55 protein-coding genes, 3 tRNA genes and 1 pseudogene (2 of these 59 only partly in view) are annotated in these 57,671 nt (G+C 37.7%); 31 read left to right on the forward strand and 28 right to left on the reverse strand.

All coding sequences use genetic code 11. The features are described 5' to 3' along the window. Positions 1 to 781, forward strand: the final stretch of a protein-coding gene (locus B2107_RS20315; RefSeq protein WP_293957580.1) for a bifunctional alpha,alpha-trehalose-phosphate synthase (UDP-forming)/trehalose-phosphatase. It extends 1,403 nt beyond the left edge of the window; the window shows 781 of its 2,184 coding nt (coding positions 1,404-2,184); its start codon lies off the left edge, out of view; its stop codon occupies positions 779 to 781. Continuing rightward, positions 781 to 2,592 (forward strand): glycoside hydrolase family 15 protein, encoded by a 1,812-nt coding sequence (locus B2107_RS20320; protein WP_293957581.1) that lies wholly within the window; start codon positions 781 to 783, stop codon positions 2,590 to 2,592. Before B2107_RS20315 ends, B2107_RS20320 begins: the two co-directional genes overlap by 1 nt. Before the next feature lie 109 nt (positions 2,593 to 2,701). Here B2107_RS20320 and B2107_RS20325 read toward each other — a convergent pair whose 3' ends face one another. Continuing rightward, positions 2,702 to 2,971, reverse strand: coding sequence for a hypothetical protein (locus tag B2107_RS20325; protein ID WP_293957582.1), 270 nt, complete (start codon positions 2,969 to 2,971; stop codon positions 2,702 to 2,704). A 177-nt stretch (positions 2,972 to 3,148) separates the two neighbouring features. Continuing rightward, complete coding sequence (locus B2107_RS20330; RefSeq protein ID WP_293957583.1) at positions 3,149 to 3,727, reverse strand: hypothetical protein; 579 nt, start codon at positions 3,725 to 3,727, stop codon at positions 3,149 to 3,151. 158 nt (positions 3,728 to 3,885) lie between these two features. Here B2107_RS20330 and B2107_RS20335 point away from each other — a divergent pair, with 158 nt between their 5' ends. Continuing rightward, positions 3,886 to 4,203 (forward strand): hypothetical protein, encoded by a 318-nt coding sequence (locus B2107_RS20335; RefSeq protein WP_293957584.1) that lies wholly within the window; start codon positions 3,886 to 3,888, stop codon positions 4,201 to 4,203. A gap of 104 nt (positions 4,204 to 4,307) precedes the next feature. On the opposite strand, the gene B2107_RS20340 is transcribed toward B2107_RS20335, so the two are convergent. Next, positions 4,308 to 4,547 carry a hypothetical protein gene (locus B2107_RS20340; protein WP_293957585.1) on the reverse strand — a complete coding sequence of 80 codons (240 nt, stop codon included), beginning with the start codon at positions 4,545 to 4,547 and terminating at the stop codon, positions 4,308 to 4,310. A gap of 392 nt (positions 4,548 to 4,939) precedes the next feature. Here B2107_RS20340 and B2107_RS20345 point away from each other — a divergent pair, with 392 nt between their 5' ends. The 7 genes from B2107_RS20345 (at position 4,940) to B2107_RS20375 (ending at position 11,341) form a co-directional block, all read left to right on the forward strand. Beyond that, positions 4,940 to 5,443, forward strand: a complete 504-nt coding sequence (locus B2107_RS20345) for an RNA polymerase sigma factor (RefSeq protein ID WP_209579282.1) — start codon at positions 4,940 to 4,942, stop codon at positions 5,441 to 5,443. 100 nt (positions 5,444 to 5,543) lie between these two features. Next, on the forward strand, positions 5,544 to 5,738 hold the full coding sequence (locus B2107_RS20350; protein WP_293957586.1) for a hypothetical protein: 195 nt from the start codon (positions 5,544 to 5,546) through the stop codon (positions 5,736 to 5,738). Positions 5,739 to 6,043: 305 nt separating this feature from the next. Beyond that, on the forward strand, positions 6,044 to 7,027 hold the full coding sequence (locus B2107_RS20355; protein WP_293957587.1) for a DNA topoisomerase IB: 984 nt from the start codon (positions 6,044 to 6,046) through the stop codon (positions 7,025 to 7,027). Between the two features lie 106 nt (positions 7,028 to 7,133). Next, on the forward strand, positions 7,134 to 7,889 hold the full coding sequence (locus tag B2107_RS20360) for a Ku protein (protein WP_293957588.1): 756 nt from the start codon (positions 7,134 to 7,136) through the stop codon (positions 7,887 to 7,889). A 165-nt stretch (positions 7,890 to 8,054) separates the two neighbouring features. Beyond that, positions 8,055 to 8,681, forward strand: a complete 627-nt coding sequence (locus tag B2107_RS20365) for a hypothetical protein (protein WP_293957589.1) — start codon at positions 8,055 to 8,057, stop codon at positions 8,679 to 8,681. A 153-nt stretch (positions 8,682 to 8,834) separates the two neighbouring features. After that, entirely contained in the window at positions 8,835 to 11,003 is a 2,169-nt protein-coding gene (locus B2107_RS20370) for a GAF domain-containing sensor histidine kinase (RefSeq protein ID WP_293957590.1), read from the forward strand. Positions 11,004 to 11,116: 113 nt separating this feature from the next. Then, on the forward strand, positions 11,117 to 11,341 hold the full coding sequence (locus tag B2107_RS20375) for a hypothetical protein (RefSeq protein WP_293957591.1): 225 nt from the start codon (positions 11,117 to 11,119) through the stop codon (positions 11,339 to 11,341). Positions 11,342 to 11,482: 141 nt separating this feature from the next. Here the strand turns inward: B2107_RS20375 and B2107_RS20380 are convergent, their stop codons facing one another. Together B2107_RS20380 and B2107_RS20385 are read right to left on the reverse strand one after the other, a co-directional pair. Further along, entirely contained in the window at positions 11,483 to 12,139 is a 657-nt protein-coding gene (locus B2107_RS20380; RefSeq protein WP_293957592.1) for a response regulator transcription factor, read from the reverse strand. 10 nt (positions 12,140 to 12,149) lie between these two features. Then, positions 12,150 to 12,869: a hypothetical protein gene (locus B2107_RS20385; RefSeq protein WP_293957593.1), complete on the reverse strand. Its 720-nt coding sequence runs from the start codon at positions 12,867 to 12,869 to the stop codon at positions 12,150 to 12,152. 357 nt (positions 12,870 to 13,226) lie between these two features. Here B2107_RS20385 and B2107_RS20390 point away from each other — a divergent pair, with 357 nt between their 5' ends. From B2107_RS20390 to B2107_RS20405, 3 genes and pseudogenes are all read left to right on the forward strand, one after another. Further along, positions 13,227 to 13,733: an RNA polymerase sigma factor gene (locus B2107_RS20390; protein WP_293957594.1), complete on the forward strand. Its 507-nt coding sequence runs from the start codon at positions 13,227 to 13,229 to the stop codon at positions 13,731 to 13,733. Positions 13,734 to 14,070: 337 nt separating this feature from the next. Beyond that, positions 14,071 to 14,665 (forward strand): annotated as a pseudogene (locus B2107_RS20400) (SIMPL domain-containing protein). Between the two features lie 276 nt (positions 14,666 to 14,941). Next, entirely contained in the window at positions 14,942 to 16,294 is a 1,353-nt protein-coding gene (locus B2107_RS20405; RefSeq protein WP_293957597.1) for a GH1 family beta-glucosidase, read from the forward strand. Here B2107_RS20405 and B2107_RS20410 read toward each other — a convergent pair. Further along, complete coding sequence (locus B2107_RS20410) at positions 16,281 to 17,105, reverse strand: hypothetical protein (RefSeq protein ID WP_293957598.1); 825 nt, start codon at positions 17,103 to 17,105, stop codon at positions 16,281 to 16,283. The two genes, B2107_RS20405 and B2107_RS20410, sit on opposite strands and share 14 nt — an antisense overlap. 104 nt (positions 17,106 to 17,209) lie before the next feature. On the opposite strand from B2107_RS20410, the gene B2107_RS20415 reads away from it, so the two are divergent. The 3 genes from B2107_RS20415 (at position 17,210) to B2107_RS20420 (ending at position 19,592) form a co-directional block, all read left to right on the forward strand. Then, positions 17,210 to 17,725, forward strand: coding sequence for a hypothetical protein (locus B2107_RS20415; RefSeq protein WP_293957600.1), 516 nt, complete (start codon positions 17,210 to 17,212; stop codon positions 17,723 to 17,725). Positions 17,726 to 17,742: 17 nt separating this feature from the next. Next, complete coding sequence (locus B2107_RS21985; protein WP_409529655.1) at positions 17,743 to 18,141, forward strand: DUF2809 domain-containing protein; 399 nt, start codon at positions 17,743 to 17,745, stop codon at positions 18,139 to 18,141. A gap of 422 nt (positions 18,142 to 18,563) precedes the next feature. Continuing rightward, positions 18,564 to 19,592: a threonine aldolase family protein gene (locus tag B2107_RS20420; RefSeq protein WP_293957601.1), complete on the forward strand. Its 1,029-nt coding sequence runs from the start codon at positions 18,564 to 18,566 to the stop codon at positions 19,590 to 19,592. Positions 19,593 to 19,800: 208 nt separating this feature from the next. Here the strand turns inward: B2107_RS20420 and B2107_RS20425 are convergent, their stop codons facing one another. Beyond that, complete coding sequence (locus tag B2107_RS20425) at positions 19,801 to 22,017, reverse strand: DUF4838 domain-containing protein (protein ID WP_293957603.1); 2,217 nt, start codon at positions 22,015 to 22,017, stop codon at positions 19,801 to 19,803. A 52-nt stretch (positions 22,018 to 22,069) separates the two neighbouring features. Continuing rightward, the gene (locus tag B2107_RS20430) at positions 22,070 to 22,450 is read right to left on the reverse strand and encodes a response regulator (RefSeq protein WP_293957604.1); all 381 of its coding nucleotides are present in this window, start codon (positions 22,448 to 22,450) and stop codon (positions 22,070 to 22,072) included. 298 nt (positions 22,451 to 22,748) lie between these two features. On the opposite strand from B2107_RS20430, the gene B2107_RS20435 reads away from it, so the two are divergent. Then, positions 22,749 to 23,741 carry a 2-hydroxyacid dehydrogenase gene (locus B2107_RS20435; RefSeq protein ID WP_293957605.1) on the forward strand — a complete coding sequence of 331 codons (993 nt, stop codon included), beginning with the start codon at positions 22,749 to 22,751 and terminating at the stop codon, positions 23,739 to 23,741. A gap of 91 nt (positions 23,742 to 23,832) precedes the next feature. On the opposite strand, the gene B2107_RS20440 is transcribed toward B2107_RS20435, so the two are convergent. Beyond that, entirely contained in the window at positions 23,833 to 24,123 is a 291-nt protein-coding gene (locus tag B2107_RS20440) for a winged helix-turn-helix transcriptional regulator (RefSeq protein WP_293957606.1), read from the reverse strand. Positions 24,124 to 24,136: 13 nt separating this feature from the next. Here B2107_RS20440 and B2107_RS20445 point away from each other — a divergent pair, with 13 nt between their 5' ends. Continuing rightward, on the forward strand, positions 24,137 to 24,793 hold the full coding sequence (locus B2107_RS20445; RefSeq protein WP_293957607.1) for an MFS transporter: 657 nt from the start codon (positions 24,137 to 24,139) through the stop codon (positions 24,791 to 24,793). After that, positions 24,733 to 25,452 (forward strand): MFS transporter, encoded by a 720-nt coding sequence (locus tag B2107_RS20450; protein WP_293957608.1) that lies wholly within the window; start codon positions 24,733 to 24,735, stop codon positions 25,450 to 25,452. The genes B2107_RS20445 and B2107_RS20450 overlap by 61 nt, the downstream gene beginning before the upstream one ends. A 59-nt stretch (positions 25,453 to 25,511) precedes the next feature. On the opposite strand, the gene B2107_RS20455 is transcribed toward B2107_RS20450, so the two are convergent. From B2107_RS20455 to B2107_RS20480, 6 genes are all read right to left on the reverse strand, one after another. Then, entirely contained in the window at positions 25,512 to 25,649 is a 138-nt protein-coding gene (locus tag B2107_RS20455; RefSeq protein WP_293957609.1) for a hypothetical protein, read from the reverse strand. Between the two features lie 58 nt (positions 25,650 to 25,707). Beyond that, the gene (locus tag B2107_RS20460; RefSeq protein WP_293957610.1) at positions 25,708 to 28,848 is read right to left on the reverse strand and encodes an error-prone DNA polymerase; all 3,141 of its coding nucleotides are present in this window, start codon (positions 28,846 to 28,848) and stop codon (positions 25,708 to 25,710) included. Positions 28,849 to 28,850: 2 nt separating this feature from the next. After that, positions 28,851 to 30,350: a Y-family DNA polymerase gene (locus tag B2107_RS20465; protein WP_293957612.1), complete on the reverse strand. Its 1,500-nt coding sequence runs from the start codon at positions 30,348 to 30,350 to the stop codon at positions 28,851 to 28,853. Positions 30,351 to 30,352: 2 nt separating this feature from the next. Continuing rightward, positions 30,353 to 31,093, reverse strand: coding sequence for an ImuA family protein (locus tag B2107_RS20470; RefSeq protein WP_293957613.1), 741 nt, complete (start codon positions 31,091 to 31,093; stop codon positions 30,353 to 30,355). 114 nt (positions 31,094 to 31,207) lie between these two features. Further along, the gene (locus tag B2107_RS20475) at positions 31,208 to 31,945 is read right to left on the reverse strand and encodes a LytR/AlgR family response regulator transcription factor (RefSeq protein ID WP_293957614.1); all 738 of its coding nucleotides are present in this window, start codon (positions 31,943 to 31,945) and stop codon (positions 31,208 to 31,210) included. A 13-nt stretch (positions 31,946 to 31,958) separates the two neighbouring features. Beyond that, positions 31,959 to 33,881 (reverse strand): sensor histidine kinase, encoded by a 1,923-nt coding sequence (locus tag B2107_RS20480; RefSeq protein WP_293957615.1) that lies wholly within the window; start codon positions 33,879 to 33,881, stop codon positions 31,959 to 31,961. Between the two features lie 114 nt (positions 33,882 to 33,995). Between B2107_RS20480 and lgt the strand changes: the two genes are divergently transcribed. After that, positions 33,996 to 34,811, forward strand: a complete 816-nt coding sequence (gene lgt / locus B2107_RS20485; RefSeq protein WP_293957616.1) for a prolipoprotein diacylglyceryl transferase — start codon at positions 33,996 to 33,998, stop codon at positions 34,809 to 34,811. Positions 34,812 to 34,866: 55 nt separating this feature from the next. On the opposite strand, the gene B2107_RS20490 is transcribed toward lgt, so the two are convergent. The 7 genes from B2107_RS20490 to rocD all read right to left on the reverse strand — a co-directional run bounded on the left by B2107_RS20490 (position 34,867) and on the right by rocD (position 45,288). Continuing rightward, positions 34,867 to 35,532, reverse strand: coding sequence for a response regulator (locus tag B2107_RS20490; RefSeq protein ID WP_293957617.1), 666 nt, complete (start codon positions 35,530 to 35,532; stop codon positions 34,867 to 34,869). 213 nt (positions 35,533 to 35,745) lie between these two features. Beyond that, positions 35,746 to 36,816, reverse strand: a complete 1,071-nt coding sequence (locus B2107_RS20495) for a phytase (protein WP_293957618.1) — start codon at positions 36,814 to 36,816, stop codon at positions 35,746 to 35,748. A 13-nt stretch (positions 36,817 to 36,829) separates the two neighbouring features. Beyond that, a complete protein-coding gene (locus B2107_RS20500) occupies positions 36,830 to 38,092 on the reverse strand; it encodes a right-handed parallel beta-helix repeat-containing protein (RefSeq protein ID WP_293957619.1) in 1,263 nt (420 codons plus the stop codon). 150 nt (positions 38,093 to 38,242) lie between these two features. Next, a complete protein-coding gene (locus B2107_RS20505; RefSeq protein WP_293957620.1) occupies positions 38,243 to 41,029 on the reverse strand; it encodes a TonB-dependent receptor in 2,787 nt (928 codons plus the stop codon). A 206-nt stretch (positions 41,030 to 41,235) separates the two neighbouring features. Beyond that, a complete protein-coding gene (locus B2107_RS20510) occupies positions 41,236 to 42,858 on the reverse strand; it encodes a tetratricopeptide repeat protein (protein ID WP_293957621.1) in 1,623 nt (540 codons plus the stop codon). Between the two features lie 201 nt (positions 42,859 to 43,059). After that, positions 43,060 to 44,025, reverse strand: coding sequence for an arginase (locus B2107_RS20515; protein WP_293957622.1), 966 nt, complete (start codon positions 44,023 to 44,025; stop codon positions 43,060 to 43,062). A 3-nt stretch (positions 44,026 to 44,028) separates the two neighbouring features. After that, a complete protein-coding gene (gene rocD, locus B2107_RS20520; RefSeq protein ID WP_293957623.1) occupies positions 44,029 to 45,288 on the reverse strand; it encodes an ornithine--oxo-acid transaminase in 1,260 nt (419 codons plus the stop codon). Positions 45,289 to 45,407: 119 nt separating this feature from the next. Here rocD and B2107_RS20525 point away from each other — a divergent pair, with 119 nt between their 5' ends. Further along, a complete protein-coding gene (locus B2107_RS20525; protein WP_293957624.1) occupies positions 45,408 to 45,860 on the forward strand; it encodes an Lrp/AsnC family transcriptional regulator in 453 nt (150 codons plus the stop codon). Positions 45,861 to 45,911: 51 nt separating this feature from the next. Here the strand turns inward: B2107_RS20525 and B2107_RS20530 are convergent, their stop codons facing one another. Further along, positions 45,912 to 46,097, reverse strand: coding sequence for a hypothetical protein (locus tag B2107_RS20530; protein ID WP_293957625.1), 186 nt, complete (start codon positions 46,095 to 46,097; stop codon positions 45,912 to 45,914). A 194-nt stretch (positions 46,098 to 46,291) separates the two neighbouring features. On the opposite strand from B2107_RS20530, the gene B2107_RS20535 reads away from it, so the two are divergent. Both B2107_RS20535 and B2107_RS20540 read left to right on the forward strand, forming a co-directional pair. After that, positions 46,292 to 46,534 (forward strand): hypothetical protein, encoded by a 243-nt coding sequence (locus B2107_RS20535; RefSeq protein WP_293957626.1) that lies wholly within the window; start codon positions 46,292 to 46,294, stop codon positions 46,532 to 46,534. Between the two features lie 79 nt (positions 46,535 to 46,613). Further along, a complete protein-coding gene (locus tag B2107_RS20540; protein ID WP_293957627.1) occupies positions 46,614 to 47,270 on the forward strand; it encodes an NAD-dependent epimerase/dehydratase family protein in 657 nt (218 codons plus the stop codon). Positions 47,271 to 47,365: 95 nt separating this feature from the next. Here B2107_RS20540 and B2107_RS20545 read toward each other — a convergent pair. From B2107_RS20545 to B2107_RS20555, 3 genes are all read right to left on the reverse strand, one after another. Continuing rightward, positions 47,366 to 47,438, reverse strand: a tRNA-Thr gene (locus B2107_RS20545). Positions 47,439 to 47,471: 33 nt separating this feature from the next. Further along, positions 47,472 to 47,544 (reverse strand) — tRNA-Thr (locus B2107_RS20550). A gap of 36 nt (positions 47,545 to 47,580) precedes the next feature. Then, positions 47,581 to 47,653 (reverse strand) — tRNA-Thr (locus tag B2107_RS20555). 270 nt (positions 47,654 to 47,923) lie between these two features. On the opposite strand from B2107_RS20555, the gene clpB reads away from it, so the two are divergent. Next, a complete protein-coding gene (gene clpB, locus B2107_RS20560) occupies positions 47,924 to 50,521 on the forward strand; it encodes an ATP-dependent chaperone ClpB (protein ID WP_293957628.1) in 2,598 nt (865 codons plus the stop codon). A 54-nt stretch (positions 50,522 to 50,575) separates the two neighbouring features. On the opposite strand, the gene B2107_RS20565 is transcribed toward clpB, so the two are convergent. Beyond that, positions 50,576 to 51,070, reverse strand: a complete 495-nt coding sequence (locus B2107_RS20565; protein ID WP_293957629.1) for a peroxiredoxin family protein — start codon at positions 51,068 to 51,070, stop codon at positions 50,576 to 50,578. A gap of 158 nt (positions 51,071 to 51,228) precedes the next feature. On the opposite strand from B2107_RS20565, the gene purN reads away from it, so the two are divergent. Next, positions 51,229 to 51,801, forward strand: a complete 573-nt coding sequence (purN, locus tag B2107_RS20570; RefSeq protein ID WP_293957630.1) for a phosphoribosylglycinamide formyltransferase — start codon at positions 51,229 to 51,231, stop codon at positions 51,799 to 51,801. A gap of 245 nt (positions 51,802 to 52,046) precedes the next feature. On the opposite strand, the gene B2107_RS20575 is transcribed toward purN, so the two are convergent. Next, positions 52,047 to 53,279, reverse strand: coding sequence for an MFS transporter (locus B2107_RS20575; RefSeq protein ID WP_293957631.1), 1,233 nt, complete (start codon positions 53,277 to 53,279; stop codon positions 52,047 to 52,049). Positions 53,280 to 53,371: 92 nt separating this feature from the next. Between B2107_RS20575 and B2107_RS20580 the strand changes: the two genes are divergently transcribed. The 6 genes from B2107_RS20580 to B2107_RS20605 form a co-directional block, all read left to right on the forward strand. Beyond that, positions 53,372 to 53,869, forward strand: a complete 498-nt coding sequence (locus tag B2107_RS20580) for a DUF4442 domain-containing protein (RefSeq protein ID WP_293957632.1) — start codon at positions 53,372 to 53,374, stop codon at positions 53,867 to 53,869. A 39-nt stretch (positions 53,870 to 53,908) separates the two neighbouring features. Continuing rightward, entirely contained in the window at positions 53,909 to 54,331 is a 423-nt protein-coding gene (locus tag B2107_RS20585; RefSeq protein WP_293957633.1) for a transposase, read from the forward strand. Positions 54,332 to 54,427: 96 nt separating this feature from the next. Then, positions 54,428 to 55,075 (forward strand): SCO family protein, encoded by a 648-nt coding sequence (locus B2107_RS20590; protein ID WP_293957634.1) that lies wholly within the window; start codon positions 54,428 to 54,430, stop codon positions 55,073 to 55,075. A gap of 1 nt (position 55,076) precedes the next feature. Continuing rightward, positions 55,077 to 55,496: a c-type cytochrome gene (locus tag B2107_RS20595; protein ID WP_293957635.1), complete on the forward strand. Its 420-nt coding sequence runs from the start codon at positions 55,077 to 55,079 to the stop codon at positions 55,494 to 55,496. A gap of 296 nt (positions 55,497 to 55,792) precedes the next feature. Beyond that, entirely contained in the window at positions 55,793 to 56,380 is a 588-nt protein-coding gene (locus B2107_RS20600) for a TetR/AcrR family transcriptional regulator (protein WP_293957636.1), read from the forward strand. An 8-nt stretch (positions 56,381 to 56,388) separates the two neighbouring features. After that, a protein-coding gene (locus tag B2107_RS20605; RefSeq protein ID WP_293957637.1) for a TolC family protein crosses the window boundary here: on the forward strand, positions 56,389 to 57,671 show its 5' portion. The gene runs 43 nt beyond the window's last position; 1,283 of the gene's 1,326 nt are visible here — the first part of the coding sequence; the start codon lies at positions 56,389 to 56,391; its stop codon lies off the right edge, out of view.

Consider the following 57,671-nt stretch of genomic DNA (forward strand, 5'->3'; position numbering starts at 1 on the left):
GCGTGACGAATGGGCCAGAAGAATTTCGGACAAGGTATTTAACAGTATTTCTGAGCGCTATAGCAAAAGTAGCAATAGACTTTTCTTTCTGGATTATGACGGCACACTGGTCAAATTTCAGAATCATGCACAAAAGGCAACGCCCACAACGCTACTCTATAACCTTTTGGATAACATTATTTCAGATCCCCTGAATACGTTAGTTATCATAAGCGGCCGTTCTCAGGAGAGTTTATCTTCTTGGTTTGATGGCCGGTCCTATTATCTCGTTGCGGAACATGGCATTTGGTCTAATTTCCCCAATTTCAGCTGGTCATATAAAAAAGGATTAGCGCTTCATTGGATGCCCGAAGTAAAAAAGCTGATGGAAAAATTAGCCGATCAAACCCCAGGTGCCTTCGTGGAAGTTAAGCCATATTCATTAGCATGGCATTATCGCAAAGTCGAACTCGGATTGGGAGAACTAAAGGCAACTGAACTTAAAGAGGTATTGAATCCAATGTTGAACGAATATGGATTACAGTTGTTGGATGGAAATGCTGTGATTGAGGTTAAAAATACAGAAGTTAACAAAGGTAAGGCTGCATTGGAAATCGCCGGCCATATAAAGCCCGATTTTATGTTGGCAATTGGTGATGATATTACCGATGAGGATTTATTCCGTTACCTACCTCAGTCGACCATAAGTATCAAAGTAGGCAGTAACAAATCTGCAGCAAAATATTATTTAGATGAACAAGAAGATGTTCTTCAATTTTTAGATCAACTTATTATAAAATAATGAGCGAAAACATTACTGAAAAAAGACATACCTATCAATCTGGAATCATTGGTAACTGTTCTTATATTGCACACGTCGGCATCGACACAAACATATCCTGGCTGTGCTGGCCGTCTTTTGAGGACAGCTTTGTATTCGGCAGCATGATTGATAAAAATCAAGGCGGAACATTCAGGATTAGTTCTGAAGAGCCTATTGTTGAAACGAAACAATATTATATCAAAAATTCCAATGTACTCTGTACAGAAATCCATACCGATTCCTATGGTTACCGTATAACAGATTTTGCACCGCGGTTCGAACAATTTGGCCGGTATTTTAAGCCGCTAATGTTGATACGCAAAATCGAACCCCTCTATGGGGCTCCAAGTGTCAACATCAAGTGTCAGCCGACGGGCGATTATGGCCGTGTGACGCTCAAGCCTACACGCGGAAGCAATCACATTCTTTATACCAGTGACCAGATAGGAGAACGAATTCGGTTAACTACTGACATGCCCATTTCTCACTTCTTCCAGGATGACAGCTGGACCATCATAAGTGAGAACAGATATCTTGTACTCACCTATGATTCGGCCTTTGAATCGGCCATTGAGAGTACTTGTGAAGATTTTCTGCAAAAGACAATCAGTTATTGGCAACGTTGGATCAAACGATGCAGTATTCCCAATATTTACCAAAAAGAGGTTATCCGATCAGCGTTGGTGCTCAAGCTTCACCAATATGAGGACACGGGAGCAATTATCGCCGCCTCAACCACTAGTTTACCTGAATATCCAGGTTCTGGAAGAAACTGGGACTATCGTTATTGCTGGGTACGCGACAGCTATTATGTACTGACTGCTCTAACACATATTGGCCAATTTGAAGAAATGGAAAGCTTCGCAAATTACATTGCTGGCATCACTCATCGTAATCCCGGAAGACTCCAACCGCTGTACGGTATTCTTGGCACCACAGAGCTTACAGAACATATCTTACCTTACTTGGAAGGTTATCAAGGAAGTGGCCCTGTGCGAATTGGAAATCAAGCTTTTGAACATATTCAAAATGACGTTTATGGTCAAGCAATGATTGCATTACTGCCACTCTTCACTGATCAGCGCTTTAAGATTCATGAGAATAAAAACGTTTTGGGATGGGTGAATTTCATCCTCGAAAAAATTGAGGCGACGATAGAGGAAAAGGATGCGGGCATCTGGGAATTCAGAAATTTTGCAAACCACCATTGCTATTCTAACTTATTTCAATGGGTTGGTTGCAAAGCGGCCCTACTTATTGCGCGTCAAAATGGCTACCAAGAAATGGAAGATCGCGCAAATATTCTCCTAAAAAAGGCAGAAGCATATATTGAGGCTTGTTATGATGATAATCGTAAAGTGTATCAAAATGCAATAAATAGCAGTAATCTGGATGCCAGCACGTTGCAGCTGATCGTAATGGACTACTTAGATCCAAAATCTGAAAAGGCACGACATCATCTCGAAATGCTGGAGAAAGATTTAAAGGGAGAAAATGGCCTTTTCTATCGGTATAAACATCAGGATGATTTCGGTAAACCTAAATCGACTTTTTTGGTCTGTGCATTTTGGTATGTCGAAGCGCTGGCCTGTGTTGGAAGGGTCGATGAGGCAAAAGAGATTTTAGAGCGTTTACTGACCTACAGTAATCACCTCGGTTTATTCAGTGAAGATGTTACTGAGGAAAATGGAAGTCAGTGGGGTAACTTTCCTCAAGCATACAGCCATGTCGGATTGATGAATGCTGTGTATCGTTTAGCGATAAAGTTAGATAAGCCAATTTTTCATTAATACAAAGATGTGCGATTAATAAAAGTTAATCGCACATCTTGATATTTAAATATATAAGCAGTCGAGACAGATGACTGTCTTGTATGTCTAGTTTAAATCCTTTAGTGATTTAAATGAATGCCTGCTTGTATTGATTGAAATGTTCACAGATCTCCTCCATCTCAATTCGCTTACCCATCAAATCGATAAAACGATTTTTGTACAATGAAAATATATAAAATCCTGTCGCCAAACTTCCGACAATAAAAATACCCTCAAATGCATTGCTCTTCACTAACTTGTCGTTAAGATGGCACTCTTTAAGTAATGGAATATTGTAAGAAGACCATTTACCCATCCTATCTTTAAGTACCAATCCAATATTCTTTGTTGCTGTCATCGTTTCGCTTGTTTTTGAAGAAACATCTACTGCACCCTATTTGTTTTCTGAATTTTATTCTTTTGAAAAGAAAGAGTCTTTTATACAAAAGCGTACGTAATAATACGTTCACAAAAAAAGCATGTTTCCAATTTATTTTAGAGACATGCCTTTTTAAGTGGGAATTAATTTCCCTATTTACCGCTTACCTGGTAAATAGATTTGAAAACCTACGCCAAAGCCTAATCCGCTTGCCCCACTACCGGTATTGATATTCGCTTTACTATAGTTATAGCCAAAAGTCGTTTCCAATGCAACTGTTCTAGTTATAAAATGAGCATAACCAACATTTGCCCCTACGGCAAGAGCAACATCATTACCCTTTGAACTTCCCGAAATACCGATATCACCCTGCCCAAAAAATCTTCCTGTGGTTGATCCAGCATTTGGAAAATAATATCTTACGAATGGCGCAATGCCGTAAGTCCAATCATTATCGGCATCCTTGATAGTAGTAAGGCCAAGATTAGCCTGCGCCCCAATGGCTAAACCATCGGAAACAAAATAACCTGCTCTCGGTTGAAGTGCTACATTAAATGACTTTCCTTCAAAACTATAACCTAAATTGCCGATCGATCCACCAACCATCCAGTTTCCCTGACGTATCGGTTCAATACCAACATCTGAGGACATCTGAGGAGTTGTCTCAATTTTTTGGGCGTGCGCTTGATAACCAATACCCGCTGTTATTAATAAAAGAAGTGTAAATTTTCTCATTGCATCTCTATATTATAATTTATAAATAACGTTAATTGAATTAATAACAAGATCGGTAAATGAAAAGTTTTGAATTTTTTATTAAACTTTACGCGATACATTTTATAAAAAAGAATCAACCAATAAGAGTTCATACATGTTCTCTTTAAAAAAAAATTATGAATGCAGCAATTCGATTTAATGATACGTATACACAGTATCTTAACAACAATGCGCTATTCCTAAACGGGATAGACCCCTTAGACAACGATCCATCGACACATGACGGTGGCCGTACGTATACTCCCCCGAAGGTACCCGATCTTGATGATGTAACTCCTGATCTATATTATCCAGAAAATGGCGATGGACCTGACCCAAGTGAGGAAGAACAGCGTGATCGCAACAATAAGGAAAAAATCCAGACAGAAGAAGATCACGACGGAGCACATCCAAATCGTTATGAACAAGATGATGATGATTTGGAATCGATTTAAAAACAAAAAAAACTTCCTCGGTTGAGGGAGTTTTTTTTAGACAAACGCTGTAACAAATTTATAAAGCTTATCCTTTATAGGCCTAATCACTGTTATCAACAATACTACTTACCGCTAATACTGTCCTTTCTTAGTGTATCTGCTAGACTCGTATCTTTCTGCATGCTCATCTTTTGCTGCTCGCTTAAATTATACCGTGTCTCATCCGCATCAGTCGGCGCAATGTTGTCCGATTGACCCGCTCCTCCAGAAGTATTGTTTTTGGAATTTTGACAGGAGAATAACATTACGCCCCCCACCATTAATGTCGATGCAACTAATGCAAATTTTCTAGTCTTCTTCATAGTCTAATTGTTTTTATATTAAATATTTATCTAAGAACCATAATCAAAACTAATTAGTTTAACAAAAAGACAAAAAAGACTTTTGGATACCGTGTATGAAAATAGACGTTCATCACGTTCAATTAAAAACGTAGCACCCCGTAATTTAGACATTTCCTCAGGGAACAAATACCCTTTCAAAATCAGGTCAATTGATGCTGATTGATGATTAAGATTGCGTGAAGTTTGCCTTATTGTAGTTTTTCTGCTACAAAAACAATTATTCTGGTCATACGTATTTTTCCCATATAGCTGTTTGGAAGAAGTTATAGAAGAATTAAAATCGAAAAATTAGCACTCTAATTGCACTTACTTCCCCAAATAAAACATCCATCAATTTAACAAACGGTACTATGAGCAATTACAATTTAAATTTATTAGTCGAAGAAAAGAGAAGCCTTTTGAAACATTTTGCTGGTAAATTTACGAATGATCCAGATGAAAAAGAGGATTTAATTCAAGAAACACTTATTCGTGCATTAAAATCGATTGATGATTTTATCCGCCATCCCAAATTAATGTCTTGGCTATATGTTATCATGAAAAATGTATATATCAACCAATATCGCAAGGCTAAACGAATTACCGATATCCACGACACGTATATCGGTCTAGAGAGCAGCAATACGGTTGAAGCCAATAAAAGCGAGAATAAATTCATTGCGGACGACATTGAAAAAGCCATGTGCAGTTTATCAGAAGAGAACTACCAGGTGTTCCAGATGTTCCTTGAAGGGTATAAATATCATGAAATAGCGTCCTATTTTGGCATTCCAGAAGGAACAATCAAAACGAGAATACACATGACGAGGAAGAAGCTGCAAAAGCAACTCAAGGTGTATAAAAAAGCGGCTTGAGACTCAACATTAAACTAAAACAAACTTAATATGCTAAGGTTATCTTATTACCAAGATCCTACTAGATATAATGATTCGCAAATTAATAGAAATAAACGGTATGAAATCACGAGTTAAAATCACAAATCAGCAAGGTACGGTCATTGCGCTCATTATTTGCGGTGGTCCTATTGGAAAAGGAACTGTCAAAGCCATTGAGAAGGGACAAACTTTGAATGGATCAGGCAACAAACCGATCAAAACAGATAATGAGAAAGATAAAAAGACCTTCTATGCTGATCGAGAAAATAAATAGAAAAACTCCATCAAAAAGGCTGCCTTAAAGCGGCCTTTTTAATGGAGTTTTTTTACAATTGACGGTACGGGATATACCAGCGTTTAAATCACTGCTGTTGTGTTAAAATAATATTGCTGGTTTGATAAAACAGAACTGATTTTTATTTCGTTCTATTAACCAAAAATAATCATTCACTCAACAAGAAAAACAAATGGAAATATAAATATTTTAATGGGCTATAGCAGCGCAGGAGTATATCAAGATGCTTGGAAACAGGACCAAGCTCTCTTAAATAATGGATCACGTCTACTTTAAAGAGTAATATGAAAATAAAAGCTGGATATACCAGAAAGAAAATAGGCAAATCTTTTAAATATTTCGATATTTCCGGAAAGGAAGTTTCGGATCAAAAGATTTTAGATAGAATTTCGAAGCTAGTAATTCCACCCAATTGGAAGGATGTTTGGATTGCTAAAAGTGCCAAAAGCGATTTGCAGGCTTTTGGGTTCGACCAGAAAGAGCGTAAACAGTACATTTATCATTCGAAGTTTGTTGACGAAAGGCAAGCGGCTAAATTTAGCACCATCCTCTTTATGGGTAAATATTTGCAGGAATTGAGAAAAATCAGCACAAAACATCTTAAGCGAGAGCAGTGGGATATGAATAAACTGTGTGCAATTGCTTTTAAAATAATGGATAGTACGCTCATACGTATCGGCAATAAGCGCTACACCCTCACCAATAAGTCTTATGGCCTGAGCACATTGGAAAAAAGACACGTTACTATTGCAAACAACACGATATCCTTAGCTTACAAAGGCAAAAAGGGTGTTTTTCAACAAAAATCATGGTCTAATAGTCAACAGGCAAAGCTATTGACAGAACTTCTAAAAATAAAAGGGAAAAGGATATTTCAGATTGATAGCGCAGATTGCGAAAGTAGCTTCTGTGGTTCCGCTTTTAATCACTATCTGCGGGAAAATTCGAAAGGTCAGATCAGCTGCAAAAGTATTCGCATTTGGGGAGCTAGTAGAGAAGCGTTCTATCAGCTTGCGCAAACCAAACCGGCTGAGGCTATAAATGCACGGAAAAGACAACTCAATAACGTGATTAAAAGTGTTGCTGAACAACTTGGTAATACCAAGACAGTGTCACAGAAATATTATGTGCATCCGGCAATACAGCGCATGTTTATGGAGGGACAGTTTCCAACGATTAAAGATAAATTACCGTTAGCTAAGCTCGAAGATAAATTATTCCGTTTTCTGCGGAAGAATAGTCAAGCAGGCGTTGCAACAGCTACATAATCTGTGATCATATTTCTAAACAGTTGATCTGAGAAAGCTATTTCATGAAATTTAAAACTATTTCATGCGCATCGAGGTTCTGCTCATAATACTAAAAAGATTATTTATGCGTGCAATTTGGACAGGAGCTATTGGTTTTGGTTTGGTCAATATCCCAATTAAATTATACAGTGCAACTGAAAGTGCTTCCTTAGATTTAGATATGCTCGATCGGAAAGATTTAGCCAATATTAAATTTAAGCGCGTAAACGAAAACACTGGCAAAGAGGTGAAATGGGACAATATTGTCAAAGGATATTTTATGAAAGATCATTATATCGTTTTGGAAGATGCAGATTTTGAGGATGCAAGTCCAGAAAAAACAAAGTTGATCAATTTACATGCATTTGTAAAGGTAGCGGATGTTGATAGTGTGTATTTTGAGATGCCCTATTATTTAGAGCCACAGAAAGGTGGTGAAAAGGCGTACCAACTCTTGATAAAAGCCCTTCAAAAAACAAAGATGGCCGGTTTAGGATCTTTCGTTATGCGGAACGTTGAACACCTAGCGATTATAAAGCCTTATGAAAATGCATTAGTATTGAATAAAATTCGTTATCAACAAGAGATCAGAACGCTCGATGGGCTAAAACTACCGAATAAGATAAAAATTCAAAAAGCAGAGATGGACATGGCAACACAGCTAATTGAACAACATAGCACATCTTTTGATATTAGTAGCTATAAAAATGAATATATGGACGACCTTTTAAAAATAATTAAACAAAAAGATAAGGGTAAGCGACCAACCATTCGAAAGATGAAAGTTAAGCATACAAAGGCGGATGATTTGCTTGCAAAACTTAAAGCTAGTTTAGGCTAATCGAAGGAGGTGGCATCGAGCCGCAATGGCCAAAGTGAGGTCAATTATAGGATAAATTCCAACTAACTTCATGCTGCATAAATAGCGTTACACGTTAAATTGATAGTAATATCTAGAAAGCTAAAAATAACAGAAGGTTTTATTATTCAAAGAAAAGGAGGAAATATGAAAAATATCATTCCAGAACAGAAAGATGGCAAACGCCTAGATTGTTTTGAGTCGCTAGAGTTTCCAAGTGAGGCTATTGCTAGTATGGCTTTTGATTTAGCGGTAGATAATCTAAAGAACGTGAATCAGTGGTATGAGCTGGCAGAGCTTCCGGCTGCAGTATTTCAGCTCACTTCGGGCTACGGCACGCCCATCGAACGCTTGTTGGAATTGCATGATTACATTAGACTAGATATTCCTGGTCCTGGACTTCCATCTAGCGGTGGTTACGACTGGGTAAATGTAGTTAATATTATGTCCGAGAAAACTGCGGACTATAAAGTATTTGCAATCACACTGAAACCCTGCCCCGATCCAAGTCATCCAGATGATAAAAATACAGCCCACTTTTTTGAAGGAATTTCATCATCTACTTTTCTGATCGAACAACGTAGAAACAGCTTGCTGTTTCAATATGCTGGTAGAAATGAGATCATCAACGTAGACAACGAGAACTTAAGCGACAACATTCGAAATTATTTCGTTGGTTTAGCGGCCAAATTGGGTGCCTCCTATCCACAATGGAAATCACTCATTAAAGGTATGGCCAACGCCGTGGCGAAAAAGTTTGATGTGCAACTTTAGTTAATTTTTCCGAAAAGAAGGTTCTATACTTTCTTGTATTGCTGTGGACCACTTCAAAACAATTTTTTTTATGACCTTAACGCAGTAATTTTTGGCTGAATTACAGTAATTTATCCGTATATTTAGCTATGTCATAAGGAATCTTGGTGTAGCATGAATCATACTTATCAATCTAACAGCCAATTAGTCAATAAGCTTCAATCATTTGGAAGCCTCGTCGTTCTAAACCGGGATTTTATCGTTGTCGGAATATCAGAATCTGCGTTATATGAGAATTTTTCAAAAGAAAGTATCTTAGGAACGAATTTTTTTCATAGTGTAAGCGATCTGTTTAGTGAATCATACATGAAGGTCAAAAATGCATTGACTGGTTTTATTGATAGCCAACAGTCAAGCCATAATTTAACCATCAAAGTAAATAAAGAGCGAATCTACGTAAAATTGCGAAAACATGATCCATTCATTTATTTAGAATGGGAAAGACAGCACAAAAAAAACATCGCTGCCAAAAAAATTAATGAACTAAATTTTCTGCTCGATAGCATTCAACCCAATAATTGGGATCTCGTTTGTGCTGCAGTGAGCAAATTACTAAATTACGATCGGGTTTTTGTTTTACACATTCAGGAAACAGGTTATAGTACAGTGGTTGCCGAGCATACTGTAAATGGAAAATCTCATTTCAAAGGAAAGGAATTCTCAAAAGATTTTATGCCCGAGCAACCTTTGGAATACTATAAAAGCTATTCATATCGATATGCCCCACATATTGAAATCGAGGGGCAAGAATTTTATTCTACGGACGATAGTATTGATTCTCTATCGAGTTTGTTATCTCCATTACCGGAACTTCATCGTCTCTTTTTAAAAAAAATAGGTGTGCAAAGCGCCTTGTTTTTTCGCATTTGTATCGATGGAGACTTTTGGGGACTTGTAGTTGCCCAGAACAAAGAAAAATGTTTAGTTGATCTGCAACAGCGAAAACTATGTACATTCGCCATCCAGGCAGCAGCCAGCAAATATGAAAGCTATATCAAACAGAATCTTTTGGAAAGAACGGAACTTCTTAAAAATGCTGAAGAAGAGCTGAAGAGAAGCTTAGCTGAAAATAAGATGGTAAATTGTGCTCTCATTCAGCATATGGATATTTTAACCCAACTGGTACATGCAGATGGTTTGGCTATATTCAACCATGGTGATATTTTTAACTATGGGCATGCCCCCAATAAAACCCAATTTTATGAAATTATACAATTTCTCCAAAATCATACCGATAAGGCAGTCTTTAAAGATTACAATTTTCGCCTGAATCATCAGGATAAGTTTAACGATAAACTTGGTTTTGCAGGTTTAATGTATTTAAAAGTCGGCCTGGAAAGCGATTATTATATCGTTTGGTTTAGAATTGAAAACCGTAGTCAGGTGATGCAGATGATGTTGCAAAATACAGAACGTGAAAACAAACGACTCAAAATTTGGGAGGATATACGATATGATGTCGCCAAACCTTGGAATGATGCTGAAATCAATTTCGTTCTTCGCCTAAATCAAATCATCAAAGAGTCTATTTTCGCTAAATTAAAAGAACGCCAATTGCTGAATGAGGAGCTTCTCAGTTTAAATAATGAGTTGGAAATGTTTACCCATACCTTATCACACGATTTGAAGAATCCATTGTCCATCTTAAAAATGGGAATACAATTCCTACAACAGCACCCGGACAATATTGACTTAACAAAAATCAACAGATGGTATCAGAATTTCAACCGTAGTGTTACAAACATAGAAGATATCATTAATAATATGGTTCAAATAAGCCAACATCGCTCTAGCATTTTAGACAAAGAACCAATTTCGATGGCATACACAATACAGCGCATATTTCAAGAAAATAGTATGCTGTACAATGTTAATAATTGCCAGCCGTGTTTTGGCAAGCTATTACCGATCTGGGGCGAAAAAAGTGCAGCATATCAAATTTTTTCAAACTTGATTATTAATGCAATAAAATATTCAGCACAATCTGATACGCCAGTAGTAACAATTGATAGTTCCCATCAAAATGACCATACGCATTATCGAATTCAGGATAACGGTATTGGAATTCCAAGTGAACAATTGCCACATATTTACGAAATGTTCACCAGAGCCAATAATGTAGGTTCAATACCTGGTACGGGCATTGGTCTTTCACTCGTCAAAAGAATAATGGAACGGTTAGGCGGAACAATTAGAATTGAATCTGAAGTCGGACAAGGTACTACTGTCCACCTGTATTTCCCTATTGTTGAAACATTCCCTGAACAAATGTTGATCGATTGATCCCTAATCTTGAATACTGAAACCTGTCAAACTATTTTCCAATAGACATTGTTTATTTATAAATAGAATAGCGTCCCTTAGTGTGGGCTGTAATCAACTAAGCAAAAATCGAAATGGAAGAAATATTATCACAAAGTGCAGTAGTAAAACGAGGTATTATTATTGCCTACTATTTTAGTAACATATGGTACGGGAAAGGATTACTTGGGAAACGAACAGCACCGGATCCAAATGACACTGATCCTAGCGAGCATCCTGAACCAGACTTAGACGAGATCGATCCCGAAGAAGAGGAGAACATCAATTATAAACATCAAAATTCAACGGACGAAAACTAAAATAAGAGATGAGGATGAGAAAAATCCATACCGTGCTCAACATGTTAAAAAACCAACTATCCCAAAAATACAGATTGACCATTACGTCAATCTGTATTGGATATGACCAGTCATCAATACAGCGGTGGATTGATGAAACTATTAATTTAAAATACCTCGCTCGAAAGCAAATTTAACCAAATGCGCGGTATTTTTCACTCCAGCTTTGTCAATTAAGTTTTGCCTATGGCCCTCAACTGTACGCTTGCTTAAAAAAATCTTGTCTGCAATTTCAACATTGGTATACCCTTCAGCTATCAGTTTTAATACTTCAAGCTCTCGATCCGAGATGTCGAAATCTTCATACATCTCTCCTCGCAGCTGTGTATAACTCTGTCCGGAGCTGACTTGATCCAACAATATCATGGCGATTTCTTCACTTAGATACCGACCACCAGCCGCGATATGATTTAATCCAAATAGTAATTCGCTATAGCCAACATTTTTAACCAAATAGCCCGAGAGTCCAGATTCGAAAGCTTCAATAACATAATTGATCTGGTTAAGCATGGATAATATAACCACTTTAACCGTTTCATACTGCTTTTTTATCATCTGCAGTAGTTCCATCCCGTCCATTTCATCCATACTGATATCGGTCAATACAATGTCCGGGACAGGATTTGAAGCTAAGAATTGGAGCGCCTGTTTTCCATTAGAAGCCTCCCCAACAACTTCAAACCCATCTTGCGATTCCAATAGTAATTTTATTCCGTTACGAACAACCATGTGGTCTTCAACCAATAGGATTTTTATCATTATTATCTGTTTAAATAGTCAATTTAATTATAATACCGGTCGTCAGCGTATCATTCATAATGCGTGCATTGTAAAGTTCAGCAATCTTTGTTAAACGCATAGGATTACTTACAGCCGGTTTTTTTGAGAATGCATCTCCCTGTCTAAAAAAGGGAGAAATTTTGATTAAGATCTCACATTCAATCACCTGTATTGATACCGCAATAGCCTTAGCAGTTACCTCATCATTTAAATATTGAAATAACGCCGTTATGAATTTAAATAGATGGACTTGCGTCCCGCGGTCCAACTCGCTCAAATGTGGATCAAGTAACGTATCAATTGTAAAACCAGATTGATTCTTATAACTCCCTACCAACTCATCTACTGCATGAAAAATTCCTAAGTCATTTAAGATCGGATTGTAAAGTAAAATTGCTTTATTGCGAATTTCTATAACCAACGTCCCAAGTGAATCACGTAAACTACGTAATTCTTCGAAATCACCATAGCGATTTGTAAAATTTTGAAGTGATATACGCATTCCATAAAGCTCCTGAGCCAATTCATCTCGGAAATACCGTCCTATTTTTCCAAGATCATCCTGTTGGTTTTTGATAATCAATTTATAGAAGTCCTCCTGACTACCATCCCATGCCTGCTTCAATTCCGAATGATCTTCAAAACTTTCGTACTGTTCTTTCGCTCCTTCCGATATGTCAAAATATATTTTTTTGTTGTCGTTCCCCATATTGCTTTCCACGTCATGTTGTACCTATAACCATCCAAATAGGGCAACAGTTTTAAAAATTAATATCTATTTCTTTAAATAAAATGTACAAATTAATACACTGCGTATAAATACGTATAAGCAGTAGATAAAAAGGGGAAATTAAACAGGAAAACACTTATTGTTTAAGCAAAATAGACAAATTAAAATACGTTGGCGACACAAAATCACAATTTAAAAATTTGATTTACAATTGTTTAAAGATAAAACATACCATAACCATGACTTAAAAATCAGTACAGCTACTATTTTTAGTACTATTTTCTAGCATCCTAATTGCAGTAAATTCAACAAGATAGACACTTAAAATTTGATAAAATGGAAAATACAACAATCGATCAACTCTTTAAGGAAAAAAGACCTACATTAAAATATTTGGCAGCGCAATTTACAAATGATCCAGATGAGCGGGAGGACTTGGTGCAGGAAACCATGGTTAGGTCACTAGCATCTATCGAAAAGTTTCTGAAGCATCCTAAGTTGATGTCATGGCTCTATATCATTATGAAAAATACGTATATCAATCAATATACACGTAATAAACGACTGGAGAATTATAGAAGTGAATATATCAGCACTGGCTATCGAAACGACATGGCAACAAATCGTGGAGAGAGTAATTTTGTGGCATCGGATATTCAACACGCATTAAACAGTCTATCGAAAGACTATTACAATGTTTTTGTAATGTTCTTAGAAGGATTTAAGTATTATGAGATCGCTGAGCATCTTCAGATTCCTGAGGGTACAGTCAAGACACGGATACATATGGCTAGAAAGTCATTGCAAAAGCAGCTCAAGATTTATTCAAAGAGCGTTGATTAGCATAATCGATCCATTAAAAAAAACAGTTCACAAAGTAGTCATGGCCGGAAGAAATTCTGGCCATTTCTATAAAAACTATTCTATTAGCCTATTCAATTTATTCCCGCAACCTATTCCTTCAAGTGATGTTTGCCGATAGGTATTCCTATATATTTATTATATTTAGGCAATTAGTTAATTATAAACATCATATTGAACATTAAAATGTATGAAAAAGCTATTAATCTATACTTTTCTAATAGGCTTAAGCGGAAGCTTATTTTTATCTTCCTGCGGTAAAATAGCTCATGAGAATCCGAATAGAATTCGTGTAAGTGGTGAGGGAAAGATCCGAATTATGCCTGATCAAGTAACCTTGACAATCAATACGTCTTTTACAAAACCAAGGATGGTAGATGCTGTAAGAGAAACGCAAGCGACTGTCGACACAGTATTAGCATTGCTGAAAAAAATACGGAAATGACAAACAAGATATTAAAACTAGCAGTGTTTCGGCTAACAAAGATTATCAATATGTTGCCAATACCAATAAATTTGTAGGTTACCAAGCGCAGCAAACGATCGATTTCGTTTTACATGATTTATCTAAATTCACAGAATTGACAGGAAAACTATTAGAAACTAAAATAAGTGGAATTGGGTCTATATCTTTTGACCATTCTAAAGCAGACAGTATTTTGAGAGAAGCCGACCTCATTGCGTATGATGATGCTTTAAAATCTGCAAAAAAACTTGCTTCGAGGGCTGATATTAAAATCGGGAAACTTTTGTACTTGTCCAATGATGGGACCGTGTCAAACGAATCAAATCAATATCGGACAGGAATGGCTTTAGAGACATTCAATAAGGGATATGGTGGTGATGGCTTCAAAATTACACCAGAAGTTTTAGAATTTAAGAGAACGATATTTACGGAATTTGAAATTAAATAGCTTTTTTTTCCCAGCTGATCGAATCACTTATTGTACTATCATTTAATCTTTCGTTTACATCGACTTTATAAAAGTTGTGTTATTTTATAGAACGATAGGAAATAAAATTAAAAGGGGTTAACGTATGTATTATGAAAACAATAAGCTATTTTGTCGGGCGGATTTTATTTAGAATCTTTTTGGGCCAATTCAGTTCATTTTATTCACCGTTAAGATTTTACAAAACTTAATGGTTTCAAAGAATGAGATTAAGGTCCAATAATCATATTATCATACATGCTTTTAACCAAAGACGCCTTTGGCGAAGATTTTATATGGGGAGTTTCCACAGCTGCCTACCAGATTGAAGGGGCTCACGACCTGCACGGTAAAGGACCTTCAATATGGGATGTATTCGTAAAAAAAAGGAATCGCGTATTCCAAAATCAACATGGCAATGAAGCCTGTGATTTTTACAATCGGTATGACCAGGATTTATATCTAATGAAGGGAATGCATATTCCCAATTACAGATTTTCTTTATCATGGAGCCGTATATTTCCAAATGGAATAGGCGAAGTAAATCAAAGAGGTCTGGATTTTTATGACCGCCTAATTGATCTATCTCTTGAACTTGGAATTACTCCATGGATTACATTGTATCATTGGGATCTACCGCATGCATTAGAGAAAAAAGGTGGGTGGGTAAACCGTGAGGTGAAAGACTGGTTTGGAGAATTCGTTTCCAAATGTGTGCAAACCTATGGTGATCGTGTCAAGAACTGGATGTTGCTCAATGAGCCTTCTGTCTTCACTGCCGCGGGCTATTTCTTTGGTGTACATGCTCCGGAAAGAAGAGGCTTGGGCAATTTTTTGGCTGCAGTCCATCATGCTGCTTTAGCACAGGCACATGGAGGGCGAATCATTAAATCAATACAAGCTGATAGCCATGTTGGCACCACATTCTCCTGTTCTCATGTAGAACCTTTTTCTTCAAGAGATAAGGACATCTTAGCGGCAAAAAAAGCAGATGTTTTGCTAAATCGTCTCTTTATAGAGCCGCTTTTAGGTATGGGCTATCCTACAGAAGAGATTAAAATCCTGAATAGAATCGAAAAGTATATTCAAGTGAATGATGAAAAAGATTTGAAGTTTAACATGGATTTCATAGGGGTACAAAATTATACACGGGAAGTTATACGATACGCAATGTTTGTTCCTTATCTTCGAGCGAAAATAGTATCTGCGAAAAAGCGTAAAGTTGAAATGACCGAAATGAATTGGGAGGTTTACCCAGCTTCCATCTACTATATGCTTAAAAAATTTAGTTCATATTCTAATATGCCCCCTTTGATCGTCACTGAGAATGGAGCTGCGTTTGCCGATCAAGTAGAAAATGGTATCGTTCATGATCCAAAAAGAGTTAACTATTTACAAGACGCTTTAAAGCAAGTTTATCGTGCAAAACAGGAAAATGTAAATATTAAAGGATATTTTGTATGGACCTTTCTTGACAATTTTGAATGGGCAGAGGGCTATCGTCCAAGATTTGGACTGGTGTATGTTGATTTCAAAAATCAAATGCGTATTATAAAATCTTCCGGACAATGGTATGCAAATTTCTTAAATGACAACGCTAGTCATTCTTAGTAGTGTGATTAGACTGATTAATAATCTTTAATAAAACCACGGCAACAAGTATTGCTAAAAAAACGACCAAAATTGTACTATAAAAATTTCTTCCGTTATCGGCAAAAAAATAGATTGCAAGTCCCGCGGAAATAGCGGGTATAGCAATAAACGTTAATTTAACCCAATCTATTCTTTCCTCCTCTCGGCGAACACTTTCCGGTTCAAGAGTATTGGTGAGATGCGGCATGCGCGCCTGGAAAAAATTTAGGATGAGGTCTACATCCTCTGTGTTAAGTTCACGAGGACGAATGAGGCGCTCCCTTAAAGCAATCACTAAATTTTGTCGATCACGTTTTACAGAGATAATGTCAGCTATCTTAAACCACTTTCTATAGCCCATGGGATTCATTGCGTACCCTTTGTAATCATTGTTTTCTGGCAATAGACACATAAACTCAGTAGAATTTAACGAAAATACAATATCGGTACGGTCACGTCCAATTCCCTTGAATGTAGAAATCGCAGGCTTAACCGCTGTAAAACAAGCAGTTTGGAGCAAAAATATGCCGAAAGACAGATTAAATATCCATGATAAAAAAAAGCTTAAACTAATAAATCCAAAAATAAACCAGATTATATAGGACCAAATATCTACTTTGCGAATGATTATTAAAATCAAAATCGTAACTATCAAAGGCCCAATGCTTGCTTGCCAATCCCAAAATATACTCACAATCCCAAGGGTTGTGAATACTGTATAATTCAATAATAGAAAATAATCTGACTTCTTTAACAAATTAACTCGCTTAATCTCAATGATATTCTCCAATGTTGCCTATGATAAAATAAAAAAAAAATGTATACCTAATCAGTCTGATTACATAAATATAAATATCTTTAACAAAAAACATCGAAAAATTAAATGCGCATTTTATGAAGACTTTTCAATTTAAATCACATAATATAAAAAAGGGTTTAATCTTCGGATCAGGTTATTTAGCAGTAGTATTTGTGCTTCTTTATGTCTTTTTTGGTGGTATAAATGGGCTTGCTGATGCGGCAAATAATTTTGGTTCCACGAAAGGTTTAGGCATATTGGTCGCGGTAGTTGTAATTGGACCATTGATTATCCTCTTACAATTCATCAATCCTAAGATCGATATACAGGTTGACAGTAAGAATTTATCCATTAAGAACTCGAAAAAAGATTTCAAAACTATTCCACTAGCGACAATTCATTCCATGGAAATCAACCAAACGCTGGTCAACCAGCTTCAGATATTTGATCAAAACAAACAACTACTCGCTACAATACATCCTCAAACCGACACCATTGTGATTTTTTCAATTGCCAGTACGATAGCGCAAAAGGGTGAATTTGTAGCCACAAAAGGAAACAAGAAGATTTTCGGAAATGTTGTTCCAACGGTCTCCTATTTAAGGCAATAAACCAGACACCTAGTATCGTGTTGAAAAAAATTACAAATATTCAGTACCTTTTCCTAGCCATAGCCACTATCATTCTCGGTCTGTTGTCCCGAAAAATAGGGGCAATACTACCGATCTGCGGTGATGTCCTCTATGCTGTGATGGTTTACTGGCTATCACGCTTTATATTAATTAAAAATTCATTTCTCTTTTCCAGCATCATCACTGTTGTATGCTGTTTTACGATCGAATTTTTACAACTCATACAATCTCCGTTCTTTTTATGGATCAGAACCAATATGCTGTTACGTCTTGTATTTGGCCAGGGATTCGTATGGTCAGATCTAATCGCTTATTGTTTGGGGGCTATCGCAGCTACGTCTCTCGATTTCGGTTGGCATCTCAAGTTAAAATCGGTTCTTACTGAACGTGACTAAAATAACTTATTTTATAGTTGTTACTCCCATATCAATTCCCATATTTTCGTAAACCATATCATTCGGTTGCCAAAGCTCTATTTTGTTTCCTTCAATATCCATGATATGAACAAATTTACCATAGTCAAATGCTTAGCGGTATTGAAAGCATAGCCCATTTCAAATGCCAGCAAGATACTTCCAACAAATACAACTCTTTTCATAATTCCATATAGATAAAAATTTGATTAGCAACCACTAGCCAATTTAGTCATTCATTTTTACAATGCCGTTTTAGTGGTATATAAAGAAATCTTTTTCAATGTCAAGATCATTGAAAAACGGCAATGTATTTATACTTTTGATTCGGCCAAAATTCATTGCTAATATTAGTAACAATTAGAACAAAAGAGTTAAGAGCAGGTCAACTAAAAAATAAATTTATGTATAGTTTTAAAAACGATTATTCAGAAGGGGCGCATCCCCGCATCTTAGATAAACTTATTGAAACAAATCTCATACAGCAATCTGGGTATGGAGATGATGAATATGCTAAAGAGGCAAAATCCATTTTCAGGAGAAAGATAGCTAATGAACTAGCCTGCGTCTATTTTTTATCTGGAGGGACACAGACCAATCTATTGGTACTATCGTTTCTCTTACGCGTTCATGAAGCCGTGATTAGTGCAAAGACTGGACATATATCTGCCAATGAAACTGGTGCTATTGAAGCAACCGGGCATAAAGTTATTACCATAGAAACTATAAGTGGAAAATTAACTCCTGACGATATCATAAAAACATTGAAAGAACATGCTTTAGCGCCACACGTGGTAAAACCACGAATAGTTTATATTTCAAATTCTACAGAAATTGGGACAATTTATACCTTGGTAGAACTACAGGCGTTATTCGGATGCTGTCAGCAACATCACTTGCTACTCTATCTGGATGGTGCCCGTTTAGGACATGCATTGACAGCGGTAAACAATGATTTAGCGCTATCAGATCTTGGAAAATATTGTGATGTATTTTATATTGGAGGTACAAAAAACGGTGCGCTTTTAGGTGAGGCTGTCATTTTCAATAAGCCCGAATTGGCGATGGATTTCGATTATGCGATCAAACAAAAAGGTGCCTTACTTGCCAAAGGTCGCGTGTTATCCGTACAGTTTCTCGAATTGTTTAAAGATGATCTGTACTTTCAACTGGCGCAAAAAGCAAATTCATATGCAATGCAAATCACTAAAGCAATTAAAGAAAAGGGCTACTCGTTTTTAACTGATTCCACCACAAACCAGCTATTCCCTATTTTACCAAAGTCGCTCATTCAGGCATTGAGTCAAAAATATCAGTTTTACATTTGGAAAGAAATAGATCATGATAATGCTGCTATTCGCCTAATTACTTCTTGGGCTACCGAAGAGGAACAGGTTTTGAACTTTATTGCTGACCTATCGAATTTCAGATAGTTTTGTTGCCAGCAACGTTCTACTTTCATTTAACGAGTTTAATACGTAGATTCCTGCCTATAAAACTCGTTAAATAAAAGTGGAATCAACTAAACTTTGGGCTCCAAAACTAGCCATACCGCAGCTGCAGCGATAGCACCCACGAGTGTTGCAACAATAAACAACCATATCGAAAACAATTGGAACTTAATTTAAGTATTTCATAAGATCAATATAGCCAAATTTCATCACACGCCATCAGTGGATGCTTTGTGGGATGATTTCGCCATAGCGGTAATTTTCTATACGGGACAGCATAAATATGAATAGCAGTAACCTTACTATTTATTAATGTTTGATATCGAACTTTATCCACCTTATAATCTTCTTTCATGGATGCATGCTTCTGAACGGATACTTCTTGAAAATCTTTACCATTTATAGCGAGCGAAATATGTAATTCCTTTGGTGGAAATATCCAATGCCGGGCATCTTTCAGAAAATTGAGTTCGATTGTATCTATTTGTGTTGGTTGTTTAAAGTCGAAAGTAATATCCATTGGCTTACCATTCCACAATAGCCAATTGTAACTATAATCCAAATAGCCCGGAACGCTATCCGCTAGTGTCTTTAACCCATTTGCTGGGAATGATGGGTCAAATGGATTTTTCGATGTGATACTTGCTTCTGAAGCTTTATTTATTCTAACTCCGGCATTGAAGATGTCACTCCATTCTTTTGCATAACTGTCCGGCGATGCTCCAGCTTCGGCGAGTTCTGTTACCCCTAGCCTTTTGGCATCTTCAACAAATTGAGCGACCCTGCGCGTTACATCTGGTTTCGCTACCCACCGATTACCATCCCGCACAAATATACCGCGATCATGGAAGCCATAAAATCTTGCTTGCTGTAAATAGGTGTAATCCAGCCCTAATTGGATACGTTTAACGCGTGATGCCAATAAGAGGTTATCCTTAGTGGCAGTTTCTGCCTTTTCTAATAACATCCTATATTGATCCATGGCTTCTGGGCTTAAAAAATCAATTCTATTATCAATTGGATTTCCATAAATCGACAAAGCAGAGGACGGCCCCGGCAAACGACCTCTTCGCTGTTTAAGGTATGCTTTCACAAAAGGTCCGGCTTTACCGTAATAGCCCTCGATAAATTCATTCATTAATTGATCTTCTGAGCGAACGTCCGTATCCCAGGCAAGATTGGCCAAAACATAGGCATTTAGCTCCGCCATATCACTATAAGTCGCACCACCACCCTGTAAAAAAATGCCTTCTACGCCTTGTGTTTTCAAATAATGTAGACTTTTCTGCATTGTCCCTTGAATTGGAAAAGGTGCAAGATAATTGGTAAACTGGGTCAAATAATCCCATACAAAGACATGCTTAGCTTTGGATTTCCAAGCGCTTAATTGCCTTCTGAAAGTTGCAGCCGAGGCTTCAACAGTGATATCATTTTTCCGGAAAGCATCAATATTACTTAGTATAACCGACACGTTATCTGCAACTCGTAAATGTGCAGGTGCATTAGCCGTTTCAAGATAAGCCAATGTCGTGAATTTTTTATCTGGAAAGATTGCGGCTACCCGGTTCACAAAGTGTATTAATGAGCCTTGCGGTCCCCCTTCTCGCATATTTATAGCCTGACAACGATCGCACGCACAGCTTCCCCTGTCATCATTAGCCGCAATAGACCAATAAATAGCGTTCGGATTTTCAAGCATCCTGCGCTTAAAGTAAACAACAGTATGTGTAAAGACATCTTCATTAGAGAGGCAAAGCTGAGCCGGCTGGCGCTTCCCATCAAATAGCGAATAATACTCGGGGTGACTTTTAAAATAAATCGATGGTGGCAGTATTTTACTGGCAGTGTGTCCCCAATCCCCCCACTTGTCTTCCAGATAATGGAGACCATACCAATCCATGTATTCCTGATCCAGTTCTACTGGGAAATAGACCTCTCTATACTGAAAACTTGGTTTTGAAAGAATTTTTAGATCTGCAGCTACATATAAACTAGTAGACTTAGGAATATAGGTGTTTTCATTACCTACATACCATTTTCTTCCACCAATGATATCCCTTACATAACGGTATGCCGCAAATAACACTCCTCTACCACTTCCCTTAATCCAAATAGTCTTTCCCACAACATCAATAGAATAACTATCCTCGGGAAAGGACTCCGTTATGGGTAGGCTTTCCAAAATAATAGCATCCGAAACATCAACTTTAGCTTGTATAGCATAGTCTGCACCCGTACTTTCTTTTGTGAAAGATTTGAGAACACCCGCGGCTTGCATTGAAACAGGATTGTCTATATCCGCTTGAATGATATAATCTGTTTTCCCATATTCAACTAATGTGATTCGCTCTTGTGCTTGCACTATCGTTACCAATGAAAATAGACCTAAAATACACTTCCACATCATATTGAAATTTATTATACGGATAGATGCGAGCAAAATCACTCACAACCCTTGATTAAGCATGACCTATCCTTAGCCGTACACGTGATATCAGCTCGTGCGGAGAAATAGGCTTTTTAATATAATCATTGGCGCCTACCTTAAATCCTTCTGAAATACTATTATCGTCACGGAAACTCGAAATAATGATGACTGGTACCTGATTATTCGTATTGCTTTTCCGAATGCGTTCGATTATTTCGAAACCGTTTGCGAAAGGTAATGATAAGTCTGTTATGACTAAATCAAGGCTATCGTCGAAAACCATCGAGAGCGCATCTTTCCCAGAATTTGCAAGTAATAGATCATAGCCCTCCCTTAAAAGAACAAACTGCATCGTGCTCAATAAAATCTCATTATCTTCAATAACAAGACTTCTCTTCTTTTCGTTCTTCATAGGGTTTTAATTTTAGTGCTTCATAGTCCTACAAAGTTTAGAAAAAAAAACAGAAGTCGTTGTAGACACACAACTACAAGACCGCAAAAAATTATCTAGCATTAATTTCAATTCATAGCATGCTTTAGCGTGTTGGTTTCTTGTATTCACCACTATATCGTTCAACTTATTATTTAATAGTCTTAAGGCTCTACTTCGATAGTTTAATGTGAATGGACGAAATAAAACCGCTTGTGTATATCCCAATTAATAATTTATACTGTATATTTATATTATACTAATACGTAGAAAACAATTTATGAAAATCGCCTTCTTTTCCACAAAACCATATGACAAGTTATTCTTTGAAAAAGAAAATAGTACTTATGGTTTTCAGTTTAATTTTTATGAGACGCACCTAGGGCCACACATTGTGAATGCTATTGAAGACGAGAAGGTAATCTGTGCATTTGTCAACGATAAACTAAACCGACAAGTTATCGAAGTACTTGCTGAAAAACGTGTTGAGTTGATAGCCTTGCGCTGTGCGGGATTTAATAATGTTGATTTAGAAGCGGCACGGGAGTTTGGAATAAAAGTGTGTCGAGTTCCTGCTTATTCTCCCGAAGCAGTTGCTGAACATACAATGGCCATGTTATTGACATTAAATCGTAAAACGCATAAAGCTTATAATCGGGTTAGGGAACAAAATTTCGCGTTGCATGGACTTTTGGGGTTCAATCTTTATCAGAAAAAGATTGGAGTAATTGGCACTGGAAAAATTGGAAAGGCTTTTATCAAAATAGCCTTAGGGTTTGGCGCGAATGTCATTGCCTATGATTTATATCCAGATCCTGAGCTTGTAGCAAAAGGGGTCGATTATAAATCGTTGGATGAAGTCTTTAAGGAGTCAGACATCATTTCGCTACATTGTCCGCTCACTCCTGAAAACCACTATTTGATTAATAAGGAATCATTGGATAAGATGAAGAATGGGGTTACAATCATTAATACAAGTAGAGGTAACTTAATTAATACTAATGACGTTATCAAAGCGCTTAAAGAGCGCAAAATCGGATTACTGGGTATTGATGTGTATGAACAAGAGGAAAAATTGTTTTTTAAAGATTTATCAACGACAATTATTGAAGATGAGACCATACAACTATTAATGAGTTATCCTAATGTTTTGGTAACCGCACATCAGGCTTTCTTCACCACTGAAGCGTTAACAGAAATTTCTCAAAGAACACTGCGGAGTATTTCCGACTTATTATCTAAAGGAATCACTGATGAAGACGTCTTGCTATAAACAAGACGTCGTAAGCATTATAAATCATCCCCGTATATACGTGCTCAAAAGAACAGTTGGAATTGATTCGATTATTATATTCGTTTTCTATCTATCCCCTTTCGCTCTGGTAACTTGCCCTCCACTCATCAAGTCTTTCGATGACCGGCAATAAAGTTTTTCCCAACTCGCTGAGTTTGTATTCTACCCGTGGCGGAGATTCGGCATAAATCTGTCTACATAAAATTCCGTCACGTTCGAGCTCACGCAACTGGACAGTCAATGTCGTTTGCGCCAAATCTTCCATTTCACGCCTAAGCTCACCAAATCTTTTGGGACATTGTTTCGCTATAGCTTTAATGAGCAGTACCTTCCATTCAACTGCTGTATTTCTTTTCGTCATAGACCTTTTTATTTTGAATGTTTCCCTTCCGAACATTCAGCATGCGCTCCACTTAAGTAATAGTGATACGCAATGGATTATTGTACTTTATATTGTTGGTTACGCAAGTATTTTGATTTATGCCGGAAATGCCGGAAATCGCTATGGAAAGAAAAAGTTATATTTAGTTGGAATGGCCGGTTTTACCCTCGCTTCTTTTCTATGTGGTGTTTCAAGCAATCTCTACGCCTTATTGCTCGGAAGGCTGGCCCAGGGAATTAGTGCTGGATTGATGGTTCCACAAGGTATTGCACTGATTACTTTATTATTTCAAAATCCAGAAAAGAGATCCATGGCATTGGGCATCTATGGAAGTATAGCGGGTATTGCTTCGGTGATCGGTCAGTTATTGGGTGGAATACTCAACGATCAAACCTGGATAAACGATAGCTGGCGCCTTATCTTTTTAATCAATGTGCCTATTGGATTTCTCGCCTTCTTTGCTGTTTATCGGTATACGCCTAAAGATGATTCCAGTGTAAAGTCTTCGATCTCTTTTATGCCAATGCTAACATTGTTTGCACTTTTGATGGGGATAATTTTTCTATTAATCATGGGTCCGGAGTTGAAATGGCCATTGTGGTCACAATTGCTGTTGGGAGGAACACTTTTTTCGTTTTATTGTTTCTAAAAAAGCAACGAGAACTACAACAAAGAGGTTATCCTACCCTACTAAATTTCTTCCTATTCAAAAATCGGATTTTCAACATAGGGCTTCTCGTTGCATTAGCTTATTATATGGTTCAGGATGCCTACTTTATCATTAATTCCAATTACCTTCAAAATCAAAAAAATTATACGTCTACAATGACTGGAATTGCCTTTATTTACCAAGGCATAGGTTATGTACTCGCTAGCGTTATTGTAAGTAGATTAATACAGCGTTATGGAAAAATAGTTATTCTTAATGGATTAGGAATTATGATTTTGGGCTTGTTGTTTCATCTTTTTATTTTCAATACACAGTTTTTAGATAATGATCAATTACATGCACTCTTCTTTTTTTATGGTATTGGCTGTGGCAGTGTATTGCCCGCATTAATGACACTTGCTTTAAAAGATCTCAATGAGAGATTTATTGCTGACGCCTCTGCCGTATATCTTACCATACAACAATTATCGATATGCCTAGGCATTGCTTGTATTGTTGGTGTATTTCTCCATCAAAAAGAAAGCATTTTTTTGAGTTGGCAGCATATCTCCTCATCCTATGGCTACTCAATGTCACTATCGGTCATATTGCTGTTGATTGTCGTGTGTGCAGTAGCATGTTTACCTTCTAATAAGTAAAATAGAACATAATTTAGGTTAGCATTATACTTACCATATCTTGCAGAAAATTAAAGTAGTTACTCCATTGCCTTATATTTGTTTACCAAAGCATAATCATAGGGAATGGACATGCTCAGCGGGCTCGCTTCCCATTGACCAGAACCGCTGGGCAAATAAAAATCATAGGCATTACGCAGAAAAAAAATTAATATCATTCAAGTTACGCAAGCATGCTTACCCTCCATGGCCGAATTATCATAAATAAATGAGAGATCAATGAAAATTTCTTCCTTTATGAAATACGCCTGCAGCATTATCATTTTCTGCTGTTAAATCCATTAGCAAGCCAGACATATCAAAGCAACGTTGCGCAATGACATGAATAACTTCTCCTTCAGCTTGAATTTTACCAGCGACCATAAGGAGCTTTCCCCGAAGGATCTCTTTCCGATATTTTTCAAACACAGTACTCCAAACCACAATATTTGCAAAACCTGTATCATCTTCAATGGTGATAAATAAAACACCTTTAGAGGTTCCTGGACGTTGCCTAACGGTAATCAATCCACATATATTTACCGGCATATCATTTTTTATCCCTCCCAATTTTGCTGTCGGCACTACATGGAGAAGATCTAGCTTTCCTCGCAAAAAGCTCACCGGATGTGCTTTAATGGATAGCGATGTTTTTGCATAGTCTGCAACCACATGCTGACTTTCCGTAAGCAATGGTAACTGGATCTGTCCCTCGGTTATACTTTCAGAAGCTTGCCCTTTAAATAATTCAATTGGCCGATCACCTAATGCTGTAATTTCCCAAAGTGCTTGTCGACGATCCATATTCAGCGACCTAAACGCATCTGCATGCGCTAACTTTTCTAAGGTAGCAGGCGATAATCCAACGTCCATCATTGCAGTAATGGATGAATAGCCATTGTGCCGACCAGTAGTTAGCACGGCGGCCTCTTCCATGGAAAATCCTTTAATTTGGCGTAACCCCAATTGAAGGGCATGTGGTTTACCCATCTCACCCTTTAACGTATTGTCCCAAGTTGAATGATTTACATCAATAGGATGTACCAGTACACCATGTTTCTGTGCATCAATAACAATTTGAGCGGGCTGATAAAAGCCCATCGGCTGACTATTCAATAAGGATGCAGCAAAAATATCTGGATAATAGTACTTAAGCCATGAGGACACATATACTAGTAATGCAAAAGATGCTGCATGGCTCTCTGGAAAGCCATAACTTCCGAATCCTTCCAGCTGCTTAAAGACTCGATTGGCAAATTCTTCTGAATAGTTTTTTTTGACCATGCCATCGACCATTTTTTGGTGAAAGGAAGATACCTGCCCTTTGGATTTGAATGTTGCCATACTACGCCTCAATTCGTCGGCTTCCGCAGGTGTAAATCCTGCTGCAACTATAGCAATTTCCATGGCCTGCTCCTGGAAAAGAGGAACTCCTAAAGTTTTTTCAAGAATAGCTTCGATCTCTTGACTAGGATAATCAACTTCTTCTTCTTTATTTCGACGACGTAAATAGGGATGCACCATATCCCCTTGTATAGGTCCCGGACGTACTATAGCCACTTCAATCACCAAATCATAAAATTTTTTAGGCTTTAATCGGGGTAACATCGACATCTGGGCCCGGCTTTCAATCTGAAATACACCTAAGGTATCTGCATGACAGATCATATCGTAAACCTTTGGATCGTCCTCGGCTCCAATGTCGGCGAGTGTAAGCTCTTTTCCGTAATGTTTTCTTGCGAGTTCAAAAGCCTTTCGGATACAGGTCAACATTCCCAAAGCCAATACATCTACTTTCAGAAAACCGAGTGCTTCCAAATCATCTTTATTCCATTCGAGATTGGTGCGATTATCCATTCGAGCATTTATTACAGGACAGAGTTCATGTAAATTACCTTGTGTAATTACAAACCCACCAGTATGCTGGCCCAGTTGCCTCGGAAATCCAATATATTGATACGTCAACTCCAGCACTTTTCTCAGATGCTGGTCTTCGGGATTAAAGCCCTGTTCAACTAAACGCTCTAAATTGATAACATCATCCCAATGGCTACTTACTATGCCTGCTAAACGCCCTACAGCATCTAAAGATAGTCCCATGGCCTTACCAACATCACGTATAGCTCCTTTTGAACGTACTTGTGTAACTGTAGCCACAATGGCAGCTCGATTGCGTCCATATTTCTCATAAATATATTGGATTACTTCCTCACGACGTTCATGTTCAAAGTCGACATCTATATCTGGTGGTTCATCGCGGGCATCGGACATAAATCGTGCAAAAAGAAGCCTATATTTAGAGGGATCCACCGAAGTAATTCCCAAACAGTAACAAACCGTAGAATTTGCCGCGGAACCTCGCCCCTGACATAAAATTCCTTTTTCTTTGGCAAATCGAACATAATCATATACCGTCAAAAAATAAGAAGCATAATTTTTACGCTCGATAAAATCAAGTTCCATTTGAATCGTTTCCCGAATGCTATCGGGGATATCACCGTCAAATTTTTTCTTGGCTCCTTCCCAAGTTAGATAGGTTAATTCCTCCTGCGTCGTTCGCCCATTAGAAGATAACTCATCGGGATATACATATTTCAAATCATCTAAGGAAAAATGACAAGCATTTGCAATTTTTACACTCTGTTCGATAGCCTCGGGATACCCCCTAAACAAACGTTCAACTTCAGTGATTGACTTTAGGTAGCGTTCTGCATTGGGATGCAAATTGAACCCAGCAGTTTGTATAGTACATTTTTGACGGATACATGTTAAAATATCCTGCAATTCACGCCTTTCAGGTATATGATAATATACATCGCCGAGAACAACAAGTGGAATATCGCATTGTTTACCAAGTTGATTTATTCTAAACAATAGTTTTGAATCATCTCCACGATAGAGTTTTTTAATACCTAGACTAAGAAAGCCCTGGAGGAACTGTTGACATTGCTGTACAAATTCAATAAAAAAAGAATCTAGCTCAAAACCAGCCACCAATTTTTCAGGTGGACAAATAATAAACATAATTCCCTCAGCATATTGAAATACATCTTTTTTATACAACTCACATTTGCCTTTTTCAGCCCTTAAGTTCCCAACGGTTAACAATGTTGAAAGTCGACCATACGCTTCTTTATCTGTCGGGTAAGCGAGTAAACTAGGGCCATCTTGTAGGTCCAAGCGACAGGCAGGAATAAGCCGTACACCGGCTTTTTTAGCCGCTACATGTGCACGAACAATACCAGCAAGGCTATTACGGTCAGTTACTGCGACAGCATGATACCCCAATTGAGCCGCCTGTTCAATCAATTCTTCGGGGTGCGAGGCACCTTCGAGAAAACTGAAATTACTTGTTATCTGTAATTCACAATAATTCATCTTTATGCAAAAAAGCCATGTAAAAACCATTCATCTTCCTGTCCGCCGTAATGTCCAGATCGATACAGCCAAAACCGCCGGCCTTCTAGATCTTCCACGGCATAGTAATCCCGATGTTCACCTGGATCAATCCACCATTCACGCTCAATTCGTTCGGGACCATCTGCTTTTCTGATAGTATAACTATCTCCCTTATAACGGAACAGTAAGGGAGGATAATCGGGTATAGGTGCTGTGACTATAATACGCTCGGGAACCTTTAACAGTCGTGTCGGACGTGGACGCTCGGTTTGCCATTCAGCAGATGCGACCTCATCCATAGAAGCAGCTATTTTTATGGATCGTTCAGGCCAATAGTGTGCAGATGGAACATATCGTAGTATTTCACAACTGGAATCTCTGCTTTTTAAACGATCTAAAAGTTGGGTAACCAATGGACTTTTTAGTCCAATTCGATTGTCCCAAAGAATTTCCTGAACAGGATCTACTTCCTCTACTTTGGATGCACCCAGCGTAAATAATTCAATACCCAATGCGGGTTCAATTTGTGAAATTTTTAGTTCAAATAACTGAAGAATATGTTTTACCTGAGCTGTAGCACGACTTGTTTCAATAGTAATTGTCTCTATTTTTCCATCTACCCGATGACAGTTTAATTTGGCTGTACGTAATCCTTTACCTTTTGCCGACAATCGTTTGCACAATTTATTTATTAAATCTTCTAAAGCCAGTGCAATACCATTTGGTGTACATATTGGTTCAAGACAAGGTAAACGCTCTTCATACGGTAAAATAGACTTTATAGGAGTAATAAATTCGTCCTCTAATCCCATAGCCTGATCTAGGCGAAGCAGCAAACTAGCGCCAAACCTTCTACGCAAAACTGTCCGGGGCATGTGAACAAAACTTCCTATGGATTGTAATCCAAGCGCTTGCAGCCTCTTCAATTGACTATCTTCCAATCGTAATGCTGCTGGATGTAAAGGCAGAAGAGCCTCCAATTGGCCCTGTTCTCTTATAATACTATCATCAGCTCCAAAATGCGCTATCGCCCAAGCGGCACCAATGGTATCAGCAATACCTATGCGAACAGTATAACCATGGTGTTTAAATGTAGAGGCAATATGTGTTAAATAGGCCAATTCTCCGCCCCAAAGATGGGCACAACCACTAATATCTAACATAATCCCGTCGGGTTCATCTATTGAAACCTGTGGTGTATATCTTATGCACCAACCAGCTATAAAATGCAGCAATTTCTCAGACAGTCCTGCTTGTTCATGGATAATTTTAAGTGATGGAACAAATGCCCGCGCATCCGCTATGGCCATACCTGAATATACGCCCGCTTGCTCTGCTAGTGAATTATGCGCACTAACGATCAGTTTTCCTTGAACTGCGATCGACAAAACAAAGGGAATATCTTGCAATTGTGGTTTACACACAGTAAACCAATCTGTTTTTAAATAACGAAACCATAATGACGCAAATCTCTTTTTCATGACTAACCAAGATTTTGATAATTATAGTTCCAATTTTCTGACTCGATATCCTTGTTGGATAATATTTTAAAGCCCTCCGGAGTCCAAACTATTTTTCCTTTGGCTGTTGTACCATTTCTTACTTTAAGCAGCTCGACATTCCAACAGGGGTTGCCAATACCGGGTAACCCCTCAATCGATTGACTAGGCAAAGAAGTGACTTTCCATCGTGCCGCACAAGCGGTGGCCAACAATAGCTTCGGATTATGTTGAAGTATAAAACCAGTTACTTTACTTTTTTCAACAGCAAGTTGAAGCCGTCTTGATTGAACAAAATCCAGCTGATGTATCTCGGCTAATACTGCTGTTATACCAGGACATTTCAACGCTTCTTCCATCGCCCATAAAACATCTTTTTGCTGCTGCATGGAAACAAAAACAATCGATGCAGGGTCGACCCCAAATGTGCTGATTGCAGACGGAAATACGGTTTGGACTGAGCTTATCCATATACAAATTCCAGCATTTCGCATTAGTTTTCCAAGGATACCAACGATAAAACCACAGGATGCAGCACTATCTATACGGCTAAAACTAACAAATTCATGTATTACACCTTTGGGAAAGGTACCATTTGGAAAAGCTTTTTCCAAAGGTCCCAAATCCATAGCAATTTCATCACCTGACCTTTCAGGTACACCCTGCCAGACAAGCAGATCTCTTTTAAGCTTGCCGATCAAAGCCTGTTTTTCTTCTAACATCATAGCCCCTCCTATTTAATAACAAACAAATATAATACTAAATATTTTAGCAATAAAGAATACTGCTACATTTTTTAGTAATAAAGCTGATGTAAGAGGTATGTGTTAGTTTAAGGCTTATATTTCATTCAGGAATTGTTGGATAACATCCTTTTTTCTAGTCGCAACGGGAATCATTTTACCATCAGACATTTCAATCTGCCCATCTTTATAATACTTTTTTATGTAGTTTGCATTTACTAAATAAGATTGATGGCAACGGATAAAATCTGATTCTGGAAGCATGGTTTCAAAATGTTTGAGGACTTTTGAAACCATCATAGGTTTGCTGTCTTTAATATAAAATGTGGTATAACCTTTGTCACCATGGCAATATAGAATATCATCAATATTGACTATCTGGGTATATTCAAATGTACGCAACGCTATTTTCCGAGGCCTGCTAGGCGCCTTTAGATAGCTTTCAGCCATGCTTAACTGCATACTGTTGAATCTAAATTCTGTACTTTTCTTATAACATTTTTCAATTGCTTCGATAAATTGCTCTGGAACAAGAGGCTTTAATAAATAAGCAATTGCACCTATGTTGAGTGCTTCTATGGCATACTGGTTAAAGGCAGTTATAAAAATAGTATGGATGTCCAATTTCAGCTCTGAAAGGAAGGACAGACTTGATCCGTCTTTAAGTTGAATATCAGCTAAAATAAGATCCGGATTGGATATTGGCAATTCGCGCTCTGCCTGAACAATGGATGGGCTATACCCTACTATTTGAACATAGGGTATCGAATCTAATAAAGACTTAATATACAAATAGATATTATGCTCATCTTCAAGAATATAAACTTTAATCATTTCACGTATTTAATTAAAATGTAAAAATAAGTGGGATATGTATTTCTACACGATATCCTCTATTATCTTCCCTATAATTGGGTTTTATTTCAATCGTTGCTTTTTGCATCGGATCATTAAACAAAAGCTCAAGACGCTCTTTAGTGATAATCTGTGATAAAGAAGTCTTATGCCTAGCATTTATCATATCAGACTGCACTCCCCTGCCATTGTCACTGACAATAATATGCAATTGATCTGACGTCTGACTAAAAAGAATCTGTAAGTAACCACGATAATTTAAATTTTTAAAAGCATGTTCAATAGCGTTTTCAACAAACGGCTGTATTAACATTGGTGGAATCATGACATCATCCACATCAATATTACCTTTCTCGATTTCAAAATCAAATAGATCTTGATAGCGCATCTGCTGTAAAAGTATATAATTCTTTAATGACTTAATTTCTTGGTCCAAAGAAATATACTCTTCCCTATTTAATTCGAGTATATCTCGAATTTGACGGGATAAGAGGATGAGGTATTGATTTGCTTTTGATTTTTGCTCGCTACTGATCAAACCTTGCAAATTAGCAATTGCGTTATAAATAAAATGTGGATTTAACTGATTTTGCCGTGTTTTTTGTTCTAAAATCAATTGTCTATTTTCAGCAATAATACGCTGATTTATATTTGTCAATAATTTCTGCTTATTTCGATAATAGATAAAAAATGCAAGGCTAAAGATAAGGGCAAATAAAATGACAAAAATCCACCGCTGTTGAACCATAATCTGATAATTAAAAGCATTGGTTGTTTTCAGAAGTTTTATAGCCTGGTCTTTTTTCTCGGTTTCATATCGCGTATTAATCTCATTTATCCGATCATTTTCAATGTTTTTTATACTATTTTTATAATCTTGATAAGCAGAATCTAATGTAAAATAAGCCTGTTCATAATCTCCTTTTAATGCATAGGCTAATTGCAAATTCTGATAATAAAACAATTTATTTTGCTTGCTTTTATGCGTTCGGATAAACTGTAATCCTGCATTAAAATAATATATGGCCGAATCAATTTGATGATTATTTAAAAAATTTTTTGCCAAATTAGCATAAGCATAAGAATTGAGCATCTTGCTCGAAGATAAATAATTAAAATACTTTTGGGATGCCTCAACAGCTTGTCGATTATTACCGATGCTAAAGAAATATTGGGATTGCAGATTGTACATACGCATGATTATCGCTGAATCCGTCGTTTTATTAGCGTAATATTTACAGCTATCCAATGTTTCTTTTAATTTATTATCATCATGTAATTCAATGTACTGCATAAATTTGATTTCCTGGTATGCTTGGGCAACATGAGGATCGTATTTATTGGGGTGATAAGAGTACCATGATTCATTATCTCTTAATGCTTGTCTGTATTCTGCGCGACGATAGTTTGCATTAGCCAACAGATTAAAAAAAAGAAAGCTAAACCTACTTTTAATTTCTAACGCATATTCCTTAGCATCGATCATTTTTTCCATCGTAACAATATTCGTGACATCATTAAAACTAAAATTAGCTCTAATGCTAAAATAGTCTTTCAGCACACACAAATCTGGAGACACTTTCCCATCCAAGTTATCCAATGCAATTTCAATAGAATCAATTTTATCCTGTAGCAGGTAGTTATATGCTAAAAAAATCCAATTATAGCCAGATTTATTAAAATACTGATCCTCCCCAAATTCTATTGCTTTCTTATTGATGATCGTGTGATCCTTAAAATCCTGTAAAGAAAGATATTTTAGTAACGTATCCTGATAGGTTAAAGTAAGTGAATTATCTTCCCTCACTTTATTATTTTTGGAGGGCTGCCTACCATTTTGATGACAGGAAAACAACTGTACCATCAATAGGAACAATAGAAAACAAAAAATAAATCTTGCCAAATTCTGTATCATCCGTATTCTTTATATAACGATCTGTTTACAATTATATTTATTTTTTTTATGATAAGTGTAACGAAACAGCATTATGATATACTTATCTCCTAAAAAAACACAATAAATAAACATATGGTAAGTAATCAAATATTGAATTATATAACTTGGAAAATAGATCCTGATATTTTCGTCATTCCGATTATTGACCACCCAATTCGATGGTATGGTTTATTTTGGTTATTAGGTATTATTTTATGTTATAGCGTATCAAGATCAATATTAAGAAATGAAGGCCGTACAATCGAATTTTTAGATCAGCTCACCTTGTACATTGTCTTGGGCACTATTATAGGCGCTAGGTTGGGGCATGTTATTTTTTACGATCCGAGCTATTATTTAAATAATCCTTTAAAAATAGTTGCGATATGGGAAGGTGGTCTAGCAAGCCATGGTGGAGGTATAGGCGTCGTTACAGCAATCTATTTATTTGCAAAAAAACAGCACCTTCCATTTCTTCATGTGGCAGACCGTATTGCTTTGGTTGTGCCCTTAGCAGGAGCCTGTATCCGTCTCGGCAACTTATTTAACTCCGAAATGATCGGGAAAGTCAGTGATTTGCCTTGGGCTTTTGTATTTACACATATTGATGACATACCTAGACATCCGGCACAACTTTACGAAGCATTGTTTTGCTTCTTGTTATTCATAGTATTATATCGATTGTGGAAAGAAAAACAGTTTCGAATTAACGACGGCAATTATTTCTCTCTATTGCTGATATTGCTATTTTCATTCCGGTTTTTGGATGAATTTTTGAAAGTAAATCAAGAACATTTTGAAGACTCCTTATTCATCAATATGGGGCAAATACTTAGTCTACCCTTTATTGTTATTGGAGTATGTGTATTTATTTACAATCGTTTTAAGAAATCAGTAAAAGTAAATTAATATAATACCTCCCCCCCATGCATTACCTTGTGAATACATGTAAAAACATCAATTATCATTTTTTTAATAAGCCATGCTGAAAAGCATATTTGACCAATTCTGCTGTATTTTTCACTTTTGTTTTATCGAGCAAGTTCTGACGATACCCTTCTACAGTACGCTTACTCAAAAAGATTTTATCGGCAATTTCTAGATTTGTAAAACCATCCGCAATCAATTCGAGCACTTCTAGCTCTCGCTCATTTAAATCCAGCTCCAGGATGATATTAGCACCATTATCAATACACAGTCGATCCGAAGACACTTGCTCAAGCAGTGCTATGCTAATTTCTTCACTTATATATCGGCCACCTTCGGCTACATGCTTTAATCCAAAAAGTAATTCATTATAATCGATATTCTTTAGCAAGTATCCTGACAATCCATTTTTAAAACCCTCAACAACATAACAAATTTGACTGATCATAGACAATATCACAACTTTGACAAATGGATATTTTTGCCTGATATTCTTTAACAGCTCAATCCCATCCATTAATTCCATGCTTACATCCGTCAAAACAATATCTGGCACTACTCCGTCCGCCAATTGAGACAATGCCTCTGTACCACCAGAGGCTTCTCCTATTACTTTAAATTCTCCCTGAGATTCCAAAAGTAGTTTAATACCATTACGCACGACCATATGATCTTCAACCAATAGTATTTTAACCGTATTCATTTTCTAAAGCTATTAAATAAATATTCGATTCTATCCACTTCCAAATCTTTATCAAAATGACGGTTTACACTATTTCATGATTTGGAATAAAAAAAGAAACAAAATGCATAAACAGAATAAAGATACAAATTTCTGCTCACGCATCGATTCAAACACAAATGAGCAACAGTTGCAAATCGGATCACAACTGTTGCAAACCAACTTATTCTGTAACTATTTCTTCTTCAGATCGGCTCCGGCAATATCTTCCCATCGATAATAATGGAATGTTTTATCGTCACTCATAACAACAAACAAGCCATGTTTGAAGGTGTCATTTAAATTAAAAGAGGTAGTTTCTGAACCATCACTTTGTGTTGACATAACTGGCACAGTCTTCAGATATTTATGTTCGAAAGGATTGCTTTTGGTTCCTTCCCGACTAAAAACCTGAAAACGATTTGCACCCTGGTCCGATACCAAGATATATCCAGTACTGTCGGTCACTTTATAAATCGAAATACCTTCATGATCTTCTTTAAAACCTGCCGTAGCAAACAATGCCAACTGTTCGTTGCCCTTTGCTGGATCCGCATAGTATTGTTTTACGCCAACCTGTTCATCAGAATAGTATATATACCCAAGCTCATTGTCCACCGCTATCGCCTCGATCTCTTTCTTTCCACTAAATGAACCAAATTTGCGAACCAATGTAGCTTTTACCGAACCAGAACCATTATCCTCCAATAAATATTGACCCAAATAGCCTTCTTTTGGTCCATTTTTTCGGCCAACAATAGCATAGATCTCTCCTTTTGGAGAAGTATATAGGGCAATACCCATCAGATCTCTGAATTCAGGCTCAGTTTCACCAACAAACATATCTAATCCCCCTTGATCGATCGGCTTCATGTCAGGTAGTGAAAAAATACGCAATTTATGGGTCATACGCTCTGTTGTGACAGCGATATCAACAGGTTTCCCCCCCAATACCAAACCGTAGGCTACATCAACATTGTTTGGTCGTTTTAAATTCGAAACTACTTTTTCTTTGACCGTTTTACCCTGTAGATCGTACACGAATAAAGCTCCATCGGCATCTTTATCCGTTGCTATAATCAGACTCTTGCTCGGATCGCTCTTGTTGATCCAAATTGCAGGATCATCCGAATCATAACGTACAGCATCGGTCACAATAACGGGTTTGATTGATTCTACGCTATTTGTTTGGCCATTTTTGCATGCCATTTGAAGCAGGGTTGATGCTCCCAAAGTTAGTGTTAGTAGTGTTTTTAAATTTGTCATGATATGAAGTAAATTAGAATTTGGAACCCAATGCCCCAACATACGCTGCAGGCTGAGGAGAATTATATGTTAGCCCGTTTGACATCACCAGGCCGCTCGTAAAATGGGGTTTAAAAGCCAAAGTACCGGCCTTTAATGCCGGTGAATTCCCCTGAAGATGAAAATCCCAGGTTGAATCAAATACGTAATTGTCAACCGATGTTTCTAACGGATAAGAAACAAATTTGGGATTATTCTCCCCTGCCACTTTACCTCTAACATCGTTACTACCGCCTACAATATCATTTTTACCGACCTGAAACTGATCTACAGTCAATTGACCGTAGCCATAATACCAATTATTACCTGACACAGAACGGCTATCTTCTGGTTTTTTAGGATCACGCTTGACTCCAAACCGTGTATTGGCAAAAAGATTATTGTAAATTTCCGCTCTGACAGAAGCTTCTAGCCATATGGAGCCTCCTTTGGCTGTAGGTCTGCGCCACCCTGTATTGAGCATGGTATTATTATAAACAATAATATAAGCCTGCGGTGTACGGTCTCCCGAGTTGGATAGTTTTAATGCATTGGTATTTACACTATACACGAGGTTATAAGCAACATCGGCAAGACATCCGGATTTGAAATTCATCGCTTCTCCACCTGTCACCCCATTAGAAAAGAAACGATTGTTAGCGAAAATGATTTTTCCACCTTCAATATACGTACAATCCTCGTGAAAATGACTTACAGTACTATTTTGAACCACTAGCTTTCCGTCTGGATTTGAGAACCACAAAGCTGGCAAAGCCTCACCAGAAACTTTTTTATACAAGCCCATTTTTACAGAAGTCGACGCATCCGATGTAATTGCACCGCCATATTCAATGACGGTATTGTCCAAAACAAGTTCCTGGCAGCTTGGAGCGGCTAAAATTCCGCCCCATAACTTGCCAAATTCATTCGTCTTCGTCTTATATCCATTTTCAACCGTAAACTTGACAGGATTTTCGGCTGTACCAAGTGCATACAAATTACCCAAAACAACAATTTCAGGCTTATTGACAGAATCCATCAATACGGTTACACCTTCCTCAATCGTCAGGCTCTTGCCTTCGGGAATAATAATATCTCCCTTGATATGCTGCACACTCCCTTTGCTCCACACACCGGAGACCTCACCTATAGCACTTCCATCAGCATCAGAAGTATCAACATCAATATTTGCTTTTTCACAGGCACTTAGCACCACGATAAAAAACGCTAGAAACGATAAAATACATTTATTTTTCATCTGTATATATTTAATTTTTAATGATGAATTAGCTTTCACTTATCCAAAACATTGGCTTTCCAAAAAAGTGAAAGCTTCACCGAAACAAACTGTTGTTATTTCACGTTGCACATGTTCAGATTAAAACATGGCCTGTTTTACGCGGCTCTATTATTTATTAAACGAATAACGTAAACCAAGGATATAGTTCTGTCCATACAAATCCTTTCTAATCAACGTATTTCCGCCTTCAATAAGCTTTTCAGCAATCTTCTCATTTTCGGGATTTGTTCCTTTCACATACAATTCCATTGCTGTATTCAAGATGTTGTTGGCTTTGGCAAAAATGGCCCAACCAGCTTTAAATTTCTTCTCAATAGAAGCATCTAACTGAACAAATCCTTTTTGCCATAAATCATCGTTCAAAAATTGCGACACTGTATTGATGCGTGAGCCGGTATAAGATCCAGCTAGCTGTCCTTCCCAGCCATTATTAGCATCTTTGTAAAGTAGCGATAGATTGGCCACATGTGCAGCTTGCCCATATAACGGTCTCGTTTGATCCACGATAATCGCTTCAGGATCCTGTGTGGTCTCATTGATTCGACGTGACATCTTAGCGGTTGTTATACGTGAATGGGTATAGGTATAATTGGCCTTAACACCAAATTTCTGGATATACTTGATATAATCAACCTCAAGACCAAAGTTGTTGGCGTTACCAAAATTACCGGGGGTGTAGTATACATCCTGCTTACGAAGCTCATCCGGTTGAAAGGTATATTCAATTGGATTTTTGATTTTCTTGTAAAACATACCCACAAGAAATTGAGAGGAAGCTTCAGGGAATAATTCATACCTTAAATCGAAGTTATCTGCTAAGGCATGTTTTAGATCTGGGTTTCCTTTTTCTAAAAACTCTTCGTTAACCACACTTGAGGGTACAATTTCATAAAATCCAGGTCGGTTTAACGCACGATAATAGGCCGCATGAAGCTGTTGTTTTTCGTCCAAATGATATTTCATGGTCAAACTTGGCAGCCACTCTGTATACATTTGTGATCCTTCCGGTCTTTTTTCTCCAGCCGGAAACAATAATTTATAATGCTGATTGCTATGCTCCATCCGGATCCCACCGATCATCTGCCATTTGTCATTCTCATAATTAAACATGCCATACACTGCTGTGGTTTTTTCACCGGCGTCGTAAGTTAATGGATTTGCGACAGCTCCAGTAGGATTGGTAACAGTCAAATTGAGATCGGTATAGCGCTGAAAATCCACGCCGTATTTATACTTTGCCTCTTCTGCCGAAGCTGGTGATAAGTTGTAGTTATTGTAAAAACTACTACGCTGTTTATCACGATACAAACCTCCGGTCGATAGCTCCAGCTTACTGTTTTCCATTGGAACTTTATAAGCTACATCCCAATAGCCTGCATGATCATTATCGGTATTCCGCTCCCAACGATAGGTTACAGGAGATTTATTGACGAGCGAAGTCCTTTTACGTTCAAAATTTTCTTCTACTCCATCCAAACTGATCATCGTATTTTGTGGCAATTGATTGCGCGCTGAAGAAAGCACACCTGACCAACGGACATTCAGACGATTATCTAAAAAATGATGATCCCCCTGTAGGGTACCATTGTAGATCTGTTGCTGTGTTTTCCGGCTTCTTGTCACATAGGTCAGTTCGGCTTTACCAATACTTGGATCATACTGACCATTATATATCGTATTTACCGCATCACGCAATTGCATGTTATTTAAATTCACATACATTTGATAAAAGCTAACCCGATGATTTGGATTAAATCGATAGTCGACCTTGTTATGCAAACCTAAGCGTTGTTGCTGTTCATCATATTGACGATCACTCTGCTCAGTAATTACCGCATTTGGATTTACGCCAACGACAGCCGATTTGTAGAAAATAGAACGACTACCTCGATGTAAATTTTGATAACTTGCACCCAAAATAACGCCCAATTTATCATCCAAATACCGATTGCCTATTGTCAAATTGCCGACAAGGTCTGGAAGGGGCTTTTTATAGGTATAATCTAATGCCCCCCTATTAAAATCAGCAGCGGTTGCATTGTAATTCTTCCCATGCTGTTCGTAGGGAGATTTAGCCGAGGTTCCGCCTGTTGAAAAGCTTCCAAAATCACGATTAAAATAACGTTGGCTGTAGCCTGTTGCCAAATTTGCTTGAAGCAATAATTTAGTCGGCGCCGATTTCATAACCATATTGACAACTCCACCCACCGCATCGGCTTCCATATTTGGTGTTAGCGACTTGTAGACTTCTAAGCGTTCCAACATATCTGAAGGAAATAAATCCAAAGGGACATAACGGTATTTATTATCCGGACTTGGAACCTTTACACCATTCACTAAAGTGGTATTGTAACGTTTATCCATCCCTCTCAGAATAGCATATTGCCCCTCGCCATTCGAATTTCTTTCTATGGATACACCCGAAACACGCTGTACAACATTAGCAACGGTGATATCCGGAGAAATCTCTATTGCACGCGCCGAAACAACATTCATAATTTGTGACGCATTCTTTTCCAAACGCCTTGCACTAGGATCATCATCCCCTCCATTCCGACGTCCCTTTATGGTTACTTCCATTAATGTCTGTTCGGTAGATGTCAGCTGAAAAATAAAATGAGGTGTATTTTCTTTTTGAATTTCGATTTCTTTAATTAATTCGGCATAGGCCATATGCTTGATATGAATCTTATCCACACCTGCAGATAATCCTTTGAATTCAAACGAACCATCCAATTGTGTTTTGGTCGATAGCCCACGCTGTTCCAAGAACACTGTTGCACCGGCAATAGCTTCACCAGTTTGACCATCCAATACCTTACCTTTGATTTTGGTCGCATAAGCAGCGCTGACCGAAATACTGGAGGCAAGTAATACCGTTAAAAAGTTTTTCATTTTGCTTAGATTATTATGAATCTTTGATTGTTGTTGCAAAGATGGCAGCCAATTTTAATCACACAAAATATCGAGCGTTACAACAAGGAAACAAGGTAGAAAGTCGGCTATACAGCGAGGAAACAGACACTACTAAACAACTAATAAACAGTAGCTTAAACGCAATTTAAGCGCCATTAACATTCTATTACCCCTGTGTTAAAAAATTATGAAATCCCAACAAGATAGCCCGCGAGGTCCTCCCCTTGTTCCAGTCTTAATTTTTTTCGCAATCGATGTCTGGCAACACGAAGGCTATCTTGTGATATGCCCAACAAGACGGCAATATCGATATTATTCAAATTTATTTTAAGCAATGCGATTAACCGCATATCCGCTGCCGTCAAATCTGGAAATCGTTGAATAAGTTTTTCAAAAAAGCTGTGATGCACCTTTTCGAAAGTTCCCATAAACTCTTTCCAATGGATGCCCTGCGTAATATTTTCATTGATTTGCAACACCAACTTCTGCATTTGTCGTTTTTGATCCCGGCGTTCGTCCTTAACCATTCCTTTTAATTCATCACGAAGTTCTTCCAAAAATTGATTATTACGGATTAAATTTAAGGTATGGGATGTCAATTCCTTTTGCTTGAGCGACAGTTCTTGCTTGAGCTGTTTATCTTCAAGCAACTGGTTTTTAAGTGCAATTTCGGTCAACTCGCGTTCAGCTTCCTGTTTTCGGGATTCGGCGATCTGATTTTTGATCTTAATTTTCTGGCGGCTATGCAATACATAAGATAATACAATTAACAAAATTAGAACCACGATTGTTCCCCACAGCATGATTAAGTTGATTCTTTTTGTTACCTGCAATTTTTCAATCTCCTCAGCTTTTTGATTTATATCGTAGAGCGCCTGAAAAAAAGCGGTATGTCGAGCACCATCTACGCTATATAGTTCAAGCACCAACTTCCGGCTCTTTTCGGCATAAAAATATGCGCTATCCATTTGGCCACGCAAGGCGTAAGTCCTACTCAAATCTTTTGTCGTAGCAGCCATTTGATACACATCACCCAAATTTTCCGCCATCTGATAAGCCAATCGTGTCAGTTTGATACTTTCTGGATATTTATTGGTCTTTCTAAAAATATCGCCCATATTATTGATGACCACAATTTTTCCATAATTGTCTTTTGTTTCCGTATAGAGGGTACTTGCTTTTTCAAAATAAAAAAAAGCGCTGTCATACCTGGCAAGATCTTCATAAATACTGCCCAGATTTTCATGGATCTTGGCTTCTCCATTTTTATTACCCACACTGCTATAAATGGACAAAGCAAGATGCTGGTAGAAAAAGGCGGAGTCGTAGTTCGCTTCCTTTTCAAATAAATGACCTATATTCCCTAATGTGCCTGCCGCTCCATTTTTATCCCCTTCTGTTCGAAAAGTATGTAGTGCTTTGTTAAAATAAACTTTCGCTACATCATGTTGTTTGTTGAAAATATTGAGCTCCCCGATATCACTCCAATTCGAAGCAAGATGCTGTTTTGAATTTAATTGCGTGTAGATTCGATCGGCTTGAAAATAGTAGTCCTGCGCCTGTCCATAATGTCCCTGATTAACACATAACCATCCAATCGCCTGTAAACAATTGGCTTGTAACAATAAGTCTTTATCCGTAACAGCTTTTGCATAACGTTTTTTGACGAGCATAATTGCAGAATCAGGATGGTTTTGACTTAATCCTCTAATATCCTTAAAGGATTCAACCTGCGCAGTACCCGGGTGCCACAAAAAAAGCTGTATAAAACAAAGTAGAAACAAAACAATTTTATCAGAAATCCTCATATTTAACGTAAATAATCGAATTGCAAATGTACATGAAACATGTTAACACAATATTAAATCACATAAAGCAATACGCGTTTTAACATAAGGAAGGCTATGTTATTTTTATTCGACAAGCTCAACGATATACTATTAAAAAAGCCCTTTTGTTGACGATACACATCAATAAAAGGGCTTGAAAATAGACAATCCCAAAACCGGTTAATTACCCGATTTCAATTCAATGAGCGGCGTGATCCGTTCTAATATATCAAATGCCACCTCTGCCATTTTATTACCTTTGTTGTCCAATAACGGATTAACTTCAACAATTTCAAAACAAATCACCTTTCCAGATCGGATGATCTCTTCTAAAATCAACACAATCTCCCTTGGCAAAAACCCCTTAGGTACTGGTGTTCCTGTGCCATCCGAGATCAATTCACTATCCATACTATCCACATCAAAAGAGATATATACCATATCACATGCTTCCAGGATTTCCAATGCTTCAGCCACACAGTCGGTTATTCCCCGCTGTCTCGTATCTTCCACACGATAGTTCTTAATGCCAAGTCGTTCAATGAGCAGATCTTCCGGTTCTTCCGTATCCCTCACACCAAAATAAATTAAATGACTGGACTGTATTTTACCTACCGGGCCAGCTATTCGTTTTAATTTATTCCAAAATTCTTGTGTCGATTCGTCTATTTCATTGATTTTGCATGGCAAATTATCCTCATTCAACATCGCCGCTAAAGGCATTCCATGCATATTGCCTGAGGGTGTTGTATAGGGAGAATGAATATCGGCATGGGCATCTACCCAGACCACACCAAGTTGTTTATCAGGATAAGCGGACTTTATACCACTAATGGTCCCCATTGCGGAGGAATGATCCCCTGAAAACACCAATGGAAAATTGCCGCAGGATAAGCTATCTTCGACGGTGGAAGCTACTTGTTTGCATTGTTCATAAATCTGCTGAATATGTTTTGCAAAAGGATGATGATCATTTTGATAAATGGAGCTATTTCGAGTGGGCACATCAACAAATGGATAGTTAATGAAATATTGACTTCCTTTATTAATTGCAGCTATCTCGATGGCGTCGATGCCCAGATCTGACCCCCTAGTCCCTGCTCCGATATCCGACCTGTTTTTGATCAATTCAATCATTCTCTCCATACACTATTTAAAATTAGTCAACGATCGCTCAATGATTTCTAGGCAAGTCTCCACCTGCTCTTTTGTAATAACCAAAGGCGGAGCCAACCGAATTTTGTTACCATGTGTAGGCTTCGCTAAAAGTCCATTTTCTTTAAATTTGAGACAGATATTCCAGGCCAAATCACTTTCTTCATCCGCATCAATTACAATGGCTGTCAAGAGCCCCTTCCCGCGCACTTCTGTAATTAACGTACACTTGGCAGCAATCTGACGCAACCCATCCAAAAACAATGCCCCCATCTTAAACGCCCGTTGCGTCAAATTTTCATCCCGCACAATATTTAGCGCTTCCATAGCTACTGCACAGGCTAATGGATTCCCGCCATAGGTAGAACCATGTTCGCCCGGTTTAATACACAACATAATGGAATCATTTGCCAACACTGCCGATACCGGCAATACACCGCCAGATAAAGCTTTGCCCAAAATCAAAACATCTGGTTTACTATCGCTATGCTCATCTTCAATATTATAGGACGCCAACATACTTCCTGTCCGAGCAATACCCGTTTGAATTTCGTCTGCAATAAACAAGACGTTGTATGCTGTACATAATTTTCTAACTCGCTTTAGATAATCCTCATCCGGAACGACAATACCCGCTTCGCCCTGAATCGGCTCAACAATAAAACCGGCAATATTTTTATCTGCTTTAAATAACTGTTCTAGCGCATCAACATCGTTATACGGAACGAGTACTATGCCTTCTAAAAAGGGGCCAAATTCATGTGTTGCTGTATTATCATTCGATGCGGATATAACAGAGATTGTCCTGCCATGAAAATTATCCTTGGCAAAGACAATTTTCGCTTGATTAGGTACTATACCTTTTACTTGGTAAGCCCATTTACGGCAAAGCTTCATTGCTGTTTCTACCGCTTCTACTCCCGAATTCATCACTAATGCCTTATCGAATCCGAATAGTTGACAGAGCATTTCCTCAAAATCACCCAATTTATTATTATAAAATGCTCTGGAAGTGAGTGTCAATTGCTCAGCCTGTTCTTTTAAGGCATGAATTATTCTTGGATGACAGTGTCCCTGATTGACTGCAGAATATGCGGAAAGGAAATCAAAATAGGCCCTTCCATCCACATCCCACACCAAGACGCCTTCAGCGCGCTCCAATACGACTGGAAGAGGATGATAATTGTGCGCTCCGTATTTTTCTTCTTTGGCAATGAATAAATCGCCCTTACCGTGTTTAACAACTGTACTCATAATTCAGATTTTTTAAATAAAAACAAATATACAAATTCACTATTTTATTATTAAAAAAAATAAATTTTACACTAAATTAGCGCTAAAATAGTAAAATTACCTTTTAAACGGATAAAAAAATGAATAGTATTGATGAATTCGACCGCCAGATTTTGAAATATTTAGAACAAGATGGACGAATGGCCTACTCTGCGATAGCGACTGCTATGGGAGTTTCCAATACCATGATTCATCAACGAATCATCCGCTTGACGGAGCAAGGAATACTGGCCGGTATAAAGCCTGTATTAAATGAAAAAAAGCTAGGCTATGATTGGGGTGCTTTTACAGGGTTAAGTTTAGAAAAAGACCATGATTCGAGCCGAATTATTGAAGAACTTAAGAAAATACCAGAAGTTACAGAATGCTATTACATTACGGGCAATTACACGCTATATGTAAAAATTATTGCTAAGAACCACGAACATATGCGACAATTGCTGTATGAAAAAATTGACAGCATTCCTGGGATTGCAAAAACGGATTCGATCATTGAATTAGGCTGTGCTTTCAAACGTAATATGATATTTTAATTACGAAGAGATAGCTACGGGATCCTGAAGATAAATTTCAGGGTCTCCACATTACCTACCAATATTCGCCAATTCTTCTTCAGTCCAGTAGATCAATTCTCGCAATACATATACATTTTCATAGCTTCCTAACCCATCAATGTATTCCCATAAATCACCTTCAACCTTTACTGGCCTTCCATGATGAATGAGGTCATATCCATTATCCAACCAATTTTGTACCTGCTCTTTATCCATCTTTATAAAAACTTATTGTTAGTAATCTCAACATGTCTCTATCAAATATAATGTATTTTACTATGGCTACCAAGTAAACTAAAATTTCAGTTTACTTTTTAAATACTCGCTTTCGCAACTCAACGAGTTGTCGGGTTAATTGACGAATTTCAAAAATAAAAAGGTATCTTCGTATAACATCATATATAATTATTATGGCAGATTTTTTTTATGTTGGACGCGAAGGTGAAGATGAATTACTCGAACTTGTAGCTGTATCGACCATCCAATCCCTTCTATATTTCCAGGATGCAGATCAAGAGGATTTTACGACGATAAAAACCGCTCTAGATCAAAATTTTATTGTCGAGGAAGATCTTATTACAGTGGCAGATACACTCCGATTGGATCAATCCATTGTTCGTTTTACTCCTGGAAAACCCAATTACAGAGATTGATACGGTGTCATCAGAGCAAATCACGCTGAGCAAGACAATTCATTCAACTTTATTATCAACGAAATAACGAACAGAAACAATGAAGGTAGTTTTAATTGGTGGTTCAGGTGCTACAGGAAGGGCGCTTGTTCAATTGATGATGAAATATGACAAAATTACAGAAATTGTTGTTTTATTACGGCGCATCTCTTTCGAGGAGCATACCAAATTAAAACAGGTCATCGTTGATTTTGATCATTTAACTGACTTTGAACAACACATTCAGGGCGATGTTGGTATTTCATGTCTTGGCACCACATTAAAGGATGCAGGAAGTAAAGAAGCACAATGGAAAATCGATCACGATCTTAATTTGCAATTCGCAGCATTGGCAAAGAAAAATGGTCTTTCTACCTTTATCTTGTTGTCGGCTGTACACGCTGATCCCACATCGAAATTTTTCTACAACCGCATGAAAGGGAGCCTTGAGCAAGATGTTAAGGCCCTTAATTTCAATAGACTTATTATAGTACAGCCAGGCGCACTGATCCGGCCGAATACCGATCGCCTTGGTGAAAAAGCTGCGATAACTGCGCTTCGTATCTTCAATAAGATAGGCTTGTTAAAAGCATACCAGGCGTTGTCTGTAGTGCAGGTTTCAAATGCCATGTTACAAGCGATCAACCACTATATGGAAGGCAATCATACGCTAACCGTAGAAGAAATTAAGGAATTAGCGACAGAAACCATTGGATAGTTAGAAGCCACTTTATTTCTGCTAACGGAAAACTTGGATAAATTACAAATGGGTCTAAACAAAACAATCCCCAAGAATATCTTGGGGATTGTCTGAGCCTCTTATCGGGATCGAACCAATGACCTACTGATTACAAGTCAGTTGCTCTACCAGCTGAGCTAAAGAGGCTTTCAATTGAATTTTAATGAGTGTCGCTCAAGGAGCCTCTTATCGGAATCGAACCAATGACCTACTGATTACAAGTCAGTTGCTCTACCAGCTGAGCTAAAGAGGCTTTTTAAAGAAGTTTCAATGCTTGTGGCATAAATAGAGCCTCTTATCGGGATCGAACCAATGACCTACTGATTACAAGTCAGTTGCTCTACCAGCTGAGCTAAAGAGGCGTTACTTCTTTTCAATCTTAATTACGGCTCACCGTTTTAAGATGTTGCAAATATCGAAACCCTACATCAAAATTGCAAGTCAAAAACAAGAATTTTCTACAGCAGCAAGGCAAATATTTAAAAATCAAGCGCATTATTTTTAAGGACTGAAAATTTGTCATGATTCAACAAATAATATTGCCATTTTTTCCGAAATGTAGTTAAAAACCCAACTGGCACTTCAATTGTTATAATCCAACATATCAACAAAACTTTAATTAAGACAATAAAATGAATTTTAACAATTATACAATTAAAGCGCAAGAGGCCATACAAAAGGCGTCTGAAATTGCTGCTGGCCATCAGCAACAGGCGATTGAGACAGCGCATATTTTAAAAGCTTTACTCGCTGTGGATGAAAACGTTGTCAGCCACTTATTGAAAAAATTAAATGTTAACATCAGCTATCTTGGAACTGAACTTGACAAACAAGTTGAGGGTTTTCCTAAAGTTAGCGGTAGTAATATTTATTTAAGTAGTGAGGCAAATAATGCGTTGCAGAAAGCACAAGGTTATTTAAAGGAATTTAATGATGAGTTTGTGTCTGTTGAGCACCTATTGCTCGGTATCTTGGCAAGTTCCGATAAGACATCAACTTTACTAAAATCACAGGGTGTTACTGAAAAAGATCTGAAGACAGCTATCAAAGAGTTACGTGGAAATAGTCGAGTAACCGATCAGAATGCTGAAGCCACCTACAATGCGCTAGGAAAATATGCACGAAATTTAAATGAATATGCGGAGTCAGGAAAGCTGGATCCAGTTATCGGTCGTGATGAGGAAATCAGACGCGTGATGCAAATCCTCTCCCGCCGCACCAAAAACAACCCAATACTTGTTGGTGAACCTGGGGTTGGTAAGACGGCTATTGCAGAAGGCATCGCTTACCGAATTATCAAAGGCGATGCACCCGAAAATTTAAAATCTAAAACTGTTTTTTCTTTGGATATGGGTGCGTTGGTTGCCGGAGCCAAATACAAAGGTGAATTTGAAGAACGTTTAAAAGCGGTTGTAAAGGAAGTTACAGATTCCAACGGAGACATTATACTATTTATCGATGAAATACACACATTAGTAGGCGCAGGTGGCGGTGAAGGTGCGATGGATGCGGCTAATATCCTCAAGCCAGCATTGGCAAGAGGTGAATTGCGTGCTATTGGTGCTACAACGCTGAATGAATACCAAAAATACTTTGAGAAAGATAAAGCACTGGAACGTAGATTCCAAAAAGTTATGGTGGAAGAACCGGATACCCAAGATGCAATTTCCATCCTTAGGGGCTTAAAAGAACGATACGAAACGCACCATAAAGTACGCATCCTGGATGAATCAATTATCGCAGCAGTGGAATTATCGCAGCGCTATATTGCCGATCGCTTTTTACCGGATAAAGCAATTGACTTGATTGATGAAGCTGCATCTAAACTACGGCTTGAAATGGACTCCGTACCGGAGGCAGTGGACGAGCTTGAACGACGCATCATGCAGTTGGAAATTGAGCGAGAGGCTTTGAAGCGTGAAAATGACGACAAAAAAGTTGCAGAGCTTTCCGAAAGTATCGCTAATCTATCTGCAGAGCGCGATACCCTGAGAGCTTCTTGGCAAGAAGAAAAAAGCCTTGTTGACAATGTAAACCAAGAGATCGAGAACATTGAGAATTTTAAGCTCGAAGCTGAACAGGCAGAACGCTCCGGGGACTACGGAAAGGTGGCCGAACTTCGTTATGGACGAATCAAAGAAGCACAAGAAAAGGTCGACAGGTTAAAGGCGGAACTTGCAGAAAAGCAAGAAAGCAAGCGGATGCTTAAAGAAGAAGTTACCTCTGAAGATATCGCAGATGTGGTCGCCAAATGGACTGGAATACCTGTGAGTAAGATGATCCAGTCCGAACGAGAGAAGTTATTAAATCTAGAAGAAGAACTGCATAAACGTGTTGCAGGTCAAGACGAGGCTATTGAAGCAATTTCCGACGCAATTCGTCGGTCACGCGCAGGTCTCAATGATGCGAAACGACCAATAGGATCTTTTATATTTCTCGGTACTACTGGAGTCGGAAAGACCGAGCTTGCAAAAGCGCTCGCCGAATTTCTATTTGATGACGAGCAATCGATGGTTCGTATTGATATGTCGGAATATCAAGAAAGGCATGCCGTATCACGTTTAATAGGTGCGCCTCCGGGATATGTAGGTTATGATGAAGGCGGACAGTTGACAGAGGCCGTGCGAAGAAGGCCCTACTCTGTGGTGTTATTAGATGAAATTGAAAAGGCGCATCCCGATGTATTTAATATTTTACTTCAGGTATTGGATGATGGGCACCTCACAGACAACAAGGGCCGTACGGTGAACTTTAAAAATACAATTATCATCATGACATCAAATACAGGTTCGGCCATTATACAAGAGAATTTCAGTCACTTGACCGACGATAATAGGGATGAAATTGTTGCTAAAACACGAAACGAGGTATTTGATGTTTTGAAACAGTCGATTCGTCCTGAGTTTTTGAACCGAATTGATGAGGTGATCATGTTTACACCACTGAGCCGTAACGAAATTGGAGACATTGTCCGTTTACAATTTGCCCATGTGCAAAGACAGTTAGCCGAACAGAATATATTTATTACAGCTTCTGATGAAGCGATGGATTGGTTAGCGCAACTCGGTTATGATCCTATTTATGGAGCAAGACCGCTAAAACGTGTCATTCAAAAAAGGATTTTAAACGAACTGTCAAAGGAGATTTTATCCGGAAAAGTAAGTCGCGATTCCATTATTCGCCTGGATGTATTCGATGGTAAATTTGTCTTTATCAACAAAAATGAGTAATTAAACAAGAACGCCCGAGTATTTTGTCGGGCGTTCTTGTTTAATATATACTATTTAAATTTTCACACCTAAGACTTTTAGCAGCTTATTTACGTCTTCTTCGCCATCTAAATGCTGCATGAGTAACTTCGTCCTCGCATCGTAAATATACAATGAAGGGTAGTTGGTAGGTTTAAACTTTTCGATGAACTGCGTACCGCTATCAAATAAGAATTTAACATTTGAGGCATTTTTCAAGGCCTTTGCATGCATGTTAATGAACCCATCGACATATTGTTTATCATTCATCGAAATAAAGTAAAATGATGTATTCTTTAATTTGGTCAAATTTTGCGCAACACCAGCACCCATTTTTTGACAGTGTCCGCAACCGGGGTCATAAAAATTCAAAACGATATATCCAGATTTTGGAAGTTTATCAGAATCAAATTTGCCGGTCTGATAGACCTCGTCGAATGTAAACGGCGGAAGTGTTTTGGGAGCCTGCGCAAAGGCTGGTTGAAACAAAAAAGAAATACTGACAAAAATTAGGGAATAGAGAAATTTCATGTTAAAAAATTTTAAACCAATAGTAACCGTTCAATTAATTTCGATTAATAATACTTAAAAATATGGTTTATTCGACTATTGTTTTAGTTTTTTTACAAAAATTCCGTAAGTTTGGGCTAATTTTTAAATCGATCAAATCTAATTAATATTCATCAATCGTGAAAAAAAGAATTGCTATTTTTGCTTCAGGTTCAGGCTCCAATGCGCAAAAAATCATGGAACATTTCAAGTATTCGGACGAAGCTGAGGTCGCCTTGATTCTATCCAATAATCCAGATGCTTACGTTATTCAACGAGCCGATAATTTCGAAATACCTGCACATATTTTTGATCGTGAGGAATTTTACAACACCGACAATGTTGTGAATATTCTTAAAAACTTAAATATTGATCTGATCGTGTTAGCTGGTTTTTTATGGCTTGTGCCCAATAATCTTCTGAAAGCTTTTCCAAATCAAATCATTAATATTCATCCCGCTCTGCTACCAAAATACGGGGGTAAAGGGATGTATGGCGACCATGTTCATCGGGCTGTTCTAGCAAATAAAGAAGAAGAGCACGGGATTACAATTCACTTCGCGAATGAGCATTTCGATGAGGGAGAAATTATCTATCAAGCACGGTTCAAAGTTGATTCAAATGATACCCTTGACACCATAAAATTTAAAGGGCAGCAACTGGAACATCAACATTTCCCAAAAGTCATTGAAAATCTCATCAAAAAAATGTAAAAACGAAGATATTATTTAGAACTGTTTTAAACAAATTGTAACTTTGTGGCATGAACGAAATTATTGAAACTGCGATAGAGTCAGATGGGTCGGACAGCAAAGGTGGTTTGTTTCTGTTTAGAAACACTGCAATGAACCCATTTTCTGACTTTTCCTGCGCCTGCTTTAAAAAGTGTTGCAAAAAATACAAAGAAGGTAAACGCTGCAAGAAATGTCCCGGTCGGAAAAAATAGTGTATTGTGGCATTATTTCTCCTGATAATCCAAATCTTTATCAAAACTTTCTTCTAACTGGGTTAGTGAATAAATTGCTATTCCCGAAAGAAGTAAAACCATTGTAATCGCTGCTGGTGCGATTCCAAGCGCGTTGACCAAATACCCATAGAGCATAGTGGAGGGAATGAGTGCACCTCGCACAAAATTTGGTGCCGTTGTTGCAACAGTAGCGCGGAGATTCGTGCCAAATTGTTCCGCTGAAATCGTTACAAAAGTAGCCCAATACCCCACTCCTAATCCCATAATAAAAGCAAGAGTTAAGAACTTTGTAGCTGTGATACCATTACTCAGCAAATACACGAGGGAACTTCCGATGATAAATAACTGACAAATAAAGACCACTTTTTTACGGGATTTTAAAACTTGCGCAAATACTCCGGCTAGTACATCCCCGATAGAAATACCAATATAGGTAAACATTACCCCCTGGCCGGCGCTTAGTGTATCGATAGCACCTAAAGCAACTCCTATTTCAGGAGCTTGTGTAACCAAAACACCCACAACAAACCAAATAGGAAGACCGATGCATAGGCAATTGATATACCTTTTTAAACGGCTTCTATCGGTAAAAAGCATCCGGATATCTCCTCTCGTGATATCCGATTCATTTTGCTCTTGAAACAAACCTGACTCAAAAGATCCAATACGCAAGAGTAATAACAGCAGGCCCATTCCCCCACCGACAAAGTAAGCTGTCCGCCAATCAAACTCTTCCGACACAAAATAGGCTAATACCGCTCCTATAACACCCACAGCAGCAACTAACATAGTGCCATAACCACGTTTTGATTTATGCATGCTTTCGGAAACCAGCGTAATTCCAGCCCCTAATTCCCCGGCCAAACCAATACCCGCTATAAAACGGATAATACCATAGATCAGTACATCCTGTACGAAGCCATTTGCAATATTTGCCAAGGAATATAAAAGAATCGATCCGAATAGTACTTTTAAACGCCCAAATTTATCGCCGATAATCCCCCAAATAATTCCCCCCAATAGCAAACCTCCCATTTGCATATTTAATACAAATTCACCTTGAACACGCATATCCGCTGCTGGAACGCCAATATCAGTGAAAGACTGAATACGGACAATGGAGAAAATTACTAAATCATAAATATCGACGAAGTAGCCCAATGAAGCGATCATAATGAGTAACCATACTTTTCTGTCGGCTTGTTTTCCTTTTATTTCGGACATTTTAGGTTTCTTTAAGTTGTAAAAATACCATAGTGGAGCTATAAAACCAAGATTTCAAACAATAATCCGACACATTGTTCTATTTTTGTATCATGAGATATAGTCCACTTGCCTTAACATGGCTATTACGCATTTACCCCCCTTTTCTATTTCAGGGGATCTGGGTCAAAAAAATTAGCCCTGGCTTTCAGGGTGCCAAAGTAAAAATTTATAAGACACCCTTCAATATCAATACCAACAAAACATTATTCGGAGGAACGATATTTTCTGCAGCCGACCCGATCTTTCCTATCCTAATTGATCAATACCTTCAACAAATCGGTTTTAAGAAAACTGTAGCTTGGTTAAAATCATCGCAAATCGTTTTTAAAAAGCCAGGTAAAACGAGTGTAGAGTATAGTGTGGAGCTTTCCGATGAAATTCTTGAAGAATGTGCACATACCATCCGAACAAAAGGTCGGGTAGTAAAAGACTTTTCATTAGAAATTAAAGACAAATCCGGCGACCTGTGCGCTACTGTACGTTGCGAAACCTATATTCGTGACTTGAATTTTACATTCCCTTCGAGAAATCGAAATGTTGAGCCATAAGAAATTAATATCTTTGTCAAATTACCAAAAGATAACAACATGAATAAAATCGCGTTTGCTGCTATCGCATCGTTGGCAATAGCAGCATGTGGAACTCAGGGGAATGGTGAAACGACCGTGAAGGCCTTACAGGATTCAACAATTAAAATACATGACGAGATCATGCCTCAAATTGCTCATTTCGACCGCGATGCTGTCAAGATAGATTCCATTTTGGACAATTTAAAAGCTATGAAGACAGCTAAACCTGATCTTGATACGAATTCAACGAGAAAAGAGCTCAGTATTTTGAAAGCTAATTTAGAGAGCGCTACAGAACATATGATGGACTGGATGAAGGGATATAATCCTGATTCTACAGATGTTAAATATTTTGAAACGGAACTTCAAAAGGTAAGTGATATGAAAAAGATATTTGATAATGTTTCGAAAGAGAGCCACGAAAAATTAAAGAGTTTTTAAACGAATACATTCCATTTGAATAAGCCCGACATTTGACAGCACGAACATTCGCGTGTTCGCAAAAAAATGATCAAGCTTAAAAAAAAGAGTAGACTCATGAGATCCATAACTAAATTTTACTCCGCAGCTTGCCTTTTACTTGGTTTATTTTCCTGCAAAAACAATAACCAGACAACTTTACCCATCTATGGCGAAAGAGAAGCTATAGAAAAAACAGTAGACGGAAAAACAATTGTAGATACACTTTATCATACTATTCCGGCATTTAATCTGCTTAATCAAGACAGTGTAGTGATATCAGATAAGGATTTTGAAGGGAAGGTATATATTGCCAATTTTTTCTTTACGCATTGTCCGAGTATCTGTCCGACGATGAACCGCAACCTATTAAAAATATATCAACAATATAGGGATAATGAGGAAGTTCGCTTTTTATCACATAGTATTGACTTTAAATACGATCAACCTTATGTGTTGAAAGATTATGCGACAAAATTGGGCGTCACCAATAATCATTGGCAATTTGTTTCGGGAACTAAAGCCGAGATATATGGTCTAGCGAATCAATACCTGGTCTATACAGCCGAAGATAAGAACGCACCTGGTGGCTATGATCATCAGGGATATCTGGTCTTAATAGATAAAGACAAAAGAATTCGAGGAGCCTATGATGGTACCAATGATGAGCAGGTGAAAAAACTAATGAATGACTTACCGCTTCTATTGAGCGAGGGTAAAAAGTAACATGCGTAGCCTCTTAACAACCGTCGTAACCATTGGTGTGATCTTATCAACATGGATAGGCTGTCAGCATGAAGTTGATATCAAAACGGCACAATATGCAGTCAATGGTCAAAAAGTATATCGGACACATTGCCAAAATTGTCACGGGGATAAGGGTGAAGGATTGGGCAATCTCTATCCCCCATTAACTGACACTACATTTCTTCAAAAAAACAGCGATCAACTAGCTTGTATCATCAAGTACGGCATTTCAGGGGAACTTGAAGTTGCAGGTAAAAAGTTTAATAATACGATGCCTGCCTCAAACCTTTCTTCAATCGATATCGCTTATGTGTTGACCTACATTAATACTAAAATTAACAAAGGGAAACAGATTTATTCCCTAGAAGAGGTCGATAAGAACTTAAAAAAATGCAATTAAAAGAAGCGGCGGTTAGATGATAAACGCCGCTTCTTTTTTTAAGCCATTGCCAACTTTCTAAGCTATTTCCAACCCACCTATTGCCTATACGCCAGGCTGATATTAACCATGAATTTGCTGTTGTTTGATACGGATCAGCAGGCTAACGCAAAAAATAAAAAACAATTTTATTTATTTTCTCTTATTGTATTATTGATCCAAAGTTTTTGATTTTTGATTTATTGATTTATAACAATATTCTGACATTTTGGAACTAAATTAATCGCTAATTTTGCAACCGAATGAACGTTCGATTGATGAATTATAATGAAAAAATTGCGGCTGTATTGGCGAGTACGCTAAAGCTGATACAGACCAACGGCTTCCATGGAACGCCGATGAGCAAAATCGCACAAGACTCTGATGTAGCTATAGGAACTATCTACCATTATTTCCCTTCAAAAGATGATCTGATCTTTGCGCTGTTCAAACACTGTAGAACACTGTTAAATGATTATATTTTTGATGGTATAAGAGATGATTTCGAGTATAGAGATTCATTTTTTCATATTTGGCGCAATTTTGTCAAATTCTATCTCGAGAATGGGCCCATCTTCAGTTTTTTTGAGCAATTTTTTTCGTCCCCTTACTACGAAAAAAATAAAGCGGAGATACAAGAGCCCTTGGGCGGGCAAAATAAAGTTGTCGACTTCCTGCAAGAGGGTATCGATCGGAAAATTTTAAAGCAGGTAGATGTCCATCTGTTAGTGGCCAGTTATATCGGAGTGGCATTATCGACGGTACATAGTATCAAATTCAAAGATCTGAGTTTTTCTGAACAAAATGTTGATATACTGGTGGGGATTATTTGGGACGGAGCTATTAATAAAGAAAATAATAATTAATTACATATATGAAGTTTAATAAAATCGTTTATTCTTTAGCGACCCTTTCGCTTCTGAGTAATACAGGATTTGCACAACAGCAACCTGAAAGCTTGCCGCCAAATGCGACACTTCAGCAGCTGATAGATTATGCTTTACGGAATAAAATTTCGATTAAGCAAGCCGAGCTTGATGAAACCATCGGGGAAAGAGATATTGATATTTCACTTTCTGGTTGGTATCCGCAGCTGGGTTTAACCGGCAATTTCAATCACAACGTCAAATTGCCGACGATGTTCTTTAATGGTGCTAATATCCCTCTGGGAACTAAAAATAGTAGTGCATTAACGTTGCAGGCTGACCAACAAATTCTAAACCCGGCGTTAATGCAAGCCAAAAAAGGGGCTGACCTGCTTCGGCTAAGTAACAGACAAAATACCGAAAGTCAGAAAATCGACGCCGTTGTCGATGTCAGCAAAGCTTATTACGACATTTTGACTTCGGAAGAACAAATTAAAATTGTTCAGGAAAACATCGCCCGCCTTCAAAAGCAATACAATGATTCACATGTACGTTATGAAGTTGGTGTGGTGGATAAGACCGATTACAAACGTGCACAGATCGCCTTGGCTAATGCCAAAGCTGACGAAAAGCGTACCGTAGAGATGCGCAAATATAAATATGACTATTTAAAACAGCTTTTGGCATTAGATAAAAGTCAAAACTTGACCTTATCTTTCAATAACGCTGATATGGAAAGTCAAATCTTATTGGATACGACCTCCGGATTGAATGTGACCAATCGCATTGAATTTCAACAATTACAGACTTCCAAAAAGATTCAACAATTAAACACGCAATATTATAAGTGGACTTATCTTCCAAACATCAGTGCTTTCTATAATTACGCATTTAACTACAGAAACAACAGTTTTGGAAAGTTGTACAATGATAATATTCCTAGTTCGATTGCAGGTTTAAATCTATCGCTCCCTATTTTTCAAGGATTTAAGCGTAAAAATCAAATCAATAAATCCAGACTTCAGGAAGAGCGCATTGATTGGGATATTAAGAACTTAGAGACTTCGGTCAATACGCAATATTCAATGGCACGTGCCACTTATAATGCCAATCTAAGTGATTGGAAAACTGCCCAGGAAAATGTTACACTCTCCAAAGAAGTTTATGAGACAATCAAACTACAATATGATGAGGGGATCAAAACATATCTGGATTTGATGACAGCTGAGACTGATTTAAAGACAACACAACTGAATTATTTGAATGCGCTCTATGCCTTGTTGGCGAGTAA

The sequence above is a fragment of the Sphingobacterium sp. UBA7855 genome (genome assembly GCA_002500745.1).
In the GTDB taxonomy this organism is placed as follows: Bacteria; Bacteroidota; Bacteroidia; order Sphingobacteriales; family Sphingobacteriaceae; genus Sphingobacterium.

Bases quoted from the DNA above. Each gene is read 5' to 3' on its own strand.
- B2107_RS20330 (WP_293957583.1), bottom strand. From the start codon at position 3,727: ATGAGAAAATTTACACTTCTTTTATTAATAACAGCGGGTATTGGTTAT.
- B2107_RS20320 (WP_293957581.1), top strand. From the start codon at position 781: ATGAGCGAAAACATTACTGAAAAAAGACATACCTATCAATCTGGAATC.
- B2107_RS20600 (WP_293957636.1), top strand. From the start codon at position 55,793: ATGAATTATAATGAAAAAATTGCGGCTGTATTGGCGAGTACGCTAAAG.
- B2107_RS20525 (WP_293957624.1), top strand. From the start codon at position 45,408: ATGAATAGTATTGATGAATTCGACCGCCAGATTTTGAAATATTTAGAA.
- B2107_RS20515 (WP_293957622.1), bottom strand. From the start codon at position 44,025: ATGGAGAGAATGATTGAATTGATCAAAAACAGGTCGGATATCGGAGCA.
- B2107_RS20350 (WP_293957586.1), top strand. From the start codon at position 5,544: ATGAAATCACGAGTTAAAATCACAAATCAGCAAGGTACGGTCATTGCG.
- B2107_RS20430 (WP_293957604.1), bottom strand. From the start codon at position 22,450: ATGAAGAACGAAAAGAAGAGAAGTCTTGTTATTGAAGATAATGAGATT.
- B2107_RS20595 (WP_293957635.1), top strand. From the start codon at position 55,077: ATGCGTAGCCTCTTAACAACCGTCGTAACCATTGGTGTGATCTTATCA.
- B2107_RS20370 (WP_293957590.1), top strand. From the start codon at position 8,835: ATGAATCATACTTATCAATCTAACAGCCAATTAGTCAATAAGCTTCAA.
- B2107_RS20325 (WP_293957582.1), bottom strand. From the start codon at position 2,971: ATGACAGCAACAAAGAATATTGGATTGGTACTTAAAGATAGGATGGGT.
- B2107_RS20590 (WP_293957634.1), top strand. From the start codon at position 54,428: ATGAGATCCATAACTAAATTTTACTCCGCAGCTTGCCTTTTACTTGGT.
- B2107_RS20540 (WP_293957627.1), top strand. From the start codon at position 46,614: ATGAAGGTAGTTTTAATTGGTGGTTCAGGTGCTACAGGAAGGGCGCTT.
- B2107_RS20435 (WP_293957605.1), top strand. From the start codon at position 22,749: ATGAAAATCGCCTTCTTTTCCACAAAACCATATGACAAGTTATTCTTT.
- B2107_RS20465 (WP_293957612.1), bottom strand. From the start codon at position 30,350: ATGAAAAAGAGATTTGCGTCATTATGGTTTCGTTATTTAAAAACAGAT.
- B2107_RS20500 (WP_293957619.1), bottom strand. From the start codon at position 38,092: ATGAAAAATAAATGTATTTTATCGTTTCTAGCGTTTTTTATCGTGGTG.
- B2107_RS20365 (WP_293957589.1), top strand. From the start codon at position 8,055: ATGAAAAATATCATTCCAGAACAGAAAGATGGCAAACGCCTAGATTGT.
- B2107_RS20345 (WP_209579282.1), top strand. From the start codon at position 4,940: ATGAGCAATTACAATTTAAATTTATTAGTCGAAGAAAAGAGAAGCCTT.
- B2107_RS20415 (WP_293957600.1), top strand. From the start codon at position 17,210: ATGAAGACTTTTCAATTTAAATCACATAATATAAAAAAGGGTTTAATC.
- B2107_RS20375 (WP_293957591.1), top strand. From the start codon at position 11,117: ATGGAAGAAATATTATCACAAAGTGCAGTAGTAAAACGAGGTATTATT.
- B2107_RS20470 (WP_293957613.1), bottom strand. From the start codon at position 31,093: ATGATGTTAGAAGAAAAACAGGCTTTGATCGGCAAGCTTAAAAGAGAT.
- B2107_RS20510 (WP_293957621.1), bottom strand. From the start codon at position 42,858: ATGAGGATTTCTGATAAAATTGTTTTGTTTCTACTTTGTTTTATACAG.
- B2107_RS20565 (WP_293957629.1), bottom strand. From the start codon at position 51,070: ATGAAATTTCTCTATTCCCTAATTTTTGTCAGTATTTCTTTTTTGTTT.
- B2107_RS20455 (WP_293957609.1), bottom strand. From the start codon at position 25,649: ATGATATTAATTTTTTTTCTGCGTAATGCCTATGATTTTTATTTGCCC.
- B2107_RS20505 (WP_293957620.1), bottom strand. From the start codon at position 41,029: ATGAAAAACTTTTTAACGGTATTACTTGCCTCCAGTATTTCGGTCAGC.
- B2107_RS20475 (WP_293957614.1), bottom strand. From the start codon at position 31,945: ATGATTAAAGTTTATATTCTTGAAGATGAGCATAATATCTATTTGTAT.
- B2107_RS20530 (WP_293957625.1), bottom strand. From the start codon at position 46,097: ATGGATAAAGAGCAGGTACAAAATTGGTTGGATAATGGATATGACCTC.
- B2107_RS20480 (WP_293957615.1), bottom strand. From the start codon at position 33,881: ATGATACAGAATTTGGCAAGATTTATTTTTTGTTTTCTATTGTTCCTA.
- B2107_RS20360 (WP_293957588.1), top strand. From the start codon at position 7,134: ATGCGTGCAATTTGGACAGGAGCTATTGGTTTTGGTTTGGTCAATATC.
- B2107_RS20390 (WP_293957594.1), top strand. From the start codon at position 13,227: ATGGAAAATACAACAATCGATCAACTCTTTAAGGAAAAAAGACCTACA.
- B2107_RS20385 (WP_293957593.1), bottom strand. From the start codon at position 12,869: ATGGGGAACGACAACAAAAAAATATATTTTGACATATCGGAAGGAGCG.
- rocD (WP_293957623.1), bottom strand. From the start codon at position 45,288: ATGAGTACAGTTGTTAAACACGGTAAGGGCGATTTATTCATTGCCAAA.
- B2107_RS20460 (WP_293957610.1), bottom strand. From the start codon at position 28,848: ATGAATTATTGTGAATTACAGATAACAAGTAATTTCAGTTTTCTCGAA.
- clpB (WP_293957628.1), top strand. From the start codon at position 47,924: ATGAATTTTAACAATTATACAATTAAAGCGCAAGAGGCCATACAAAAG.
- B2107_RS20380 (WP_293957592.1), bottom strand. From the start codon at position 12,139: ATGATAAAAATCCTATTGGTTGAAGACCACATGGTTGTTCGTAACGGA.
- B2107_RS20405 (WP_293957597.1), top strand. From the start codon at position 14,942: ATGCTTTTAACCAAAGACGCCTTTGGCGAAGATTTTATATGGGGAGTT.
- B2107_RS20355 (WP_293957587.1), top strand. From the start codon at position 6,044: ATGAAAATAAAAGCTGGATATACCAGAAAGAAAATAGGCAAATCTTTT.
- lgt (WP_293957616.1), top strand. From the start codon at position 33,996: ATGGTAAGTAATCAAATATTGAATTATATAACTTGGAAAATAGATCCT.
- B2107_RS20580 (WP_293957632.1), top strand. From the start codon at position 53,372: ATGAGATATAGTCCACTTGCCTTAACATGGCTATTACGCATTTACCCC.
- B2107_RS20425 (WP_293957603.1), bottom strand. From the start codon at position 22,017: ATGATGTGGAAGTGTATTTTAGGTCTATTTTCATTGGTAACGATAGTG.
- B2107_RS20340 (WP_293957585.1), bottom strand. From the start codon at position 4,547: ATGAAGAAGACTAGAAAATTTGCATTAGTTGCATCGACATTAATGGTG.
- B2107_RS20440 (WP_293957606.1), bottom strand. From the start codon at position 24,123: ATGACGAAAAGAAATACAGCAGTTGAATGGAAGGTACTGCTCATTAAA.
- B2107_RS20450 (WP_293957608.1), top strand. From the start codon at position 24,733: ATGGCCATTGTGGTCACAATTGCTGTTGGGAGGAACACTTTTTTCGTT.
- B2107_RS20335 (WP_293957584.1), top strand. From the start codon at position 3,886: ATGAATGCAGCAATTCGATTTAATGATACGTATACACAGTATCTTAAC.
- B2107_RS20575 (WP_293957631.1), bottom strand. From the start codon at position 53,279: ATGTCCGAAATAAAAGGAAAACAAGCCGACAGAAAAGTATGGTTACTC.
- B2107_RS20535 (WP_293957626.1), top strand. From the start codon at position 46,292: ATGGCAGATTTTTTTTATGTTGGACGCGAAGGTGAAGATGAATTACTC.
- B2107_RS20495 (WP_293957618.1), bottom strand. From the start codon at position 36,816: ATGACAAATTTAAAAACACTACTAACACTAACTTTGGGAGCATCAACC.
- B2107_RS20585 (WP_293957633.1), top strand. From the start codon at position 53,909: ATGAATAAAATCGCGTTTGCTGCTATCGCATCGTTGGCAATAGCAGCA.
- B2107_RS20420 (WP_293957601.1), top strand. From the start codon at position 18,564: ATGTATAGTTTTAAAAACGATTATTCAGAAGGGGCGCATCCCCGCATC.
- B2107_RS20490 (WP_293957617.1), bottom strand. From the start codon at position 35,532: ATGAATACGGTTAAAATACTATTGGTTGAAGATCATATGGTCGTGCGT.